A 56152-nucleotide genomic window follows, 5' to 3' on the forward strand; every position below is an offset into this window, starting at 1 on the left:
TTCATGGCGATGATCCCTTCAGGTGAAGGAGATATACCATCGGATCGCACACTTCACCAGCCGCCGCCCTTGCCGCATCCGGCCCTTTCCGCTAGGAAACCGCCACTGTCACACTGAGCGGAAGACGTTGGAAATGAACGACATCAAGAAGAAACCACAAAAGCTCAAGGCCAGACTTCCCCGCGGCTTCGTCGATCGTTCGGCGGCCGATATTCGCGCCGTCAACGAGATGACGGCGAAGATCCGCGAAGTCTACGAGCATTATGGTTTCGATCCTGTCGAAACGCCGCTGTTCGAATACACCGACGCGCTCGGCAAGTTCCTGCCCGATGCCGACCGGCCGAACGAAGGCGTGTTCTCGCTGCAGGATGACGACGAGCAATGGATGAGCCTGCGCTACGACCTGACGGCGCCGCTCGCCCGCCATGTCGCGGAGAATTTCAACGAGATCCAGCTGCCCTACCGCACCTATCGCGCCGGCTATGTCTTCCGCAACGAAAAGCCCGGCCCCGGCCGCTTCCGCCAGTTCATGCAGTTCGACGCCGATACCGTCGGCGCGCCCGGCGTGCAGGCCGATGCCGAGATGTGCATGATGATGGCCGACACGCTGGAAGCGCTCGGCATCAAGCGCGGCGACTATGTCATTCGCGTCAATAACCGCAAGGTATTGGACGGCGTGATGGAGGCCATCGGCCTCGGCGGTGAGGACAATGCAGGCCGTCGCCTGAACGTACTGCGCGCTATCGACAAGCTCGACAAGTTCGGCATTGAGGGCGTGCGTCTGTTGCTCGGCCCCGGCCGCAAGGATGAGTCCGGCGATTTCACAAAGGGCGCTGGACTCGAGCAAAATCAAATTGATCGTGTTACAAGTCTGTTCCTGAAAACCAACGAAGGTGTGTCGACTAGGGATGTCCAATCGTCAGAAATAGTCCGACGGGAGATGAACCTACCTTTGCAAGGCTTCCTTGGAGGAAACAAGCAAAACGAGACATACCTGAGCGGCGTCGATGAGCTGCTTACTCTTGAGAGTTTGGTCACAGCGGCTGGTTATGGGCCGGAGCGCATACTTGTCGACATGTCCGTCGTCCGCGGCCTCGAATACTACACCGGGATGGTCTACGAAGCCGAGCTTCTGTTCGACGTCACCAACGAAAAAGGCGAGAAGGTCGTCTTCGGCTCCGTCGGCGGCGGTGGCCGTTATGATGGCCTCGTCTCCCGCTTTATGGGCCAGCCGGTACCGGCCACGGGCTTCTCCATCGGCGTCTCGCGCCTGATGACGGCGTTGAAGAACCTCGGCAAGCTCGGCCAGAGCGAGGTCGTCGAACCCGTCCTCGTCACCGTCATGGATGGCGACGTCGAGGCGATGGGCCGCTACCAGCGCATCACCCAGGAACTGCGCCAGGCCGGCATCCGCGCCGAGATGTACCAGGGCAACTGGAAGAAGTTCGGCAACCAGCTGAAATACGCCGACCGCCGCGGCTGCCCCGTCGCCATCATCCAGGGCGGGGATGAGCGCGCCGAAGGCGTCGTGCAGATCAAGGACCTGATCGAGGGCAAGCGCCTCTCCGGCGAGATCGAGGACAATGCCTCGTGGCGTGAGGCCCGCGTGGCACAGGAAACCGTCAAGGAGGCCGATCTGGTCGCCAAGGTGCGGGAGATTCTTGCGGCGCAGGCGGAAGATCGCAAGCGAGCGTCTGATGTTTGACAAACCCCTCCCCAACCCCTCCCCACAGGGGGGAGGGGCTTCTAGCCGCACCGGCCTGCCCAATCCATCGTTGGCAGGTGCCACTACGTTTCAGAATTTGCTCGACAGCCACCCTGACTTAGTCCCTCCCCCTTGTGGGGAGGGGTTGGGGAGGGGTCTTTATTTGGGAGCAACACCATGCCCCTGATCAACCTCCCAGCCTTCTCCGAAGACCTGCTCGCCGAATTCGCCGCCCGCCGCACGGAGCGCGTGGATACCCCGGTCATCCAGCCGGCCGAGCCCTTCCTCGACATCGCCGGCGAGGATCTGCGTCGCCGCATCTTCATGACCGAGAGCGAAACCGGCGCCAGCCTCTGCCTGCGTCCGGAATTCACCATTCCCGTCTGCCTGCGCCATATCGAAAGCGCCATGGGCACGCCGAAGCGCTACGCCTATCTGGGCGAAGTCTTCCGCCAGCGCCGCGAAGGCGGCAATGAGTTCTATCAGGCCGGCATCGAGGATCTCGGCGATATCAACATCCCGAGCGCCGATGCCCGCGCCATCGGCGACGCTGTGGGCGTGCTGCAGCGCCTGCTGCCGGGCAAGGGCCTTGCCGTCACGCTGGGCGATCAGGCGGTGTTTGAAGCCGTCGTCCAGGCGCTCGGCCTGCCGCTCGGCTGGCAGAAGCGGCTGATCCATGCCTTCGGCGACATGACCCATCTCGAAGCGCTGCTCCAAAGCCTCGTCAGCCCGCAATTCGTCACCGGTCTCGATGATGACGTCGCCCGGCTGCTGGATGCTGGCGACGAGGAGGCCCTGGTCTCCCATATCGACGCCACCATGCAGGCGACAGGCTACTCCACCAATGCCAGCCGCTCGCCGCAGGATATCGCCCGCCGCCTGAAGGAGAAGCTGATCCTGTCGGAAACCCGGCTCGACGACGCGGCCTTCCTGGTGCTCAGGGAATTCCTGTCGCTCAACGTACCGCTGATCAATGCCTCGGCGGCCTTGTCCGGCTTCGCCGATGCCGCCGGCCTCAAGCTCGGCAACGCCCTGTCGCGCTTCGACGGACGCGTCGCGGCACTCGCCAATGCCGGCGTGGATCTCGCGCTGATCGATTATCGTGCCGCCTTCGGACGTCCTCTGGATTATTACACCGGTCTCGTCTTCGAGATCGGCGTCGAGGGCTCGGATGCCGTGCTCGCCGGTGGCGGCCGCTTCGACAAGCTGATGACCCTGCTCGGCGCGAAAGAACGCATCCCGGCCGTAGGCTTCTCGCTTTGGCTGGATCGCATCGAAACGGAAAGGGCCGCCTGATGACCATTACCATCGCGCTGCCCTCCAAGGGCCGGATGAAGGACGATGCCTCGGCGGTGTTCGAACGCGCCGGCATGAAGATCACGGCTGTCGGTAACGACCGCTCCTATCGCGGCCGCGTCGAGGGCTGGGACGATGTCGAAGTCGCCTTCCTGTCGGCCTCGGAAATCTCCAAGGAGCTCGGCAACGGCACCGTCGATTTCGGCGTCACCGGTGAAGACCTGATGCGTGAGGGCCTCGCGGAAGCCGACAAGCGTGTGGAGTTCTGCGCGCGCCTCGGCTTCGGCCACGCCGACGTCATCGTTGCAGTGCCTGAGATCTGGCTCGATGTCGATACCATGGCCGATCTCGGCGATGTCGCCACCGATTTCCGCGCCCGCCACGGCCGCCGCCTGACGATCGCCACCAAATACTGGCGGCTGACGCAGCAGTTCTTCTCGCGCCAGCACGGCATCCAGCTCTATCGCATCGTCGAGAGCCTGGGCGCCACCGAGGGCGCGCCGGCATCGGGCTCGGCCGATATCATCGTCGATATCACTTCGACGGGCTCGACGCTGCGTGCCAACCACCTGAAAATCCTCTCGGATGGCGTCATCCTGAAGTCGGAAGCCTGCCTCGTGCGCGCCCGCAAGGAAAGCCATGCCGACGAGCCCTCGGTCTCCAGGCTGATCGAAGCCGTCCGCGCCGCGCTCTGATGGTCGGCGAGGACGACAACATTATCCCGCTCTATGAGCGCAACGCGCTGGCATTCGACGCATTGCGCGGCCGCGAGCTTTTCGAAAAGCCGTGGCTCGATCGTTTCACGGCGCTCGTTCCGCCACGCGGCGATATTCTCGATCTGGGCTGTGGCGCCGCCGAGCCGATGACCGCAAGCCTGATCCGCGACGGCTTTCGCGTCACCGGCGTCGATGCCTCGGAAACGCTGATCGGCCTCTGCCGGGAACGTTTCCCCGGCCGTGCATGGTTCGTTGCCGATATGCGCGAATTCTCGCTGCCGATGAAGTGCAACGGCATTCTTGCCTGGCACAGCTTCTTCCATCTCAATCAGGACGACCAGCGGGCGATGTTTCCGCGCTTCGCCGCACTCTCCGCTCCCGGCGCCGTGCTGATGTTCACATCGGGCCATTTCGATGGCGTCGCTATGGGCGAGTTCGCCGGCGAACCGCTCTATCATGCCAGTCTCTCGGCGCAGGAATACGCCGCGCTGCTGGAGGTAAACGGCTTTGCCGTCGTCTCTCATGTCGAGCAGGACCCGCAATGCGGCGGCGCAACCGTGTGGCTGGCGAAGCGGTCATCCTGATTACTCGACATACGAAAAAGCCCGCCGTTTGGTGACGGCGGGCTCGGGCATGCTTGGGAGGATGCTTATGGCTTATGCGGCGACCGGCAGCGCGCCGCGGCGGGCGTCGACCGAGTAGAGACCCGGACCGAAGGTGGCGAGCAGGATGTAGGCGCCGGCCAGCGTGAAGTTCTTCATCAGCATGATGCCGTTCAGAGCGTTGATCCAGCCGAGAGCGGCATCCGGCCAGCCTTCGACGGCAACGGTGCCCGAATGGAACACGACGCCGGTGAAGATGCAGAAGAGGGCGAGCGCCCAGCCGACGATCTTTGTCTGGAAGCCGACGAGAACGGCAAGGCCGGTCACCAGTTCGAAGAGGCCGGCGAGGTAGGCAAGCGCGGTTGCGGCAGGCAGGCCGGCGCCGGTGATCATGCCGGCGGTGCCGGCCGGATCGGTCAGCTTGCCGTAGCCGGAATAGATGAAGATGAAGGACAGCAGGACACGGGCAACGAGAATGATGGTGTTCTGGGTATTCGACATGGAACTGTCTCCGGTTGAACGAGTTGAGATCCCTGTGCCCCCGGCACGCTGACGATCTCGATGCAGTCCTTTTCCTCCTTTTCGATCGTCCGCGAAAGATAGACGGAGCGGGACAGTTCGTTCAGCAAAATTGAACGACCTCGCGGGATCTGGCGCTTGTCAGTCTCGACGACAGTTTTCTATGGTCGGGCTCTCAGAAGAGGAGACATCATGGCAGATCTTTCGACATTCCCCATCACCAAGCGCTGGCCCGCGGCCAACCCGGCTATCCTTCAGCTCTATTCGCTTCCGACGCCGAATGGCGTGAAGGTGTCGATCGCGCTCGAGGAGATCGGCCTGCCTTATGAGCCGCATCTCATTTCTTTCGGCGCCAACGATCAGAAATCTCCCGAATTCATGTCGCTGAACCCGAACGGACGCATTCCGGCGATCATCGATCCCGATGGCCCTGGAGGAAAGCCGATCGGCCTGTTTGAATCAGGTGCCATCCTCCTCTATCTGGCCGAAAAGACCGGCAAGCTCATGCCCGCGGATGCGGTCGGCCGCTACGAGACGATCCAGTGGGTGTTCTTCCAGATGGGTGGTATCGGCCCGATGTTCGGGCAGTTCGGCCATTTCCACAAGTTCGCCGCCGACAAGGTCGCCAACAATTCCTATCCGGTGGAACGTTATCGCGATGAATCGAAGCGCCTGCTTGGCGTGCTTGAGGAGCGGTTGCAGGGACGCCAGTGGCTGATGGGCGATGCCTACACGATCGCCGATATCGCGACGTTCCCTTGGGTGCGTGGCGCCGATGTCTTCTACGGCGGTCGGGAGATGCTGGAATATGCGAAATTCCCCGCGGTCATGGCATGGCTGGAACGCTGCATCGCGCGCCCGGCCAGCCAGAAGGGACTGGAGATTCCCGCGCGCCCGAAGTGAGAACCCGATATTCAACAAGAAAAAGCCGGTCACGTGTGGCCGGCTTTGTCGTTCTTATCGGCTTTGCGATTACTGCCGGCGCGTCGTGCCGCCGGCATCAGTACGGGATTTGGGGAATACGAAAACACCCATCATGCTGCCGCTGTTCGGCTCGTCGTGACCGTTCGATTCCCCCATGCAGAACACGGGCTGCCGGTAGCCGTTCGGCATGACAATGGTCGTCGAGAAGCAGAAGGAGGTCGAAAGCGTCGCCGCTTCCTCGAAGAGTTCGAGAATACGGTCGTGGTCCTTCCGGTCGTAGCAACGGATGAGATTGAGCAGGCCGCAGCTGCGCGAAGACAGGCCATGGAGTGCGGCGCTGGCTTCCTTTAGATTGATGACGCCGGTGGAGAATTCACCCATCCAGGTTTCGGAGGTGGAGAGCTGCGTCAAAAGATCGGAATCATGCGTGTCGATGTCGATCGAAGCGGGCAGGAGAGATGCGGCGATGTTGGATTTTGCGATTTTGAACACGGTCTTCCCCAGAGTTGGGATGCAGTTTCCTCCACTGCACGCCTCGCGAACATCAACAGGTTCATGCAGCACCGTGCGTCATGCTCGGGCGGGCGGGAAACGGGGCGGGAACTGCGGGGTTCGTTGATTTGAACCGCGCCCATTTCTCCGGGATACGCAACTTCTAATATATTGTGACGCCTATGCGCCCTTGGATGCTTGCTTTTGCGCGGTCGTGACTGTGGTGTTCCACCATGTTGATCTTGATTATTGAATCCGCGCTCGGTGCAGGCGGATTTATAGGAGATTTTCGGCAAACGGCAACGTCTTTTTGCGGGGCCACGGCGGCTGAGCGGAATCTGAGCTGACACTTCGCTTTACGGCAAATCGCAAAAATCTGCTCAAAAACCACAACTATGCGAGGTGAAAACGATTTCACAGGGTGATTTAGGAAAAGAAACAGTCGAAGTATTGTATGAAATCGCACTAATGCAAAGAGTGATCGAAGCTGAAAAATAATTCGCGCCGCAAGCTCGGCGAAAGCTTGGCCGAACGCGAGGACTGCTCACAAATCCGCAGATTGCCTCAGCGAGTGATTGAAAAAGGAATCACGTCGCGCGTGGATTGCCGAAAACGAAAAGGGCGACCCGAGGGCCGCCCTTCCGTAACTGAACCGGTTGGACCGGACAGTGCTGCAATCAGACCTTATGGTCTGATCACATCATGTCCATGCCGCCACTTCAGCGCGCTTGACGCGCTGAAGCCCTTTGAAGGTATGGGCGGCTTTCACGGACAGTGCTGCAATCAGACCTTATGGTCTGATCACATCATGTCCATGCCGCCCATGCCGCCCATGCCGCCAGGCATGCCGGCAGGAGCGTCCTTCTTCGGCAGTTCGGCGATCATGGCTTCCGTCGTGATCAGCAGCGAAGCAACCGAAGCTGCGTTCTGCAGAGCCGTACGAACGACCTTGACCGGGTCGACGATGCCCATGGCGATCATGTCGCCATATTCGGACGTCTGGGCGTTGTAGCCGAAGTTGTCTTCGTTCTTCTCGAGGATCTTGCCGACCACGATCGAAGCTTCGTCACCGGCGTTGTCGGCGATCTGGCGAACCAGCGACTGCAGAGCCTTGCGAACGATGTTGACGCCAGCTTCCTGGTCGTCGTTCTCGCCCTTCGCGGTGATCTTGGAAGACGAACGCAGCAGGGCTACGCCACCACCAGGTACGATGCCTTCCTGAACAGCAGCGCGCGTCGCGTTCAGAGCGTCGTCGATGCGGTCCTTGCGTTCCTTGACTTCGATTTCCGTGGAGCCGCCAACGCGGATGACGGCAACGCCGCCAGCGAGCTTGGCAAGGCGTTCCTGCAGCTTTTCGCGGTCGTAGTCCGAAGAGGTTTCTTCGATCTGAGCCTTGATCTGTGCAACGCGGCCTTCGATGTCGGACTTCTGGCCAGCGCCGTCGACGATCGTGGTGTTCTCCTTGGAGATCGAAACCTTCTTCGAACGGCCGAGCATGTCGAGCGTTACGGATTCGAGCTTGATGCCGAGGTCTTCGGAGATGACGGTGCCGCCCGTGAGGATGGCGATGTCTTCCAGCATGGCCTTGCGGCGGTCGCCGAAGCCAGGAGCCTTGACGGCAGCGATCTTCAGGCCACCGCGCAGCTTGTTGACGACGAGCGTAGCGAGAGCTTCGCCTTCGACGTCTTCAGCGATGATGAGGAGCGGCTTGCCGGTCTGAACGACGGCTTCGAGAACCGGGAGCATCGCCTGCAGGTTCGAGAGCTTCTTCTCGTGGAGGAGAATGTAAGCGTCGTCGAGGTCGGCGACCATCTTTTCCGGGTTGGTGACGAAGTAAGGCGACAGGTAGCCGCGGTCGAACTGCATGCCTTCGACGACTTCGAGTTCGGTTTCAGCGGTCTTGGCTTCTTCGACGGTGATGACACCTTCGTTGCCGACCTTCTGCATGGCTTCAGCGATATCAGCGCCGACCTGCTTGTCGCCGTTTGCGGAGATCGTGCCGACCTGGGCAACTTCAGCCGAGGTGGAGATCTTCTTTGCCTTGGCCTGCAGGTCCTTGACGACTTCTGCAACAGCGAGGTCGATACCGCGCTTCAGGTCCATCGGGTTCATGCCGGCAGCAACTGCCTTGGCGCCTTCGCGAACGATAGCGCGGGCCAGAACCGTAGCCGTCGTGGTGCCGTCGCCGGCGATGTCGTTGGTCTTCGAAGCAACTTCGCGGACCATCTGGGCGCCCATGTTTTCGAACTTGTCTTCGAGTTCGATTTCCTTGGCGACCGAAACACCGTCCTTGGTGATGCGCGGAGCGCCAAAGGACTTGTCGATAACGACGTTACGACCCTTCGGGCCGAGGGTTACCTGCACTGCGTCAGCGAGGATGTCGACGCCGCGCAGCATCTTTTCGCGCGCAGAGCGGCCGAACTTTACTTCTTTAGCTGCCATTTTGAGAACTCCTGAATAGGGGTGTCAGCAATAAATCTGGACGGGATGACCGGCGATCAGCCGATGATGCCCATGATGTCGGCTTCCTTCATGATCAGAAGGTCTTCGCCGTTGATCTTGACTTCGGTGCCCGACCACTTGCCGAACAGAACGCGATCGCCAGCCTTGACGTCGAGAGCGACGACCTTGCCGGACTCGTCACGAGCGCCGGTGCCGACGGCGACGATTTCGCCTTCCTGCGGCTTTTCCTTGGCGGTGTCAGGAATGATGATGCCGCCCTTGGTCTTTTCTTCGGACTCAACGCGGCGAACAACGACGCGATCGTGAAGGGGGCGGAAGTTGGTGCTTGCCATTGTCTAATCCCTCGATCAAATGACATCAGCGAGCCGAAATGGCCCGCGCGGATGGGTGTTAGCACTCTCGTGTTGTGAGTGCTAGCGGCTTGCATTTAGGAGCGCCTATCGGGGGAGTCAAGGGAAGCTGTCGCAATTTTCCGACGCCCGATGTCTATAGCCGTTTGATGGCGAAGTTGTGAACCTTTGGCCCACCCGTCGAACCAGGGAAAACGCTTCGATGGTTAATGCCGGAGAGGAGAGCGGTACCGCTTCTCCCTGCGTCGGCATCACGGTCCTGCATTGTCATAAACCCGTGTCCGGAATTTGCGAAATGCCAGGCGGTTGCAAGGGCTCGGTCGCGCCGCTGGGCCGGGATTGTCCGGCCCCGATCCCGATGGTATCGAGCGAAAGGGGCTACCGGCAGAGGTCGGCGAAGGGGTGGATAACGATATGGGCGTGGACGGGGCAGTGATGGCGGATGACAGCGTGACATCGGTGCCGTTTGGCGAGGCCGTGCGCGTCTGGGCGAGGATCGGAGTCTTGAGCTTCGGCGGTCCCGCCGGCCAGATCGCCCTGATGCACCGGACCATCGTCGATGAGAAGCGCTGGATCTCCGAGGACCGTTTCCTGCACGCGCTGAACTATTGCATGCTGTTGCCGGGACCCGAGGCGCAGCAGCTCGCCACCTATATCGGCTGGCTGATGCATGGCGTACGCGGCGGCATCCTCGCCGGCCTGCTCTTCGTCCTGCCGGGCTTCGTCGTCATGCTCGGCCTTTCTACCCTCTACGCTGTCTTTCAGGAAACCGCCTGGCTGCCGGCCCTGTTCTTCGGCCTCAAGGCGGCCGTCCTTGCCGTCGTTGTCGAGGCGCTGCTGCGCCTTGCCCGTCGCGCCCTCAAGACACGCCTTCATTATTACGTCGCCGCCGCATCCTTCCTGGCGCTTTTCCTGCTCAATGCGCCGTTCCCCATCGTCGTCATCCTCGCCGGCCTCACAGGTTTCGCGCTGCACCGCTATGCCCGCCGCCACGCGCCGGCCGACGAAGCCCAAGCCAAAGCGCCGCGGCGCCTACCCGCGTTTACGACCCACGCCGTCGCCCGGCCGTTGCTAGTTCTCGTCTTCTGGATCCTCGTCTGGCAGGCGCCGTTGCTCCTCGTCCGCAATCTTCACGCGCCCTCCGACCTCATCGCCGAAGCCCTCAGCGGCGAGACCAATGTCTTTGGCGCTCTCTTCATCTTCTTCTCCAAGATGGCTGTCATCACCTTCGGCGGCGCCTATGCCGTGCTCACCTATGTCGCCCAGGTCGCGGTCGGCCACTATGCCTGGCTGCAGCCGGGCGAGATGCTGGATGGTTTGGCGCTGGCCGAAACCACGCCCGGCCCGCTGGTGCTCGTCCTCTGTTTCGTCGGCTTCCTTGCCGGCTTCCGCAACCCGCTGTTCATGGCGCCGCTGATGGGCGGCGCACTTGGCGCCACGCTGGTCGCCTGGGCCACCTTCGTCCCGAGCTTCGTCTGGATCTTCGCCGGCGCGCCTTATATCGAGAAGCTGCGCGATAATGCCGGCCTGTCGGCGGCGCTTTCCGCCATCACCGCCGCCGTCGTGGGCGTCATCCTCAATCTGTCTCTCTGGTTCGCCTTGCATGTGCTCTTCGCCGAGGTCGGCCGCGTTGCGCTTCTATCGCGCGGCGCGGGGCTTCCGATCGTCAGCCTCGCCTGGCCGCAATGGGCAACGATCGATATCGCGGCGCTACTGATCTTCGCCACCGCCTCATTTTTGCTGTTTTATGCGAAGGTCGGCATGGTCAGGGTGTTGGCGCTATCGGCCGCAGCCGGCCTCGCCATCAAGGGCGCGGAGTTGTTGCTCTGAAGCTTAAACTATACCGCGATCATCAGATGCCATCGCAGTCACTCCTGCTCGGGCATGGCAAAGACCAGGCCGAAGATCGGTGCAAACCGCTCCAGCACTTCCGCCAGAACATCGTCGGGCACCTTGTCCTTCGACCTCTCGGCATTCCGATTGCGCCAGTCCATCGATTTCACCTGGTCGATCTGGATGACGCCGGTGACGCTCGTTCCCGCACCGATCAACGGCACCGCAAACCCGGCGGCGCGCGAGGCGTTCCCTGTCGTGGTGATCGGCGCGATGAACGCAAAGCCGGTCGCCATGTTGAACCTGTAAGCCGACAGAATGAGGCCGGCATGGCGCCCACGTTGCTCTTTACCGGCGGAGGGCTGCAAGTCGAGCCACCAGACTTCGCCGGGCGCCGGGATATTGGGCCTTACCAAATCTCATCCCCTGCCGCCGGTGCATCGATCCACGACTGCTCTTCCGGAGATCGGGAAGCATCGGGATCATAACCCTTCAGCAGTTCGTCGAGCGTATATTTGGGCGGACGCACCCGTATCGTCTTCGGCACGCTCGATACGGGTTCTGCGATAACCTGCCGTCCCTTGACTGAAACGATCATCTCCTGGCCCTCCGTCAGGCCCAGCATGTTGCGAGCCGCGGCCGGTACGGTCAGCACCAACGAGCCCCCGGCCTTCTTGAGCTTGGAGGTTGTCGAAAAGTCTTTCCGCGTCGATTGCCCCTTTGTCGTCGCCACTTGTCTCGCTCCGTAATGTAGAACATTTATATAACATCGCGGATACTCCTTTGCAAGCTGGAGATCACGCGCGATGGTCCAACCTTGTCATTGCGGCCGCGGTACTGAAATGCCGTGGAGGTCGCGCCGACGAGAATTTCATCGTCCCGCAACGCAAAATTTCTTGCCATCGCGCCGGGGCTTTGCGATGTCAGCCCTCATCGAACGAAAACCGGGACCTTGAAATGGCGCAACGCATCGAGAATTTCGCAGAGATCACCAGCCGCTACGATGCGGTGTTCTGCGATGTGTGGGGCGTTTTGCACAACGGCGTCTCGCCCTTCCCGAAGGCAGCAGCCGCGCTGCAGGCCGCGCGCGAAGCCGGCCTCGCAGTGGTCCTCATCACCAATTCGCCGCGCATCGCGCCGCTCGTCGTTGACCAGCTCCGGCAGATCGGCATCCAGGACGAGGCCTATGATCGCATCGTCACCTCGGGCGACGTCACCCGTGGCCTGATCGCCGAGGGACCGAAGAAGGTCTTCCTGCTCGGCCCGGATCGCGACATCGCCATCATCGAGGGCATCGGCGTCACCCGCGTTTCCGCCGAGGAAGCCGATTGTGTCGTCTGCACCGGCTTCTTCGACGACGAGACCGAGACGCCCGAGGATTACACCGACATGCTGAAGGCCTTCCAGGCCCGCGACGTGCCGATGATTTGCGCCAACCCCGACCTGATCGTCGAGCGCGGCCACAAGATGATCCCCTGCGCCGGCGCCATGGCCGCCTATTATCACCAGCTCGGCGGCAAGACCCGCATCGCCGGCAAGCCGCACAAGCCGATCTATGACGCCGTGCTGTCGGTCGCCCGCGAAATCCGCGGCGAGATCAAGATGGACCGCATCCTGGCGATCGGCGACGGCATGCCGACGGATGTGCGCGGCGCTCTCGATTACGGCCTCGATCTTCTCTATATCAGCGGCGGCATCCATGCGGCCGAATACACACTGAACGGCGAGACCGACGAGGCGATCCTCACCGCCTATCTCGAACGCGAGAAGGCAACGCCGAAATGGTGGATGCCGCGCCTCGCATGAAAATGATCGTGAGAAAAGCCAGCCGATGACCGTTTTCCATCGCAACGAAACCCGAGAGCCCTTGCCCGATCAATTGCGCGGTGGCGTCGTCGCGATCGGCAATTTCGACGGTGTCCATCGCGGCCACCAGTCGGTTCTTGAGAGGGCGCTGGAGCTAGCTGCCGGCCGCGGCGTCCCGGCGCTGGTGCTGACTTTCGAGCCGCATCCGCGCACCGTGTTCCGCCCGCAGGAGCCGGTTTTCCGCATCACGCCGGCGCCGTTGCGCGCCCGCATTCTCGAAGCGATGGGTTTCAGTGCCGTCATCGAATACCCGTTCGACCGCGCGTTTTCGCAGCGCTCGGCTGACGATTTCATCCACGCCATTCTGAAGGATTGGCTGGGCGCGTCCGAGGTGGTCACGGGCTTCGATTTCCATTTCGGTCGCGGTCGTGAGGGCGGTCCGGCCTTCCTCATGGAAGCCGGCAGTAAATACGGCTTCGGCGTCACCCTGATCGATGCTTTCCGTGACGAGAATTCCGACGTCGTGTCATCGAGCCGCATCCGCGCGCTGTTGAAAAACGGCGATGTCAGCGAGGTCGCCGGTCTGCTCGGTTACCATTACACGGTCGAAGCGGAAGTGATCGGCGGTGAAAAGCTCGGCCGCCAGCTCGGCTTCCCGACGGCCAACATGCGCCTGCCGGCTGAGGTCGAACTGAAGCCCGGCATCTACGCCGTGCGCTTTCGCTTCGAGGACGGCACGATGCACGACGCGGTTGCCAGCTACGGACGCCGCCCGACCGTCACCGATAACGGAGCGCCGCTGCTCGAAACCTACGTCTTCGATTTCTCCGGCGATCTATACGGCCAGATCTGTTCCGTCTCCTTCTTCGCCTACCTGCGTCCGGAACTGAAGTTCGACGGCCTAGAGCCGCTGGTCGCGCAGATGAACCGCGACAAGGAAGAGGCGAGGGCGGTCCTGTCGGGCGTACAGCCTATCAGCGAACTCGACCGCAAGCTCTGCAGTCTGGTCTGACGTTCCACCCAGATCTGAACTTATGTGGCATGGCGGTGCCTAGTACGGATTTGAGAAACTGTGTCTTTTTCGCGGCAAGAGCGCTTGCCGCGCGGCGCGGCTGGCATATGTCATCTCTTTGATAAGACGCGGATAAGCCGCGCCCGATCCGCGAAAGGCAATCTCCTCATGGACAAAAGATTTGGAACGGCGGCCTGCTGGCTGCTCATCATTCCCTATATCGGGCTGCTCTGGGTTCCCTTCTACAATTTCCACGATCCCGTTCTCTTCGGCTTCCCCTTCTTCTACTGGTATCAGCTCGCATGGGTGCCGATCACCGCATTCCTGACATGGATCGCCTACCGGAGCATGCGCAATGACGACTGATCTCAACGTCACGGCGCTTAGCGTCTTTCTCTTCTTCTTCGTCCTTGTCACGGTCATGGGCTTCGTCGCCTCGCGCTGGCGCCGACCGGAGACGATGGCCCATATCGATGAGTGGGGGCTCGGCGGCCGCTCCTTCGGCACCTGGATCACCTGGTTCCTCGTCGGCGGCGATTTCTACACCGCCTACACCGTCATCGCTGTTCCCGCCCTGGTCTATACCGTCGGCGCCTATGGCTTCTTTGCGCTGCCCTATACGATCGTCGTCTATCCCTTCGTCTTCATGGTCATGCCGATCCTCTGGCGCCGGGCACGCGACTTCGGTTACGTCACCGCGGGTGACGTCGTCCACGGCCAGTACGGCTCGCGCGGCCTGGAGCTCGCGGTCGCCGCCACCGGCGTGATCGCCACCATGCCCTATATCGCGCTGCAGCTCGTCGGCATGACGGCGGCGCTGAAGGCGCTGGGTCTTCACGGCGAAGTGCCCTTGGCCATCGCCTTCATCGTGCTTGCGCTTTACACCTATTCGGCGGGCCTAAGGGCACCTGCGCTGATCGCCTTCGTCAAGGACATCATGATCTATATCGTGGTGATCGCCGCCGTGGCGCTGATCCCGTCGAAGCTCGGCGGCTATGCCAATGTCTTCGCCTCGGCCGACGCCGCCTTCCAGGCCAAGGGCTCCGGCGGCCTGCTGCTCGGCTCCAACCAGTATGTCGCCTATGCGACGCTGGCGCTCGGCTCGGCGCTCGCGGCCTTCATGTATCCGCACACGCTGACCGGCATCTTCGCGTCGAACAGCGGCAACACCATCCGCAAGAACGCGGTGCTGCTGCCGGCCTATACGCTGCTGCTCGGCCTGCTGGCCTTGCTCGGCTACATGGGCCACGCCGCCAACCTGAAGCTCGACAGCGCCAACGACGTCGTGCCGGCGCTGTTCCAGACGTTGTTCCCAAGCTGGTTCGCGGGCTTTGCCTTCGCGGCGATCGCCATCGGCGCGCTGGTGCCGGCGGCCGTCATGTCGATCGGTGCCGCCAATCTCTTCACCCGTAATTTCTGGAAGGCCTATGTCAATCCTGAGGTCGATCCGGCGGGCGAGGCGAAGGTGGCGAAGATCACCTCGCTGGTCGTCAAGATCGGCGCCCTGCTGGTCATCATCTTCCTGCCCACCCAGTTCGCCCTCGACCTGCAGCTGCTCGGCGGCATCTGGATCCTGCAGACGCTTCCGGCCCTGGTCTTCGGCCTCTACACCAACTGGTTCCGCGCCCCCGGCCTGCTGGCCGGTTGGTTCGTTGGCTTCTTCGGTGGCACCTATCTGGTGTGGATCAACGGCTGGAAGCCGCTGCAGCCGATTACGATGGGCGAGACCTCGTTCACGATCTACACCGGCCTGCTGGCGCTGGCGGTGAATATCATCGTCGCGGTGGTGGTCAATGCGGTGGTTCCGGGCAAGGCGGTGGCGCGGGCTTAACCGTGATGAGAGGAGAAGGCTGCGGATGAAGCCGCAGCCTTCTCACTATGACGTCAGGAACGAAGCAGTCGGCTATCAAACGGATATGTCTTGACGTCTTCGATGATGATCTCACCGGCTCGCGCATGCAGGGGATTGATCAGCACGTTGCGCGCCTCCGGCATGATCACGCACTGCACGTCGATAAGGCATGCCTTTTTCTCTAACAGCAAAGCCGATCCGAATTCTTGCGTGGCGTCCAGATCAGAAAGATCGACGTCACGATCGTCCAGTCTCATTGTCGGGAGATTGTCGGGGCAATTGATCTTCAAGAGCGTGTACTCGGATGGAATGTCTTCAGGGTCCGTATGAACGATGACTTCCAGAAGCGTCGTTGACGGATGATCGCAGCAATAGACGACAGGAAGGCCTGCGAAATTCCAGCGGCCCGATGCAAGCAGGCCGCCTCGTCCGCTCAGGTCAACGTGCTTCGATATTCGCCAGAGATACACGGTCAGATATAAATCCCGTGATCGATCCTGATTAGCTCCTCTTCGACGAGCCGTGCTCCCGTTTCTGACTGCAACAGGTCAAAGGGTACGACCCCGTTTAGAGCTCGACTGGGTTTGCGAAGCCAGCGTTGGGCCTTCTCACGCTCCCCGAAAACGCGATCTGCGTGTTGACTGACGCGTAGAAGTCTCTGCGCGCTGTCATTTTCGGCAAGAGTTAGCGGCTCGCCCTGCTCCAGACGTCGCGCAAGCGTCCGGCGCGGTGCAACGAAACGGTAAATCTCATCCATCGAAAAGCCGTAGTTCTTAAGCGTCTCGATCGAGCTGCTATCAAATCGTGGCTGTTTGCTTCCGCTCGCCGTTTCCACAAGCGCCAGCGTGGAGTCATCTCGAGATTGTGCTGCGCTGCTCACCATCGAAGCCTCCCGTGCCAATTGCCCATAAATATAAGCGCAAATGGCCAGACTGCAAATGCCGGCTTCCGGCAGTCGATCTCCTCTTCCTTTTCCCGCTAAAAGCGCCTATGAACCGGCGCGATGAACAAGTTCCGGCTGGCGATCACGATACGAATTATCGGCCCGGCCTTCCGCGCGCGCTGAGCGGCCGGAAGGTCCGGGTTTTCGGCGCTCGACCTCAGAGCGTCTCCGCCACCACGATATTTCCCAGACCGTTGCGCCCATTGCGAGGCGCATGCGCCGATCGCTAGAAGAGACGATTGCCAGACATGACCGATACAGTCGAAAAGATCGATTACTCCAAGACCCTCTATCTCCCCGAAACCGATTTCCCGATGCGCGCCGGCCTGCCGCAGAAGGAACCGGAAACCGTTGCCCGCTGGCAGGAGATGGGCCTCTACAAGAAGCTGCGCGCGTCTGCCGCCGGCCGCGAGAAATTCGTCCTCCACGACGGCCCTCCCTATGCCAACGGCAACATCCATATCGGCCACGCGCTGAACAAGATCCTCAAGGATGTCATCAACCGCTCGTTCCAGATGCGCGGCTTCGACGCCAACTATGTTCCCGGCTGGGATTGCCACGGCCTTCCGATCGAGTGGAAGATCGAGGAAGAGAACTACCGCGCCAAGGGCAAGGCCAAGCCTGACCTGAAGCAGGCCGACGCGATGATCGAGTTCCGCAAGGAATGCCGCGCCTATGCCGAAAAGTGGATCAAGATCCAGGGCGACGAGTTCAAGCGCCTGGGCATCGAGGGCGATTTCGACAATCCATACCTGACGATGAACTTCCACGCCGAAAGCCGCATCGCCGGCGAGTTGCTGAAGATCGCCATGAGCGGTCAGCTCTATCGCGGCTCCAAGCCGATCATGTGGTCGGTGGTCGAGCGCACGGCGCTGGCCGAAGCCGAGGTCGAGTATCACGACGTCGAAAGCGATATGATCTGGGTGAAGTTCCCTGTTCTTATGGTCGAAGTTGAGCGTGATGCCGGCAAGTCTGATCTGCTTGACGCCCACGTCGTCATCTGGACGACCACGCCGTGGACGATCCCCGGCAACCGCGCCATCGCCTATTCGCCGAAGGTCGCCTATGGCCTCTACGAGGTCACGGCCGCCGAAAACGACTTCGGGCCGCAGCCCGGCGAGAAGCTGATCTTCGCAGACGCACTGTCCGAGGAGTCCGCCAAGAAGGCCAAGCTCACTTTCAAGCGTCTGCGCGGGCTGTCTGCCGACGAAATGGCATCGATCATAGCCGCACACCCCCTCAAGGGCCTCGGCGGCGGCTACGAATTCGCCGTCCCGCTTCTCCCCGGCGACCACGTCACCGACGATGCCGGCACCGGCTTCGTCCACACCGCCCCGTCGCACGGCCGCGAAGACTTCGAGGCGTGGATGTCCGGCGCGAAGGAACTCGAGGCTCGCGGCATCGACACGCGCATCCCGTTCCCGGTCGACGACAGCGGCACCTACACCGCTGACGCCCCCGGCTTCGAGGGCGCCCGCGTCATGGATGACAACGGCAAGAAGGGCGATGCCAACGAGCGCGTCATCAAGGCGTTGATCGAGCGCAACGCGCTGTTTGCCCGTGGTCGCCTGAAGCATTCCTATCCGCATTCCTGGCGCTCCAAGAAGCCGATCATCTTCCGCAACACGCCGCAGTGGTTCGTCTACATGGACAAGGACCTCAAGGACGGCACGACGCTGCGCACCCGCGCGCTGAACGCCATCGACGATACCCGCTTCGTGCCCGCCGCCGGCCAGAACCGCCTGCGCGCCATGATTGAGCAGCGTCCGGACTGGGTGCTTTCGCGCCAGCGCGCCTGGGGCGTTCCGATCTGCGTCTTCGCCGATGAGGACGGCAACGTCCTGCAGGATGCCGATGTCAACGCCCGCATCCTCGAGGCTTTCGACGTCGAGGGCGCCGATGCCTGGTTCGCAGAAGGCGCCAAGGATCGTTTCCTCGGAAACGGTCACGACCATGCCAAGTGGACCCAGGTCATGGACATCCTCGATGTCTGGTTCGACAGTGGCTCGACCCACACCTTCACGCTGGAAGACCGCCCGGACCTCAAGTGGCCCGCCGATCTCTATCTCGAAGGCTCCGACCAGCATCGCGGCTGGTTCCACTCGTCGCTGCTGGAGTCCGCCGCCACCCGTGGCCGCGCGCCCTATAACGCCGTTCTCACCCATGGCTTCACCATGGACGAGAAGGGCGAGAAGATGTCGAAGTCGAAGGGCAACGTCACGTCTCCGCAGGAGATCATGAAGGATGCCGGCGCCGACATCCTGCGCCTGTGGGTCATGACCTCTGATTATGCCGACGACCTGCGCGTCGGCAAGACCATCATCCAGACCAACGTCGATGCCTATAGAAAGCTGCGCAACACCATCCGCTGGATGCTCGGCACGCTGGCGCATGACAAGGGCGAGACCTTCGCGGTCTCCGAAATGCCGGAGCTGGAGCAGCTGATGCTGCATCGTCTGGCCGAGCTCGACCAGCTGGTGCGCGAGAACTACGACGCCTTCGACTTCAAGAAGATCGCCCGCGCGCTGATCGATTTCGCCAATGTCGAGCTCTCGGCCTTCTACTTCGACGTCCGCAAGGATGCGCTCTATTGCGACGCCCCGTCGTCGCTGCGCCGCCGCGCCTCGCTGCATGTCATCCGCGCGATCTTCGATTGCATGGTGACCTGGCTTGCCCCGATGCTGCCCTTCACCACCGAGGAAGCCTGGCTGTCGCGCAACCCCGACGCCGTCTCGGTTCACCTCGAGCAGTTCCTGACCATTCCTGATGACTGGAAGAACGAGGCGCTGGCCGAGAAGTGGAAGAAGATCCGCGCGGTTCGTACCGTGGTCACCGGCGCGCTGGAGATCGAGCGCAAGGACAAGCGCATCGGCTCCTCGCTGGAAGCGGCCCCGGTCGTGCATATCGCGGATGCCGAGCTCCTGAAGGCGCTCGAAGGTCAGGATTTCGAGGAGATCTGCATCACCTCGGGCATCGCAATCGAGGCCAACGAAGGCCCGGCCGGCGCGTTCCGTCTGCCAGAAGTTGCCGGCGTCAGCGTCGAGCCGAGGCTTGCCGAAGGCGTCAAGTGCGCTCGTTCGTGGCGGATCACGACCGACGTCGGCTCGGATCCCGAATATCCCGATGTCTCGGCCCGCGACGCTGCCGCATTGCGCGAACTTGCGGCATAAACCGAAGAAAGTTACCGGATGAATTGCGCAATCGCGGTTCATCCGGTAAAAGCTGCCTGAAATTGGCCGGATTTTTCCGTCAGGGGGAGGATGTCCGGTTTTGGGCGATGATTGCACCGGCATGGCTGGAAGGGTTTTCATGTTATCGAAGCGTTGGTTCCGCTTGGGCGCTTGCCTGACTGTTGCGATGGCAGGCACTGCGATGATGTCGAGCTGCACCAGCAGCCCCCGCTACGGCACGGACAAGACCGCATTCCAGCAGCTGACCGACGACCTCGGACAATCCACCTCGCTCACCGGTGCCGAGCCGAAGAACAAGGGTGTCAAGTACCAGCCGCGCCCGGGTCTGGTCGTTCCCGCCCAGGCCTCGCGCGAAGCGCTGGTCGAGCCGCAGCAGACGATCGCCAGCAAGGAAAACCCGCAGTGGATCGAATCGCCTGAAGAGACCCGCGCGCGCCTTGTCAAGGAAGCCGACGAGAACAGCGACAAGTCCAACTACCAGTCGCCGCTCGCCAACAACCAGATCGAAGGCGGTCGCCGCACGACGGAAGCCCAGACCAAGGCCTACCGCGAAGCCCGCGCCATCCAGAAGGGCGCCTATATCGACCAGCGCCGCTACATCTCCGATCCGCCGACCGAATACCGTCAGGTCGACGACCCGACCAAGCTGGACGATCTCGGCGAACCCGAGCTGAAGAAGGCAAAGAAGAAAAAGAAGGACGCCGCCATCGCCGGCTCCGGCAAGCAGTGGTGGAATCTGCTGCAGTAAACTCTTCTGCGAAGGCTGCATTCTTCGTTCTCCGGGTTTTTAATGCGGTGTGGCTGGCGAGTTAGATCTCGGTCCGTCACGATAAGCTTTTTACAAACGTTCGATGTGAGCGCGTAGGGTAAAGACCCCTCCCAACGCACCTGGGGCGAGCCGCGTGTCTCGCCCCGTCCTCGCGGACCCCCACAAGGGGGAGGGCTTAACCTGTGGCGCCGTCGACGCGAGGACTGTGAGAGCGGGCCACGAGTCTCTCCCCCACCTGTGGGGGGAGATGCCGGCAGGCAGAGGGGGGTATTCCACGGCAAAACCTCTCGATAGTCTCCACCTCATCCTCGCAGACACACCAAGACCCCACGCCGCCCAAGGACTCCTGGTTTCACCATGCACTGCACTTCACTCGGACGGGGTGCTGGAAACCACCTCGATTGAGTAAGTAAAATATGGTGCCTTCCAGCACCCCGTTCGGCGGTTTATGCCCGAACTCCGGTCCCTCTGCAGCCGCCTTCCAAGCCTTCGCGACGACGTTGTGTGCCTCACAGGCACGTCCGGAGCACTCCAACGGAAGACACGTTCGACAAACGTGACCAACCGCCAGCCCCGGAGGGAGACCATTTTCTCGGACCCGGAGCATGAGGTTTTGCGTCCTACCCTCACGCCCCGCGCCGGTCCCGCCTCGCCGGCACGCCTGCCGGTGTATCCGATGACGGGACGCGATCAGTGTAGGCCCAGGTTTCTGGCGCGGGGACAAAAGATTGGGAGAGATTCATTTAAGTTATTGATAGGCGATCAATATTTCGCCTTCACGTTATACGAAGAGTAGCGCGTTGCAGCGCTTTATTGGTTGGAATGCTCTAATCCCGCTTCCCCTGAAAGAACCCCCGCAGGATCTCCGCCGCCTCCATTTCGCTCATCCCCGAATACACTTCAGGTGCATGATGGCACGTCGGCTGTGCGTAGAAGCGCACGCCGCTATCCACCCCGCCGCCCTTGGGATCCTCGGCGCCGTAGTAGAGCCGGCGGATGCGGGCGAACGAGATGGCGGCGGCGCACATGGTGCAGGGCTCGAGCGTGACATAGAGATCGGCGCCCGAAAGCCGCTCCTGGCCGAGCGCTTCGCAGGCCATGCGAATGGCGGCCACCTCGGCGTGGGCGGTGATGTCGTTGCGCTCGCGGGTGCGGTTGCCGGATGAGGCGATCACGGTGCCGTCAAGCACGACGACCGCGCCGATCGGCACCTCGCCGCGCGCGCCTGCGGCACGCGCTTCCTCAAGCGCCAGCTCCATAAATTGATTTGTCTTCACGATCCGACAATTTCCACTTAACCGCAGGGGCGCGAACTGATAGAAGGCCCCAAAAGGCAGGCAAACAACAAATGACATTCAAAGACAAGCCAAAACGGCCGGGTGGCAAGCCATCCCCGCGCGATACCGGCGCGAAATCGGGCGAGAAGCCCGCGAAGACGTTCGCGAAGCCAAGCGCCAGATCAGAGGCCTCGGCTGACGCAAGCGTCGACAGCAAGGCGGAACGCATCTCCAAGGTGATGGCGCGCGCCGGCGTTGCCTCGCGCCGCGATATCGAGCGCATGATCCTCGATGGCCGCGTGACGCTGAACGGCAAGCCGCTCGACACGCCCGTCGTCAACGTGACGCTGACGGACAAGATCGAAGTCGACGGCATGCCGATCCGTGGCATCGAGCGCACCCGCCTGTGGCTCTACCACAAGCCGGCCGGCCTGGTGACCACCAATGCCGATCCCGAAGGTCGCCCGACCGTGTTCGACAACCTGCCGGACGACTTGCCGCGCGTCATGTCGATCGGCCGCCTCGACATCAACACCGAAGGTTTGTTGCTGCTGACCAACGACGGCGGCCTGGCGCGTGCGCTGGAACTGCCGACGACAGGCTGGCTGCGCCGTTACCGCGTGCGCGCCCATGGCGAGATCGACCAGGAAGCGCTCGACAAGCTGAAGGACGGCATTGCCGTCGACGGCGTGCTCTACGGCGCCATCGAGGCGACGCTCGACAAGGTGCAGGGTTCCAACGTCTGGCTCACCATGGGCCTGCGCGAAGGCAAGAACCGCGAAATCAAGAACGTGCTCGGCGCGCTTGGCCTCGACGTCAACCGCCTGATCCGTATTTCCTATGGCCCGTTCCAGCTCGGCGATATCCCCGAGCGGGCGGTGATCGAAGTGCGTGGCCGCACGTTGCGCGACCAGCTCGGCCCGCGCCTGATCGAGGACGCCAAGGCCAATTTCGACGCGCCGATCTACAACGCGCCGGCCGTGACCGAGAAAGAGGAAGCCGACGCACGGCCCGAACGCCGCGAACGCTCCTGGAAGCCGGAAGACAAGCGCGAACGCGCTCTCAGCCGCCTCGACACCAAGCGCGATGATAAACGCGACGACCGCCGTGGCGGTGACCGCGATGGCGGCCGTGGCCCAAGCCGTGGCGGCGACCGCAAGGAAGACGGCCCGAAGCGCCCGCCGCTCGGCAGCCGCCGCAACGCCAATGTCTGGATGGCGCCCGGCGCCCGTCCGCTCGGCGAAAAGGCAACCGCCAAGGCCGAGAAGAATGCCCAGACGGCGCTTCGCCGTGGCGAGAAGCCCGGCCGCTCCAAGCCGCAGCCGACCAGCTACGACGAAGGTCCGCGCGTGCAGATCAATCGCGCCCGCGATGAAGAGGGCGAATGGATCCGCTCCAGCGAGATCAGCCGCGATGATGACCGCAAGCGCGGTGATCGCGGCGACCGTGGCTTCGGTGATCGTCCGTCCCGTGGCGACCGCTCCTTTGGCGAACGTGGTGACCGATCCGGCGGCGACCGCACCGCACGCGGCGACCGGCCTTATGGTGATCGCCCACCGCGTGGCGACCGTCCGTTTGGCGACAAGCCACGCGGCGAGCGCAAGCCGCGTGAGGATGGCGACCGTCCACGCTCTTATGCCGATCGCCCGGCGCGCGGCGAGAGACCCTATGGTGACCGTCCCTCGCGCGGCGATCGCCCGGCAGGTGACCGCCCTCGCGGTGATCGTCCCTTCGGCGACAAGCCACGTGGCGACCGGCCGTTCAGCGACCGCAAGCCGCGCGAAGACGGCGAGCGCACGCGTTCCTTCGGTGATCGTCCTGCCCGGCCTTTCGCCGACAAGCCGCGCCGTCCGCGTGAAGAGGGTGACGAGCGTCCCCGCGCCAAGCGTTTCTCCGGCGAGGCTCGTTCCGAGCGTCCGGCTGGCGAGCGTTCATTCGGTGATAGGCCCCGTGGTGATCGTCCCGAGGGCGACCGGCCCCGTGGCGATCGTCCCTTCGGTGACAAGCCGCGCGGCAAGAGCTTTGGCGGGAAGCCAAGCGGCTCCAAGCCGGGTGCGAAGAGTTTTTCGGGCAAGCCTTCGGGCGATCGTTCCGGTGGCGGTGGCAAGCCCGCGGGCGGGCCATCTCGTGGTGGACCAAAAGGCAAGGGAATAGGACGCGGTGCGGATCGTCGGCGGTGAGTTTCGCGGACGGTCGCTCGCCGTGCCTAAATCCAACGACATCCGGCCGACTGCCGACCGGACGCGTGAGAGCCTGTTCAATATTCTGAGCCATGCCTATCCTGAGTGCGTCGATGGCACCCGGATACTCGATCTATTCGCCGGCACCGGTGCCGTCGGGCTGGAAGCGGTGTCGCGCGGCTGCCGCCATGCGCTCTTCGTCGAAAACAGCGTCGAGGGAAGGGGCCTGCTCTGGGAAAACATCGATGCGCTCGGCCTGCACGGCAAGACCCGCATCCTGAGGCGCGACGCGACCGATCTCGGCAGCGTCGGCAACCTCGAGCCGTTCCAGTTCCTCTTTGCCGACCCGCCCTATGGCAAGGGTCTCGGCGAAAAGGCGATGGCCGCCGCCGCCAAGGGTGGTTGGCTTGAGCCCGGCGCGATTGGCGTGCTCGAGGAGCGCGCCGACGTTGCCGTTTCGGTCGATCCTTCCTATCTGTTCCTGGAAAGCCGGATCTTCGGCGATACCAGGGTGCATTTCTACCGCTATCAGCCTCAATAGGTCGCGGCGACAGGGGGCAAAGGGTGACACAGCAGGCCGAGAAGACCAGTTCCGCGTTACCTGCCGTCGAAGATCACCCCTCCGGTTCTTCGCCCCGCATCGCCATTGCCTTCGGCGGTGGCGGCGCTCGTGGCCTCGCCCATATCCACGTCATCGAGACGCTCGATGAGCTCGGCATCCGACCGGTGGCGATCTCTGGCTCCTCGATCGGCGCCATCATGGGAGCCGGCATGGCGGCTGGCATGACCGGCGAGGCGATCCGCGAACACGCGCTGATGACCGTCGGCAACAAGACCGCCGTCGTCAGCCGCCTCTGGGGCCTGCGCCCGCAGACGGTGCGCGACGCGGTGGCGAACGGCGTGCGCATCGGCCAGTTCAACCTGGAGCGAATTCTCAAGGCTTTCCTGCCCGCCGATCTTCCCGATCGCTTCGAAGACCTGCCGATCCCGATGACGGTGACCGCCACAGACTATTACGGCCAGCAGGAAGTGCTGGTGAGTGAGGGACAGCTGTTTCCGGCACTCGCCGCCTCCTCCGCCATTCCCGCCGTCTTCATGCCGGTCCGGCTGTATGGCCGCGTGATGATCGACGGCGGCATCAGCAATCCCGTCCCCTATGAATGCCTGATGGACCGCGCCGATATCGTCATCGGCATCGATGTCGTCGGTGCGCCGGAGGGCGACGGCACCCATATCCCGAACCGCATGGAGAGCATCTTCGGTTCCGGCCAGCTGATGATGCAGACGGCGATCACCCTCAAACTCCGGATCCAGCCCCCCCACATCTTCCTCCGCCCCGCCGTCGGCCGCACCGGCGTCATGGATTTTCTGAAGGCCCGCGAGGTGCTGGCTATGTCGGCAGGGGTGAAGGACGAGTTGAAATATGCGCTGGATGGCGCGATCGAGGCGCATGCGCGGGCTCAATAAGGTAGATACACAATGTGTATCTGTGTGCTATGTTCGCCATGTAGATCGGAGTTACCATGAGCGACACCAATAGCCAGACACGCGCAGTCAATCTGAGGGTCCGCGATGACATCAGGTCTTTGATCGACCGTGCCGCAAAAGCGCATGGAAAGACGCGGTCGGATTTCATGATCGACGCGGCGCGCCGTGCGGCCGAGGAAGCGCTTCTGGATCAAGCGCTCGTCTCTGTCGATGCCGAAAGCTATGATCACTATCTCGATATCCTCGATAAACCGCCTGGCAACGAGGGCTTTGACCGCCTCATGAGCGTTACGAAGCCGTGGCGGACGTGAGGCTTTCGGCTCCTGAACTCCTAGCCGGTGGCCACGATCTCTCGCAGTTTCACAGCGGCGTCGACAGCCTCGATGATTGGCTGCTGCGAAGAGCACGTTCCAATCAGATCAGCGGTGCGTCCCGTACTTATGTTTTGTGCAGCGGCCAGCAGGTGGTTGGCTACTACTCCCTCTCGTCAGGCGGGCTCGCGGCGTCTGCGGCGCCTGGCTCGCTACGTCGCAACATGCCTGACCCAATCCCGATGGCCATACTTGGGCGCCTTGCGATCGATCTGAGCTGGCAGGGCAAGGGGCTGGGGTCAGCGCTTTTGCAGGATGCTGTCCTGCGAACGGCGCAAGCAGCCCACATCCTTGGGATACGTGGAATTCTCGTGCATGCACTTTCCGAAGATGCACGCGCTTTCTATGAACGTTACGGCTTTATTGGCTCGCCTTTGAATCCGATGACGCTCGTCATGTCGCTGAAACTCGCGCCGACCTTCCCCTAAGCATCCGCCACCGCATCCGCCGTTCCCGCCAGCGGGTCCCCCGACATGTCCACGACCCTCTTCGGCTTGACTAGCGGTTCCGGCTTGACCGGTTGCGAGAACAGCATGTCGCGGCCGGCCTGGAGGCCTTCGGAGGCCTGGAGCACGAGGCGCTGCTCGTCGCGCCTGCGGATGTCCTCGCCGATCTCGTAGGCTTCCGCCTCGCTGAGGCCCAGCGCTTCCAGCGTCCTGCGCCCGAAGAGCAGACCGGATTCCAGCGTTTCGCGCAGCTCGTAATCGACGTTGAGATTGCGCAGCGCGATCGAGTGGATGCGGTCGTAGGAACGTACGAAGAGCCTGGTGTGCGGGTAGTCCGACTGCACCAGTTCGACGATCTTGTCGGTCGTCTCGCGTTTCTGCGTGCAAATGACGACGATCTTGGCGCGCTCGATGCCGGCGGCCCTCAGCACATCCTTGCGCGTGCCGTCGCCGAAGTAGATGCGGAAACCGAAAGCGGATGCCTGGCGGATGCGGTCGGCGGAAAAGTCGATGACGGTCACCGAACGTCCGCCGGCAAGCAGGATCTGCGAGGAGATCTGCCCGAAACGCGAGAAGCCGATCATCAGCACATCGGCGCCCGCACCCTCGAAATTCTCGTCGAGCTCCTCGTGCTCCTCGCCCTTCAGGAGCCGCTTGGAGAGCATGGTGCCGAGAGGGGTCAGCGCCATCGACAGCGTGACGATGGCAATCAGGAGCGAGGCGGTGCTCGACGGCATCAGCCCGGCGCCGGCCGCGGCCGAGAACAGCACGAAGCCGAATTCCCCGCCCTGCGGCAGCAGGAAGGCGATGCGCACGGCATCGTTGTGCGACGAGCCGGTCATGCGGCAGAGCGCATAGATGAGGAGGGCCTTCACCGCCATGACGACAGGCACGGCGACGACGATCAGCAACGCGTTGTCGCGCAGCACCTCCAGCTCCAGCGACAGCCCGACGGCGATGAAGAAGATGGCGAGGAGCACGCCGCGGAACGGCTCGATATCCGCCTCCAGCTCATGCCGGTAGGAGGATTCCGCGAGCATCACGCCGGACAGGAACGCGCCCATCGCCATCGAAAGCCCGGCAAGCTGCATCAGGCTCGCGGCCCCCATCACCACGAACAGCGCCGCGGCGATCATCGCCTCGCGGGCTCCGGTGCGGGCGATGATCTGGAACAGCGGCGTCAGCAGATAGCGTCCCATGACGATCATCGCGCCGACGGCGCCGATCGCGATGGCGAAATCCACCACCGGCGAGCCGTGCCCCTTGCCGGTGTCGAGAATGTTGATCAGCGCCAGCAGCGGCACGATCGCCAGATCCTGGAAGAGCAGCATGGAAAACGAGCGCTGCCCATACTGCGTGTTGACCTCGCCGGCATCGTCGAGGATTTGCATGGCGAAGGCGGTGGACGACAGCGCCAGGCCGAAGCCGGTGACGACGCTTCCCGCCCAGCCGAGCAGGCCGGAGAGATAGGTGAGGAAGGTGAGGGCCGCCCCCGTGGTCACCACCTGCGCCGTCCCCAGCCCAAAGATGTCGCGCCGCATCTGCCACAGGCGCGTCGGCTTCAGCTCCAGCCCGATGATGAAGAGCAGGAAGACGACGCCGAGTTCGGCGACATTGAGGATCTGCTCGCCATCCGTCAGCCCATGGAAGACCGGGCCGATGACGACGCCGGCGGCGAGATAGCCGAGCACGGTGCCGAGCCCCAGCCGCTTGAAGATCGGCGCCGAAACCACGGCACCGCCAAGCAGCAGAATGGTTTCCGTAAACAGGGCATTGGGCTCTGACATGGCACGCTTTTCTTTCGACAAGGGGACGAGCGCGGGGGCCGAGAAAAAGAATCGGCGCTCCCGGCCTTGATGCATTTCATAGTGCACAATAAATGGAACGCGAAGGAAAGGCCAAATCATGTCCTCAGAAATCGCTACCTCGACGCTTCTTTCCCGTGCAAGCGAACTGATAGACCTCGCCAGGAAGGCCGGCGCCGATGCCGCCGATGCCGTGGTCGTGCGCTCCCGCGCCCAGTCCGTCAGCGTTCGCCTCGGCAAGGTGGAAGGCACGGAATCTTCCGAAAGCGACGATTTTTCGCTGCGCGTCTTCATAGGCAAGCGCGTCGCCAGCGTCTCGGCCAATCCCGGCTTCGATCTCTCGGTGCTGGCCGAACGCGCGGTCGCCATGGCCAAGGTCTCCCCCGAGGATCCCTTCGCATGCCTCGCGGATGAGGACAGGCTGGCGCGCTCCTATCCCGATCTCGACCTGCTCGACACCACCGAGGTGTCGTCGGCTCAGTTGCAGGATGCGGCACTTGCGGCGGAAGCCGCGGCGCTCGAGGTCAACGGCGTCACCAATTCCTCCGGCGCCGGCGCTTCGGCCGGCATGGGCGGCATGGTGCTCGTCACCTCCCACGGGTTCCAGGGCAGCTACATGGGCTCGCGCTTCGGCCGTTCCGTCAGCGTCATCGCCGGCGAGGGCACGGTGATGGAGCGCGACTACGACTTCGACAGCCGCATCTATTTCGCCGATCTCGACGACGCCGCCGAAATCGGCCGCCGCGCCGGCGAGCGCGCCGTGCGCCGCGTCAATCCGCGCCAGGTCGATACCGGCAAGAACGTGACCGTGGTCTTCGACCCGCGCGTCGCGCGCGGCTTCGTCGGCCACATCGCCGGCGCCATCAACGGCGCCTCCGTCGCCCGCAAGACGAGCTTCCTGCGCGACAAGATGGGCGAGCAGGTGCTGAAACCAGGCCTGTCGATCACCGACGACCCGCTGATCGTGCGTGGCCCCGCCTCGCGCCCCTTCGATGGCGAAGGCGTCGCCGGCAAGCGGATGGTCATGATCGAGGACGGCGTGCTGAAGCACTGGTTCCTCTCGACCTCGACGGCCCGCGAGATTGGGCTGGAAACCAACGGCCGCGGCGTGCGCGGCGGCAATTCGGTCACCCCGTCCTCCACCAATCTTGCGCTGGAGCCCGGTGATATATCGCCGGAGGAGCTGATCCGTAACGTCGGCAACGGTTTCTACGTGACCGAACTGATCGGCCAGGGCGTCAACATGATAACAGGCGAATACAGCCGCGGCGCCACCGGCTTCTGGATCGAGAACGGCGAGCTTACCTTCGCCGTCTCCGAGGTCACCATCGCATCGAACCTCAAGGAGATGTTCATGCGCGTGACGCCGGCCAATGACATCGACCGAAAATACGGGGTCGCCGCACCGACGCTGGCGATCGAGGGCATGACGCTGGCCGGCCGCTGACGGATTGGGCTCAGAGTGTTGGCCTGAGAGAACTGGCCTGAGAGAACTGGATTGACGAGATGAGCGACGTGGACAATGGCCGTTGGCAAGGCGATCTGGAACTGATCGCCGATGCCGCGCGCCAGGCGGGCGTCGTCGCGCTCGGCTATTTCAACCAGTCGCCTGAGGTGTGGTGGAAGAACGAGGGGCGATCCCCCGTCAGCGCCGCCGATTTCGCCGCCAACGAAACGCTCGAGCGCATCCTGCGCGCGGCGCGGCCGGACTACGGCTGGCTCTCGGAAGAGACCGATGACGGCGCCGAGCGCCTGTCGCGCGACACCGTCTTCATCATCGACCCGATCGACGGCACGCGCGCCTTCCTGGCCGGCCAGGATCTCTGGTGCGTCAGCGTCGCCGTCGTCCATCGCGGCCGGCCGGTTGCGGGCGTGCTCTACGCGCCGGCGCTGCGGGAACTCTACGAGGCGAGCCAGGGCGGCGTCGCGCTCAAGAACGGAAACCGGATCACCGTGTCGGACAGGGCGCCCGACCAGCCGGGCCGCTTCGCCATCGCCGAGGACGTCCTCAAGCACCTGCCGGAGGCGCTGCGCGGCACGGTCGAGCGCGTCCGCCACGTTCCCTCGCTCGCCTACCGTATCGCGATGGTGGCCGACGGCCGCATCGAAGGCACCTACGTCAAGCCCCACTCCCACGACTGGGACCTCGCCGCCGCCGACCTCATCCTCGAACGCGCCGGCGGCCAGCTGCTCGACCTCGACGGCCAGCCGCTGAGCTATAACCGGCCGCATGTGGTGCAGGACGCGCTTTGCGCGGGTGCGGGGGAGAGGTTGGCTGGTTTTATCGCCGGGATGGCGGGGCTGCGGGGTCGGGGGTTGATAGATCGCTGTTGCTAGGACAACCCAATGCAACGCAGCAGGGTTTTCAGATCATCTTCAACAGATGCAGCCCGCAGGACGCTGTTCCGATCAATTCGGCGTGCAAGATTGGCACGCGACATGGGCTTTTTGTATTCTGGCCATTCTTTCTCCAGCGCTTTAGTCGCTGCAGATGTATTGGGTGGGCGGTTGGTCGTTTTGCCCTCCAGATGGCGCAAGAGAACCGCTTCAAAACATGGGCGTTGCCAAAGAATGAAAATTCCGTTGTGAATCGCGAGTTTACTCGCTTTCTGGGCGCGTAGCGGGTCGCGCTCAACCTGGTCGAAATCCAGAAGTGCAAAGCGCTCTGCTGGTGCAGTGCGCTTCGTCTGGAGTTGCTTCAGTCGGAACACCGCCATTTCTATACGAGATAGTGGGTCGCCGGCTCCCGGTCCCAACTCGTCAACGTGCAAGTGCACAGGCAAATTGGCATCACGGATCAGGTCTTGCAGAAAGCCGGCGTAACCGACTTCCGACGCGCCCTCGCAACCGATGTAGACCGGACGGCGAAGCTCTATATGCGGCGATCGACGACGTCTCATCCGAGGTGTGGAACCCCGCCATACGCTCCGCTCAGATATTTGCGGTAGTGGTTCTCGTCACGGCGCACCTTCACGTCCATTAAGCTGTAAAGGTTGCTACGGCCCTCCCGGTCCTTTTCGCAGATGACGATTTCCTCCTTGTTGAGGTCGTCGAGCAGCGAGGCCGAATGGCAAGAGAGCCAGAGTTGCGCATTGAATTGGTTGCGACCCGAAGTCCCGTAAAACCAGCGCACCAATTCAGGCAGAGTGTTCGCATGAATGGCCGAGTCCATTTCATCAATTACGGCGGCGCCGCCGGTATCGAGAGCTCGCATGATGAATGGAAACATTTTAATGAAAGCCCGAGTGCCGTGGCTCTCCATCAACCATGGCATTTCGACCTGAAGCCCTGCATGCTTGAACAACAAGAGTGGTCCATTGTCCGTATGCTGAAATCGCATTCCTTCAACGCCCACGTCGATGCGACTTATCTCATCTGTCAGTCGCGAGACAACGCCAGGCTGATTTTTCAAGTAGTCGATCACATCGCGATCCACGAACGAGTGAACAGGCTCAATCTGGAAAAATACCTTGCGCGCCATGTCCACGAATAGCTGCGCGGTCGGGTGTTGGAATTTCGCAAATGACGATAGGACCGTGTGATTGCCTGCGAGCGTCTTCACGAGGTGCTGAAAGCCCGACAGGCTGAAGGATTTAGAGTCCTTGACCTTGCCCTCGGCATCACGCTCGTAGACACGCTGCCATTTCCCCAGAGCGTTTGGTTTCTGCCGCAGCGCTTCGGAGACAATCCGCACCGCAAGCCCTTCTTTGATCTCGATTTCCAGTTCGTAGCGATAAATGCCGTGTTCGACTTTTTCGCCTTCCGTCGCACGCTGATGTACTTCCGGCGTCAAGTTCATGATGCCGCCCAGTTCGATCGCAAGCCGGATCGGCCGATTGGCGGACGCCAGGTCATTGAAACGCTCGACACCGGTGAACGCTGGCACTGTGCGCGCTACGCTGTCGCGGATCATCGTCACAATGAATTCAAGTGCACGCAATGCTGTTGTCTTGCCGGACGCGTTCGCCCCGTAGAGCGCGACAACCTTCGGCGCGCGTATGTCTGCGCCCTGGAAGATGGGGGCGTAACGGCCTTCGGGATCGGGAACTTTTCCATCCACTGTCAGGTCGAGGACCTGAGGATCACGGATAGAGAAAAAGTTTTCGACTTCCAATTTGTAAAGCATGGGACACCTATTTTTATGATTAAAATACGCTATTCAACGATATTTCGTCAATAATAGATCTATGAGTAAGCTGATTTGTGTGTCTGCGTAGCGATGGCTTGCTGATGACGCTCGCACATAGACGAAATGCTCCAATGATCCAAATCACCGCCGATGGCTAGGCTTGCAGTAGACATGGGACAGGCGGCTAGCTCAAAAACACGAGACAGTTGACGTTTCCGTCAAAATACCTCAGATGAAATGGCGGAGGAGCCTACAAAAGAAAGAAGACAGCATGACCAACTCCAGCGACAAGAAACAGCTTCTGCACCTTGTATTCGGCGGTGAGCTAGAGAGCCTTGACGACGTCCAGTTTCGTGACCTCAAGGATCTCGATATCGTTGGCATTTTCCCTGATTACGCGTCCGCGTTGACCGCCTGGAAGTCCAAGGCACAGTCGACCGTCGACAACGCGCATATGAGATATTTTATCGTGCATATGCACCGTCTCCTCGATCCCCAGGGCACGGTCGCCAAGTGAAAATTTAGAAGCCGGTTCACAAGTCGGCTGACGCATTCTGAACAAATTGATCGGCCATTTCGGCCGCTGTGATAATTGGGAATGGGTTGATGTCGATCATTGTTGATCGGAGGCATGTGAGATGAGCCGTCGCGCGGCGCGGTTCATCCTCGGTACCTATCAGACAGCGGGGATGCTGATGACCCCGTTCGTCGGGGCTTATCTCGCCTATCGGGCGGCCAAGGGCAAGGAAGACCGCGCCCGCCGGCTGGAGCGCACCGGCTATGCCAGCGCCGACCGTCTGCCCGGTCCGCTCGTCTGGTTCCACGCCGCCAGCGTCGGCGAAATGAACGCCGTCACCCCGCTGATCCGTGAAATCCGCCGCCGCGACGTCCAGGTCATCCTGACGACCGGCACGATCACCTCGGCCAAGATCGCCGCCGAGCGGCTCGGCAACGAGGCGATCCACCAATATGTGCCGCTCGACCTGAAGCCGGCCGTCAGCCGCTTCCTCGAATACTGGCAGCCCGATTGCGCCATCATCGCCGAATCCGAGATCTGGCCGGCGACGCTGATGGAACTCGGACGCCGCCGCATTCCGCAGATCCTCGTCAACGCCCGCATGTCGGATCGGTCCTTCGCCCGCTGGAGCCGCCGCCAGTCGCTCGCCGAGGCGCTGTTCGAGAACCTGGCGCTTGTGATCGCCCAGTCCGATGTCGATGCCGAACGCTTCCGCGATCTCGGCGCCCGCCATGTCATGATGGGCGGCAACCTCAAGGTCGATACCGACGCGCCGCCTTATGATGCCAATGTCTTCGCCCGCTACAAGAAGCAGCTCGGCGACCGCAAGACCTGGGCGGCGATCTCGACCTTCGACGGCGAGGAAAAGGCGGCCGGCATCGTCCATCGCACGCTGAAGGAGCGCAACGGCCAGCTCACCATCATCGTGCCGCGCCATCCCGACCGCGCCGACGAGATTGAGGCCGAGCTGGTCAAGCAGGGTCTGAAGGTGGCCCGCCGCACCCGCGAGGACGTGCTGTCGCCCGATGTCGATGTCTTCCTCGGCGATACGATCGGCGAGATGGGCCTCTATCTCCGTTTGACGGAAGTCGCCTTCGTCGGCCGTTCGCTGTTCGCGGAAGGCGGGCAGAACCCGCTGGAGCCGGCGATGCTCGGCTGCGCGGTGCTCTCGGGCAGCAATGTCCAGAACTTCCGCGAGGCCTATCAGAAGCTCGCCAAGCGCGGCGGCGCCCGAATGGTGCGCGACACCGAGATGCTGGCCAAGGGCGTGCATTATCTGCTGACCAACGACGATGCGCGCCGCACGATGATCGAGGCCGGCATCGGCGCCGTGCAGGAAATGCGAGGCGCCCTGACGGCAACGGTGAAGGGTCTGGAACCCTACATCAATCCGCTGACGGTGAAGGCCAGATTGCTGCCGAAGACGGCGCAGCGCGGGTAGCGGATGAGGGACATGAAGGCGATCAAAGGCATTCTGTTCGACAAGGACGGCACGCTTCTCGACTATGACGAGAGCTGGCTGCCGGTGAACCGCGAACTGGCGCGCATTGCAGCAGAAGGCGATGCGGCATTGGCTGACCATCTGCTGCGCGCATGCGGCATGGACCCGGTAAGCGGCCATATCGTGCCCGACAGCCTGCTTGCCGCAGGCAATACCCGGCAGATCGCCGAAGGCCTGGTCGCCGCCGGATCGAAGGTCGAGGTCATCGAGCTCACCATCAGGCTGGACGAGCTGTTTTCCAACGCCGCTGAATTCTCCGTGCCGGTCACGGATCTCGCCGGCTTCTTCGCGCGGCTTCATGCGCGCGGCTTCCGGCTCGGCGTCGCCTCCAGCGACAACGAGCGCTCGATCCGCCAGACGGCGCAACGCTTCGGCTTTTCAGGCCATATCGACTATGTCGCGGGCTATGATTCAGGCTTCGGCACAAAGCCGGAGCCGGGTATGGTTCTCGGCTTCTGCGCCGCCACCGGCCTCGATCCGTCCGAGGTCGCCGTCGTCGGCGACAACAATCATGACCTGCACATGGGCCGCAATGCCGGCGCAGGCGTCACCGTCGCGGTGCTGACGGGCACGGGATCGCGCGCCTCGCTTGCCGCCGCCAGCGATTATTGCCTGAACGACATCACCGAAATCGAGCCCCTGCTGCCGGTGCTCCAGCTCGCCTGATCGAGCAAAGGCTTGCTTTTTCTTGAAAATTACCTTTTCTTTCCGCCCGGTAGAGGATGAGAACCACGGGCCTCGTGGGCTCGGTGGAAAAGGCGGGATCGCGAGAATGGTATCCGAAGCGCCACCCTTCTGGTGGACGAAAGCCGATTGGCGCGCCTGGACGCTCTATCCGATTTCCTTCCTGTACGGTCGCATAGCCGGCTACCGCATGGCCAATGCCCGCCGCGCCTCCGTTCCCGTTCCTGTCATCTGCATCGGCAATTTCACCGTCGGCGGCGCCGGCAAGACGCCGACGGCGCTTGCGATCGCCCGCGCGGCCAAGGCCAAGGGCCTCGAGCCCGGTTTCCTCAGCAGAGGCTATGGCGGCTCGCTGGATGTGACGACCGTGGTCGATCCTGCCCATCATCGTGCCGTTGCCGTCGGCGACGAGCCGCTGCTGCTCGCCCGCGAGGCGATAACGGTCATTTCCCGCCGCCGCGTCGAGGGCGCCGAGCGGCTGGTCAAGGAGGGCGTCGATCTCATCATCATGGACGACGGCTTCCAGAGCGCACGGCTGGCGCTCGACTACGCCCTGCTCGTCATCGATGCGACGCGGGGTCTCGGCAACGGCCATATCGTGCCCGGCGGCCCGATCCGCGCGCCGATCCGCCAGCAGCTGCGCTACGCCACAGCACTTCTGAAGGTCGGCGAAGGGACGGCGGCAGACAGCATCGTCCGCATCGCCGCCCGCGCCGCAAAGCCTTATTTCACAGCGGTGGTGAAGGTTTCCGATGGCGCCGATCTCAAGGGCCGCAAGGTGCTGGCCTTTGCCGGCATCGCCGATCCTGCGAAGTTCTTCCGCACGGTGGATGGCATCGGCGCCGAGATCGTTGCCCGCCGCTCCTTCGGCGATCACGAGCACCTGACCGACGACGAGATCGACGATATTCTCGTTACCGCCGAGCGCGACGATCTCCAGATCGTCACCACCTCCAAGGATTTCGTCCGTCTCGCCGGCCATCACGGCATGGCGGAAGAACTCGCCGCCCGCTGCCGCGTCATCGAAGTCGAAATGGCCTTCGACGATCCCAACGCTCCCGATCTCATTATTCAGCGCGCTCTCGACGCCTGCCGCGAACGGCGACTCCGGGAGAAGAATACGGGGTAGGGGAGAGCCAACTACGGTACCGGGCGAACCAGCGGCGCGCGGAATTCGAAGAACAGCCCCGAGCGCTCGTAGACGAGGGACGTCTCGCCGCCGAAGGCGGAGGGCAGCAGGCGGGTGATCAGTTTCGTGCCGAACCCTTCACGCTCGGGCGCCTCCACGGGAACGCTCGAACGTTCGCGCCAGCGAAGGACGAAGCCGGACTTGTCGTCGGCAAGAGACCAGCCGAGCACGACGGAGCCGCCGTCGTGGCTGAGCGCGCCGTATTTCACGCTGTTGGTCGCGAGCTCGTGCAGCGCCAGCGTCAGCATCAGCGCCTGTTGCGCTGCCAGCTCGATCGGCGGGCCGGAGATATCGACCCGGTTCTCGAAATCGATGACGGAGGTCAGCCCCGCCTCGGCGATCCGGTGCAGGCTGGTCTCGCCCCAGGCCGTCTCGGTCAGGAAATCGGTCGCGCGGCCGAGCGAGGACAGGCGTGAGACATAGCTCGCAGCCGCTTCATCGAGGCTCGCCGATTGCTTGAAGGTCTGGCTGGCGATCGACTGCACGAGGGCAAGGAGGTTCTTCAGCCTGTGTCCAAGCTCGGTGTTGAGAAGTTTCTGCTGCTCGCGCGCCTTGACGCGGTCGGTGATGTCGCTTGCCATGCCGAACCACTCGGCGATCTCTCCCTCGTCGTTGAAGACAGGAATCGCGCGCGACAGTGTCCAGCCTTCCGAGCCGTCGGCGCGGCGTACGCGATGTTCCAGTTCGAACGGTTTGCGTTCGCTGATGGCCTGTTGGATTGCGACGCGGATAGCGGCCTGATCCTCGGGAAACACGAAGAGATCGAGCCAGCGCACGGTCGGGGCGTCGATATCGGCGAGGAAGCCGCGGCCGTCGAGCTGGCGCATCTCTTCCCAATCCCGGCTGAGTTCGTAGACAACGTCGGAGCTGGCGCTCACAAGTGCTCGGTTACGCGCTTCGCTGCGGCGAAGCGCGGCGGCCGCTTCCTTCTTCTCCTTGATGTCGCGGAAGAGCACGGCTACCTGCCGCTCCTCGGGACGGCCGACGCGGAAGGCGTAGACTTCGTACCAGCGGCCAAGCGCATCGGCCTGATGCTCGAAACGGGCAGGTTCGCCGGTGAGCGCGATCTTCCCGTAGATCTCGTACCAGGAGCTTTCATGCGCGGGCGCGAGATGGCGGATCTGCTTGCCGATCGCATCCGTCAGTCCCGTCTGGCGCACGAAGGCGGGATTGGCCCTGAGAAACCGGTAGTCGTACGGCTGGTTCTCGTCGTCGAAGAGCACCTCGATCACGCAAAGACCGTCGTCGATGGACTCGAACAAAATCTTGTGATCATCCTCCAGGCGACCGTCGGACTGCCCACCCCCTTGATTGTCTGTCAGCATGCGGCCCTCGATACGCGTCCGCCCGGGCTCGAGCGGCCCGCAAGGAGATAGCGCGCGTTCGCACCCTGCCAAGTGGCGATACCGGAGAACCGGTCGGCTGCGATTAACGCCGGAGTTTACCGTAACGTACTTTCGCGTCCGCTGCAGACGCCGCAACGTCGCCACGGATCAGGTCGAAGGCCAATAGGAGTGCGTGTCGTGCGAATAGGACCCCATGCCTGCGTTGTCCTCCTTGTTGCAGCCCTCTCGCCGGCATTGGCGGTGGCCGAGCCGGTAACCGTGGATAATTTTTCGCGCGCCGAATCCGATCTCTATTTCGGCAATGCCGTGCGCGACGCCGGAGGGGTCGGCAAGTTCGAGCATCACCGCGAGCCGATATCGATCGATCATCAGGGTGTCATTCGCTCCAACCGCGATACGCTCTATTCCGCAGCCGCTATCGATCTCGATGCCGGGCCCGCCACCATAACCCTCCCGGATGCCGGCAAGCGCTTCCGTTCGCTGCAGGTCATCAACGAGGATCACTACATCGTCGGCGATATCAAGTACGACGCGGGCAGTTATACCTATGACCGCGCCGGGGCCGGAACGCGCTACATCCTTGTCGCTCTGCGCACGCTGGTCGATCCCGCCAGCCCCGATGATATCAAGGCGGTTCATGCTCTCCAGGATGCCTCGGCCATCAGCCAGTCCGGCAGTGGCAAGTTCGAAGTCCCCGGGTGGGACAAGGAGAGCCAGAAGACGGTCCGCGATGCGTTGCTGGTCCTGGGCTCCACCATCCCGGACTTCAAGGGCGCTTTCGGCGGCAAGGACCAGGTCGATCCGATCCGCCACCTGATCGGCACCGCCGTCGGCTGGGGCGGCAATCCGGAGAAGGATGCGACCTATCTGAACGTGACGCCCGAGAAGAACGACGGCAAGACAGTCTACGAGCTCACCGTCAGGGATGTGCCGGTGGATGGCTTCTGGTCGATCAGCGTCTACAACGCCAAGGGCTATTACGAGAAGAACAAGCGTAATGCCTACACGCTGAACGACATCACGGCCGCCAAGGCGGCGGATGGCTCCGTCAAGGTGCAGTTCGGCGGCTGCGACGGCAAGATAGAGAACTGCCTGCCGATCACCAGGGGCTGGAACTACACGGTCCGCCTCTACCGTCCGCGCCAGCCGGTCCTCGACGGCAGCTGGACGTTTCCGAAGCCGGAGCCGGTGAACAACTGAGAACCGGGCCCGGTCATCGTCGCACCGGCGGCGTCAGGTCGTTCACCAGTTGCTGCAGGCTGCGCTGGTCGCCGGTGCTGGTCTTGTCGAAGATGGCGGCGAGCTGGGATTTCACGGTGCCATCGGACACACCCTGCATCTCCGATATCTCCGCCCGCGTCCGGCCTTCGGAGACATAGCCGACCACACGCCGTTCCGCTGCCGTCAGCCCGAACAGCGCGCCGACCGCGTCGATCGACGATTGCACCAGCGTGCCGGGCGCTGCGATGAAGATGGCCGCCGCCGCCCGGTCCTCGAAGCGCCCGCCCGCCATGCGCATGCGCAGCGGCAATACATGCGCCACCGCCGGTCGCTCGCTTGAGCCGAGCGGCAGGTCGATGCCGCCGCCACCGAGCCTGATCTCGTCGCGCGATCCGACCGATACCGCCTTGGCGAGCGCGGCATTGGCATAGGGATAGTGCGCGACGAGCCTGCCCGACATCTGCCGCACGATCACCTGTTCCCGCAGCCTGTCCTCGGCCGCCACGTTGGCAAAGACGATGGACATGTCCTCGGCGACGATGATGACGGCATGTTCCAGCGTGTCGATGATCTTCCGCAGGATGGACTTTTCCCGGCGTTCCATCTCCAGCATGTCGTGAATGGTGACGGCCCGGCGGATATGCGGGCCGAGCATCGCCACGAGGTCGAACGTGCGCCGATCGACCGGCTCGTGGCGCACCGAGATGTTGATCGTGCCCACGCGCGTCGGCCGTTTCAGCACCGCCATGTCGATCGAGTTCAGGACGTCGTAGCGGCTGTGAAAATTGCGGTAGAGCCCGCCGTTCCGCCACACCTCCTCGGCATCCGGCCCGTAGAGCCGGAACATCCGCTCCAGCGTGTCCGGCTCGTCGATCTCCATCTTGTGCAGCAGGTGGAAGAATGGAACATCCTTGGCGTGGGCGATCAGGGCCGAGATCGCCTCGGGGTCGTCGCAGGCGATCTGCGCTAGCCGGGCGGCGCGGGTATTGGTATCGAACACCGCGAGCGTCGTCAGGAAGCCGTTGGCGCGGCGGTTGATCTGGCTCAGCGCCCGCGTCCACAGGTCCTCGCACGCCACGCAGTCATAGATGCCGCCGATCAGCTCCGATAATTCCCGGTCCATGCCGCCCCCGCGCACCCGCCCAAAATCAGCCCGGCGGCACCATACACGGTTACCGTGCAAAATGCATCTCCCGCACGGGCGATGTCGATCCCGCGCAATCCATTAGAACCGATGCCGCCGGACAAGATCCGGTGAACCGATTTTTCAATTTCCGGAGGCAATCGAATAATGAAATCGACAATGATTGCGCTGGCGGCGGTTGCGCTGCTGGCAAGCCAGCATATGGCGGCCGCCGGCGATGAGCCCGGCTTCGTCGGTCAGGGTCTCGTCGGCCAGGTCCGCAAGGCCAACGGCCGCTTCGAGACAGTCGCCCAGGCTATCAAGGAAGGCTACGCGCCGATCCCCTGCACCAGCGGCGTGGATGGCGGCGCGATGGGTATCCACTTCGTCAATGCCGACCTCATCAAGGATGAAAACCTCGACATCACCAAACCCGAGGCGGTCATGTACGAGCCCGACGAGCACGGCAAGATGAAGCTTGTCGCCGTCGAGTACATCACCACCAAGGGGCCTGCGAACCTCGGCGGCCAGCTCTTCAGCTTCACCGGCGCGCCCAATCGCTACGGCCTGCCGGCCTTCTACGAGCTTCATGTCTGGGCCTGGAAGGACAACCCCAAGGGACCGTTCTCGGACATGAACCCGCAGGTCAGCTGCCGCCATGCGCATGGCTGAGCGGCGCAATTCATCAAATCAAGGAGACTTCAACATGCCGCAATTTGTCGTTGAACGAAACATCCCGGGCCTTGGCGACATGGACGCCAGGACGCTGCAGCAAATCTCGGCCAAGTCGAACGCCGTGGTCGACAGCCTTGGCGTTCCCTATCGCTGGATCACAAGCTACGTAACGGGAGACAAGATGTATTGCGTTCACGAGGCCGAAAGCGCCGACGTGATCTACCGCCACGCAAAAGAGGGCGGCTTCCCGGCGGACCGCGTGACGGAAGTGACAACGCTGATCGGCCCGCACACCGGGCGAATCTGATATCGCCCCGCGGTCATCGGTATACGAGGCGATGGCCGCGGGAAGAATGCCGGCGGTTCACATGGTGTCGGAGAAAATGACTTACCGCTTCTGGTTCGGCAGCACGCCCGCGCGCTTGTCAGCTTCCATGGAAGCTACCGCGTCGGCATAGGGTTCCTGGCGGGCGACGCTCCAGTAGCGCAGTTCGTCGAGCGGGATCTGCTTGCCGGTGATGACGCAGATCACATGCGAACCTGGCGACAGGATCTGAAAATCCGCATCGAGATAGCGTATCTTCGCTTCGCGGTTTCCCTGGCCCTCGAACAAGTTCATGCGCTCCGTTCCCTGTGGTCTTTCATGGCGCTGACATAACCCGGCGCGCATGCCATTGCCAGCGTTTTTCAGCTGCGCCCGAACAGCCGCTCGATATCGGAGAGCTTGAGCTCGATATAGGTCGGGCGGCCGTGGTTACACTGGCCGGAGCCGGGCGTCACTTCCATCTGCCGCAAAAGCGCGTTCATCTCCTCCGGTCGCAGCCGGCGGCCGGAGCGTACCGATCCGTGGCAGGCCATGGTCGCGGCGACATATTCGAGCTTGGCCGAGAGGCCGGAGGCGGTGTCCCACTCGGCGATCTCGTCGGCGAGCTGCCGGATCAGGCCCGGTGCATCGACCTCGCCCAGCATGGCAGGGGTCTCGCGGACGGCGATCGCGCCGGGGCCGAAGCGCTCTATGGCGAGCCCGAGCTCGGAGAACTCGGCGGCGAACTGCATCAGCCGGTCGCAATCCTCTTCCGGCAGGTCGACGATCTCGGGGATCAAAAGCACCTGCGAGGCGAGCCGTTTGGAATGCAGCGCCTTGCGCATGGCCTCGAACACCAGCCGCTCGTGCGCGGCGTGCTGGTCGACGATGACGAGCCCCGTCTCGGTCTGCGCCACGATGTAGTTCTCGTGGATCTGGGCGCGCGCCGCGCCGAGCACGAATTGCGGCGGCGCGTCCGTGTTCGCGGCGGGGGCAGGGGGCGTCCAGTTCGACGGTTGAGCCGCCTCGGCGCGCGCCGTCGGCATGGCCAGTCCGTCGAAGGAGGCCTGCGGGCGCTCAGCGAAGCCGGCACCGACCGGCATGGCGAAAGGTCGCGACGGCGAAGTCTCCGCCGACCATGGCTGCTGCGGCGGCTGCGGGCGATAGGCGTTGGGCTGGAAGCCGGGGCGGAAGGCGCGCAGCATGCCGTCGGCGCCGGTTGTCGCCGCCCGGCTGCCGTCGCGGGCCAGCGCCTCGCGGATCGCGCCGATGATGAGGCCGCGCACCAGTTGCGGGTCGCGGAAGCGCACGTCCGATTTCGCCGGATGCACGTTGACATCGACCAGCGCGGGATCGAGCCTTAGCGACAACACCGCGATCGGATAGCGCCCGGAGGGGATCGTCTCGGCATAGGCGCCGCGGATCGCCGATAGGATCAACTTGTCCTGCACCGGCCGTCCGTTGACGAAAGCGTATTGGTGGGCGGAGTTTCCGCGGTTGAAGGTCGGCACGCCGGTAAAGCCGGTGAGCGTGATGTCCTCGCGCTCGGCGTCGATCTCGATGGCATTGTCGCGAAAATCCTTGCCGAGGATCTGCGCCATCCGCGCCAGATGGTCGTCGCCGGTGGCCGGAAGTTCGAGCGTCGTGCGGTCGGTGCCTGACAGCACGAAGCGCACGGCCGGGAAGGCGATCGCCATGCGCTTGACGATCTCGGTGATCGCGGCGGCTTCCGCCTTCTCGGTCTTCAGGAACTTCAGCCGCGCCGGCGTCGCGAAGAACAGGTCGCGTACCTCGACGATGGTGCCGGGATTGGCGGCGGACGGCCTGATATGCGTGATCTTGCCGCCCGAAACCGAGATCTCGCTGCCGCCGGCACTGTCCCTGCGGCGGCTGGAAATGCTGAGCCGCGCGACGGAACCGATCGAGGGCAGGGCCTCGCCGCGAAAGCCGAGCGTGCGGATGTCGTCGAGCGTCTCGGAGATTTTAGACGTGCAGTGCCGACGGATCGCCAGTTCGAGATCGCTCGCGTCCATGCCGGAGCCGTTGTCGGACACGCGCAGCAGGCTCTTGCCGCCGCCGGACGTGGCGATCTCGATGCGCGTCGCACCGGCGTCGAGCGCGTTTTCGATCAGTTCCTTGGCAGCGCTCGCCGGCCGTTCGATGACTTCGCCGGCGGCGATCTGGTTGATGAGCGTTTCGGAAAGCTGTCTGATGGCCATGTCTCTATTGTCGTGGATTCGCCGCCCCGAGGGAAGGGCGAAAGCGCGAGGGCAAGCCATTGTCCCGCCTTGGATTTCTGCTGCTTAAAATTAAGCGCGCCTTAAGACAAAACTGCCATTTTGCGCCTTACCTTCGAGGGGACTATCCAGTCGTACGAATTTGGGACGCGTGTGAATGAGTGCCGGCTTCGAAAAAGCGGACACATCATCTGTGAGTGGCGAGATGCCGGCTGAAGCCAGCCTGCAGACGGCGTTGTTCGATGCGATCTGCGAAAGCCTCGCCTCCGCCTTCATCATCTACGACAAGACAGACCACCTGCTGTTCGCCAGCCGTCAGGTCACTGATTTCTTTCCCATTCCCTGCGACATGCTGAAGCCCGGAACCAGGCTTCGCGACTTTCTCGGCGCCATATACGATACCGGCATCCGCGCCAGCACGATCGGAGCCGAGGCAGTGGGCCGCGAGGACTGGCTGTCGCAAAAGATCGCCTCGCATTGGCGCGAGCGCTTCGAGGCCGTCGAGCGGCAAGGCAAGGACCGCTGGATCCGCTTCCAGAAGCGCCGCCTGCCGAGCGGCTACGGCGTCTGCGCCATATCGGACATTTCGGAAGAGAAGAAGCGCGAGGGACAGTGGCGCGCCGACCTCGAGCGTGTGCAGTTGACCGAGGACGTCCTCGACAACCTGCCGTTCCCGCTCTTCGTCAAGGACCGCAATCTCAACTACGTCGCCGTCAACATCGCCTTCTGCGAGAAGTATCAGACGACGGTGGACGAGGTGCTGGGCCGCAAGAGCGGCGATATCTTCTCCCCGGAAACGACACAGCGTTTCGAAGAGAGCGACCGCCACGTGCTGGAGACCGGCGAGATGTCGATCTCCCGTCAGCGCCAAGTGGCACGCGACGGCATCGAGCGCGACATCGTCACGCGCAAGCACCGCATCGGCAAGCCCGGCCGATACTTCCTCGTCGCCACCATGCAGGATCTGCCACGCGAGGGTGCTGACCTCGAAGAATTCGAGCTTGCCTCCAGCATCACCGCCTCCAGCAAGCATTCCTACAAGCGCGCCTATGTGCCGATCAACGCCACCGAGCGCCGGGAACCGGCCGCCATGGAAGCGATCGTTCCGGAAAATTTCTCGGGCCGCAAGATCCTCGTCGTCACCGCCGATATCGGCGCGGAGACGGCCGCCCTGCGTACGCTCTCCAAATACGGCTTCGAGGCCTGCTCGTTGCGCGGCGAGGACGAGGAGGAGCAGTTCCTGGAGATCATCAGCTCGGCCGGCATTTCGCTCGATCTGATCATCATCGACAACCAGCTCGGCATGCGCTGCCTCGAGCTTGCCGAGCAGCACGGCATTCCCTCGCTCGTCATGGACGGCTTCCAGCTTGCCAACGAGTTGACCTATCAGATCGCCCGGCACTTCAACCGCAGCCATCGCTCGAGTTTCACCGACGCCATCGACACCGACTGGGAAATCAGCACCTCGGAAGACGATCGCGCGCTCGACGTACTGGTGGCGGAAGACAACGATATCAACCAGATCGTCTTCTCGCAGATCCTCGAGGGGCTCGGCTACAGCTATCTCATCGCGCCGACAGGCGACGAGGCTGTGCGGCTGTGGACCGAACACAAGCCGAAGATCGTCCTGATGGATATTTCGCTGCCGGGTCTGAACGGCTTCGAGGCAGCCCGGCTGATCCGTCAGATGGAAGAGGACGGCAGTTCGAAAACGCCGATCATCGGCGTCCTGACCCAGGCCTTCGAGCGCGACCGCGCCGAATGCGCCCGCGCCGGTATGGACGACGTCGTCATGAAGCCGGTGAGCCCGGATATCCTTCAGGGGGTTTTCCAGAAGCATCTCGGAAGCGAGCGTCAGCGCGCCTCGCTGTAATGGCCGAAACCGGTCAACTCCCTAATTTTAGGGAGGAATTCCGCTGTCTATAAGCGGTTTCCCATATCGAATTCTTAAGACTTGACGGCCATCCTTCGTGGCCAGTGGGTAAGGTCCTGGGTCTGCAATATGATGTCGGCTGAAATGCCTGTGATGCCAGTGAGTCAAAGCGAACTGCAGACGATGGCCTATACGGATCCGTTGACGGGGCTCGGCAATCGCTATCGGATGCGCGACCGGATCGCGCAGATTTCGGCGGAGCGCGCAAGCGACCCGGCTCCATTCGCCATTGGCATTGCCAATCTCGATTCCTTCAAGCCGATCAACGATCTCTTCGGCTCGTTCGCCGGCGACGAAATCCTCTGCCAGGTCGCGCACCGGCTGAAGGCCTGCATCCCCGACGGTGCGCTGGTCACGCGCCACGGTGGCGACGAGTTCGCCTTTGTGCTTCCCCTTATCTTCGAAAGGGCGGGGGCCGAAAAGTTCGGCCAGATGATCCGTGAGGTGCTGTCGGCGCCTTATGATCTCGGTGATCGCAACGTCCGTCTCTCCGCCTCCTTCGGCTTTTCCATTCACCCCTTCGCGGGCGAGGAATACGAGGAACTGCTGAAGAGCGCCGAAACCGCGCTCTATCGTTCCAAGCGCCGCGGCCGCGGCCAGATCACGGTCTATTCGCGCGAGATCGCGCAGGAGATGAAACGCACCACGCAGCTTGAGCAGGCACTTCGAAACGCCATCATCTCCGATGCCATCGACGTGCACTTCCAGCCGATCGTGTCGCTCGCCAATTCGCAGGTCGTCGGCTTCGAGGCGCTGGCGCGCTGGAACGATCCCGATCTCGGTTTCGTCTCGCCGGGTGTCTTCGTTCCGCTCGCCGAAGAGCGCGGATTCATCGACGCGCTGTCGGAAGCGCTGTTGCGCAAGGCGGCCGAAGCGGCCCTGTCATGGCCGCGTGAGCTGTTCCTCTCGTTCAATCTCTCCTCGGCACAGCTGATGGACCCCGGCACCAGTTCCAGCGTGCTCTCCATTCTCGGCCGCGTCGGCTTCGATCCGCACCGGCTGGAACTGGAGATCACCGAAACTGCCGTCATGGGTTCGGCCGATACGGCAAATCGCATCATTGCCGATTTGCGCCAGGCAGGCGTGCGCATCTCGCTCGACGATTTCGGCACAGGCCAGTCGAGCCTCGGCCGCCTGCGCGATTTCATGTTCGACAAGATCAAGATCGACCGCGCCTTCGTGTCCCGCATCAATTCCGACCGTGCGTCGGAGCATATCATCAAGGCAATCCTGACGATGTGCGAAGGGCTCGACCTGGAAGTCGTGGCCGAGGGTATCGAGGACTATTCGGAAGCGGTGAAGCTGCGAGCGCTCGGCTGCGGCATGGGCCAGGGCTACCACTTCGGTCGCCCCGCCGACAGCATCGCCACGCTGCGCTACCTGCATGAGAATTACTATAACCCCGCCGAGCGGGTCAGCGCTTAGTTATTTTGTTTGGCGGAGACTTATAGATGTTCGAGCCTTGGGTCGGCGAGAAATATTGGAACTCTGAGTTCTTGAATGGAAAACGCATCCTTGTTGTGGGTGAATCCCATCATTCAAAAGAGCACCCGAAGGGCTCAATTGTCCCTGACCTGACGCAAGCGTCATGAAATATTACGGAGCCACGCGGACGCGCGGAGAATGGATGCGCACGCTAGACAATTTCGCTTGGGCGCTGTCTGGGAAAGGCCCCAGTGGTTTACCCAGCAATGAGTTTCGTGGCGAGTTTGGTGTTTGGCAGTCTGTCGCATTCTATAACTATATCCCCGTCATATTGGCAGATTCTGCGAGAAGCGATCGGCCAACAGCCGAACATTTTGCAATGGCCGTCGAGCCCTTTGAGCGGGTTCTAAATGACTTGAAGCCGCAAGTGTTGGTAGTCTGGGGTTATTCCCTTTTTCCGTATGTTATTCGCAATCATTGGCCTTCGGCTTTGCCAAAACCGTGGGACTTCAACGGCAATTTTGTAGATGTAGGCATGAGCGATCCAATCAGGGCTATTCGGATGCTTCATCCTTCTGCCGCGTTCTCACATAATCGCTGGCACACAATACTTTCCGAAGCTGTGGTCGAGATAAAGTGACCAAAATACAAATCCGGCGGCGCCCCTGGGGACGCCGCCGGTACTCACTGCGCAGTTTACACGCACAACATTACTGGTTCGTCGTGGAACCGGTCGACGTGGTGTCGGTTGCACCCGCTGCCGGTGCCTTTTCGGCCGACTGCATTTCCAGCGTCTTGAACTCAGGCGCTGCCTTCAGCGTATCGGCCGTTTCCGAGGTCGTCAGCTTGACGCTGCCGTCCTGGGTATTCTGGGCGACGGTGATCTTGTCCATCGGAACTGCCACGTTCTTGGCGCCGATGCCGAGGAAGCCGCCCACGCCGATCACGGCTGCGACAAGTCCGCCATCCTTCTTCATGATCAGGTCGCTGACCTTGCCGATGCTCTCGTTCTGGCCGTTATAGACCGACTGGCCGATATAGGTGTTGGCGCTGACCTGGTCGGCTGCCTGTTCGGTCAGATAGCTGCCGCCCGCGGCAGCCGTGTCGGTCGAAGCGGCGGGAGCCGGAGCCTGAGCCGCACCGCCGGCCGGCGCAGCCGCATCAGGGGTCTTCGGCGGTGCGGCCGGATCGGCCGGAGAATTCATGGCCGGAGCACCCGGCGTTGCCGGCTGGGTCGCGCTCTGCGAAAATGCTACCGGTGCGAAAGCCGTGGCAAACAGTGCGCCAGCGGCAACGGTCGTCATAAGTTTGCGTGTCATTTCGAACCTACCTTTTTACGTTCCTTGAGTGACCTCTAGTCCTGCATCGCCCTTAGAGAGCTTGTCTGCCTGACCGGTTCCCTATTGAAATGAATGGGTTGGCTATTGGTTCCCGAAAAAATGAGCGAAAAAATCGCGTTTTGTCCGGGAACTTTTATCGCACACGTTGCAGAGTTTGGGGCCTCCCGGCCGACCAAAAAACAAGGGGCGCCTCCGCAGAAGCGCCCCTTTCAAACGTCAAATTCTGATCCGTTTCAGATCACATAGGCCGGGTCGAGGACGCCACGCACGGCAATGCCGAGTTCCAGAAGAGAACCGGCCTGCGGCTGCGTCGAGCGGGCATCGTCGTCGAGACCTTCCCAGGCGGTGGTCACGGCCAGCCGGTCGGCGTCGGCGCCGATGAAGGCCGGGCAGGAGGGTTGCGCGGCCGGCACCTTGTAGCGGGCGATGCGCAGGCCGTCGGGGCTGTAGCGATCGACGCTGCCGGCACCCCAGCGCGCGTTCCAGATATAGCCGTCGGCATCCACCACCGAACCGTCAATGCCGCCGGTCTCTTCCATGGTGTCGACGAGCACGATCGGCTCGCCGGTCGGAAGGCCGGTTGCAGGGTCGACCATGACCCGCATCAGGCGGCTGAGCCGGGTATCCGTGAAGTAGCCGATCGAGCCGTCGGGCGAAAAGCAGATCGAATTCGGAATGCTGATGCCTTCGAAGATCTTCGTCACCTTGCCGCCGCCGACATGGTAGATCGAGCCGGCCTGGTTTTCAGCACGCTTGCTCATCGTCCCGACCCAGAGCGAGCCGGACCGGTGCGTACGGCCGTCGTTCGAACGGTTTTCGGGCTTGTCGTTCTCTAGGCCGGCATAGAAGGTGAGCTGGCCGCTGGCGATATCGCGCACGAACAGGCCCTCCTCGGTCGCCAGCAACTGCCGCTCGGCATCGATGCGGGCAAGTACGCTCGCCATCATCGGCAGCGTGTGAACCTTCTTTTCTTCCGTCGAGAGGTTAAGCTCGTGCAGTTCCTTGCCGAGAATGTTGAACCACCAGACGGTATTGGTATCCGGATCGTAGGTCGGACCTTCGCCCAGAACCGAGCTGGTCTCGCTTAAAGTCTTGCCTGCAAATTCATGAACTTCCGTCATACGCCTTAATCTCCAACCGCGGCATCATAGGCGTAGATGGTTGTCTTGGCGCGTTCGGCAACCTCGGCGGCCGTCATTCCCGGCTTGTAGAGGCTTGTTCCGAGACCGAAGGCAAGGATGCCGGCCTTGGTGTAGTCGGAAAAATTCTTGTCGGAAACCCCGCCCACGGCGGCGATGACGAGGTCCGGCGGCAGGATTGCGCGGATGGCGGTGATGCCGGATGGGCCGAGCACGCTGGCCGGGAAGAATTTGAGACCGGTGGCTCCTGCGCGGGCGGCAGCCAGCGCTTCGGTCGGGGTGAATACGCCGGGCATGGTGACCATGCCGTAGTCGCGGGCGCGGATGATCACGTCGGGCTCGACGTTCGGCGTCACCAGCAGCTTGCCGCCGGCCGAGTTCAGGCTGTCGACGGCTTCGGTGGTCAGCACGGTGCCGGCGCCGATCAGCACGTCGGCCGGCGCCATCTTGGCGGCGATCTCGATCGACTTGAAGGGCTCGGGCGAGTTCAGCGGGATCTCGATCGCGGTCAGGCCGTTCTCGATCAGCGTGCCGACGACGCTTTCGACTTCGGCCGGCGCGATGCCGCGCAGAATGGCGATCAGGGGACGCTTCATGGCGGGGAAGGGGATGCGGTTCATCGTTCTGTTCTTTCTTACTTGGGCCAGATCGCGGCTGCGGCGGCCGAAAGGCCGCGGAGCACCGCCGTATCGGCGTCGATGGTCGTGACGTTGAGGGAGAGCGCCTTGAAGGCGGTTTCGTAGAGCTTCTGCAACCTGCCGGAGGCGACGAGCACGATCGGCGTGTCGTTGGCGGCATCCGAAAGCGCGCCCGAGATCTCCAGGCCGATCAGCGTACCCGAAATCCGCGCCTGCGCCGCCGATGCGGTAAGGCCGTGCAGCAACTGCCCGGAGCGTGCCGTGAACAACAGGTTCGTCGCCATCTGCGGCTGGCGGAAGGCAGTCGAAACCGATGCCTTGAAGGCGGAATTGTCGGCCGGCGACTGCTCGGCCCCGGCAACGGCATGCGACAGGATCGTATGCTTGGTGATCGCGTCGAACAGTTCGCCCGTCATGAAGGTGGAAAAGCCGATGACTTCGCCGTCCTGCACATGCACCCACTTGGAATGCGTGCCGGGCATGCACACGGCCTGCGCGCCGGTGCTGTCAGGGCCGATCGCACCAAGAAGCTGCGTCTCTTCCCCGCGGATCACATCCGGCGATGCCTTGTCGCGTTGCGCAAGGCCCGGGAGGATGCGGATGTCGCGGTTCTGGCCGGGCACGGAAACGGCACCTGTGAGAATGGCAGACAGTGAGGTCGGCACATCGGTGTAGCCTGCTTCCACCCAGCCCTGCTTGGCGCCGACCATGCCGCAGGCGATAACCGGGATATCCGCGGGCGCCGATACTTCTTGAAGATGCTTGGCAAGAACCTCGGGAAAGCCTGACTGCGCGGCCACCGTCATGCCTTCATTGCCGCGGCTTTCGCCGAGCACGCTGCCATCCTCGCCGATCAGCCACAGGCGAAAGCTGCTGGTGCCCCAGTCGACCGCGATATAAGCGGGGTTCGTCATCAGAAAATGCCTCCATCGACAATTATGGACTGCGCGCTCATGGCGGCGGCGCAGTCGGATGCTAGAAACAGGCAGGGGCCGACGATCGCGTCGGCATGCAGGACTTTTTTGATGCATTGCCGCTTGACCGTTTCGGCAATGCCGTCCTCGGTAAGCCAGAGTTTCATCTGGCGATCGGTGACGATCATGCCAGGCAGAATGCAGTTGACGCGTATATTGTCCGGTCCGAGCTTGCCCGCAAGGCTCTTCGTCAGCCCGATCACGCCCGCCTTGGCGGTCGAATAGGCCGGGAAATCCGGCATGTTCAGAAGAAACGCGATCGACGACATGTTGATGATGGCGCCGCCGCCGGCCTCGCGCATCGATGGCGCGACCGTCTGGCTCGTGAAGAACACATGCCGCAGGTTGGTCGCCAGATTGTTGTCCCAGTACTCAGGGGTAACGTCGGCGAGATCGTGACGATCGTCGCGCGCGGCATTGTTGACGAGCACGCCGATCGGGCCGGAATGCGCCACCACCTCGTCCACCGTCCGCCTGATCGCATCGACATCGCGCAGATCAGCCCGGTGGAAGCGCACCGGATGCAGCGTGTCGCGCGACAGGCGATCGGCCAGCGCATGGCTCTCCTCCTCGGCAATATCGATGAAGGAGACCTTGGCGCCCTCGCGCGCGAACCCTTCGACGATCGCGGCCCCGATGCCGGAGCCGCCACCCGTGATCAACACGCTTCGATCCCTGAACTCCGGAAACTGTGCCACGCTTCCTCCCGACGTCACATATTCCATTATGTGGAACTTAATTTGACTATTTGGAATTATCGATTTACGCTTCGCGCCTGTCAAGCATGTGGAGCGGAGATGGGTGCGAGAAAAGGTCCGACTGAAGGGCGCGACACCGGTACCCTGGGCAAGCTCATGGCGCTGCTCGATCTCGTAACACATGCCGAAGGTCCGATGCGGTTTACGGATATCCTTGCCGTTGCAGGCCAGCCGCGTGGCACGCTACACCGCCAGCTCGTCCATCTCGCCGAAGAGGGGCTTCTGGAGGTGGATGACGACGGCCGTTACCTGCCGGGCCTGCGGCTTCTCGATCTCGCGTCCCGCAGCTGGGCGCGCAACGAGTTCAGGCTGGTGGCCGAGCCGCATCTCGCCGCTTTGCAGAAACTGACAGGCGAAACCGTGCATCTCGGCGTCTTGCGCGGCACGTCGATCATCTATCTCGACAAGGTGGAGGGGCAGCAGCCGGTGCGCATGTACTCGCAGATCGGCAACGCCTCGCCGATCTATTGCACCGGCGTCGGCAAGGCGGCCCTGTCGATCCTGCCGCCGGAGCGGCTGAAGGCAATGCTCTCTGAATTGGAGTTCCAGCGGTTTACGCCGAACACGCACACCGCCGAAACGCTCGCGGCTGAAATGGACGAAATCCGCGATCGGGGCTGTGCCTTCGATCGCGAGGAGCACGAGGTCGGCATTCACTGCGTCGCGGCACCAATCTGGTCCGACAATCTATCTTTTATCGGTGGCGTTTCGGTCACCGGACCTGCCTACCGACTGACGATGGAGCGGCTTCAGGACTGGGCCAAACCGGTACGCGAAACGGCAGAAAACATCATGCGTGGCATGCGCATCGGGCTCGGTCCGCGTCGGTGATTAGAGCCTGTCGGGCAAAGAAATATCGAGCGCACGCTAATTGTGAGCCTGATATTGAGATTTTCTGACGAATCATCACAATTGGTACTCGTCAACCCCCCATACTGGGGTGTATGTGCTGGTAGAAGCGTGGCGGCCGTGCAATCTAGGGCGGTGCACGAACAAGCCGCGACCTGCCTCAACATGAAACTCGAGTTGAACACATAAATGACATCACCGTTGCAAGAATCTTCCGTGGACGTCTACGTTAACGAAATTGGTGGGCTGAAGACCCAATTCGATATTTTCCGCTTCATGAAGAGAGTTACTGAAGCCTACCGTTCGCGCGCTTTCATGGTGTTCAACCTCCCGCAATCCACCGCCTCCGAGCTGCAGAGCAGCACGGTGATCTCGAGCTGGCCCGTCGAACTCATGGCCGCTTACGACCATGAGCGACTGGTAACCAACAGTCCCGTCATGCGGCGGCTGAGAACCTCGACGGCGCCCTTTTATAACGACATCTCGGAAACCAAGGTCGAGCGTAGCGATGGCAAGGGAGGCATAGTTACCGCATTGTTCGAGCGCTTCCGGATGGTGCGCTGCGCCTACTTCCCGACCCACGAACCGTCAGGCAGCCGCGGCGCCATTTCATTCTCGGGTGACCGCGAGGCGTTCACCCCGGAAGAGATGCGCGAGCTGCACTATATCTCGATCCACGTTTATGACCGCCTGGCGGAGATCCGCAGCTTCGACAACCGCGTTACCGACGCGCTGACGGATCGCGAGATCGATTGCCTCAACTGGACGGCGGCCGGCAAGACCAGCGTCGAGATCGCCGATATCCTCGGGCTGTCCGAGCATACCGTGAACCATTACCTGAACCGCGCCACCAAGAAGCTCGATACCGTCAACCGCACCCAGGCGGTCGCCAAGGCGCTGCGCATCGGGCTTATCAAGTAGTCTGCTTAAAGACGTGATTAAATTGCAGGCGCTCTGATGAAAACGCGCCTAAAATCGCGTCAGAGGCAGGCTTGAAACCTGGATGATCTGCCCGATTCCGTGGCTTTCGCGGCAATTTCGCAGTTGGCACGGTTTCTGCCTCCTTATTTCCAGCTGGTCCAGAGGGGGCCTTGTAACGACGCCGATAAACTGGCGCGACCTGCATTCGCCGCCGATCTCGAAGACGCCTCGCGCTTTGAGATCGGCGGCGGTGTTGCTTTTGGGATACGTCCGATGCGGCTCGGTGCATGAGCGCAGGTTCCCCGTTTCTTTTCGCTGGCCTTTTATCCTGATTGCTCTAGTTCCGGGGATGCATCGGAACGTCGTTGTGCCATCAGGGCGGAAGCCCGGCGGACTTGATGGCAAAACGGCGTTCCCGCACCTCCCACCCAATTGCCTTCGCGAGCGCCCTGGGCGCGCAACCGATTTTGTTTGGCGAAGGCGCGGCGCTCCTCTATTTAGAGTGCCGATAAAGGCAGTGAGGATGGAATGACCGGCGTTACCAAGGAACAGGTTCTCGAAACCCTGCGGACAGTCCGCGGTCCCGATCTCGAGCATGATATCGTCGAGCTCGGCATGGTTTCCGATGTCTTCATTTCCGACGGCAAGGTCTATTTCTCGATCACCGTGCCCGCCGAACGCGCCAAGGAACTGGAGCCGCTCCGTCAGGCAGCCGAGCGCGTCATTCGCGAAATGCCCGGCGTCAACGGCGCGCTCGTCGCGCTCACCGCCGACAAGAAGGGCGGTTCGGCCAATGCACCTGTGTCGCGCCCGCAGCCGCAGGCCGGCCACGGCCATCATGGTCACGCTCACGCGCAACAGCCGCAGCAGCCCCGCGCCGGCAAGATCGGCGTTCCCGGCATCGGGGCGATCGTCGCCGTCGCATCCGGCAAGGGCGGCGTCGGCAAATCGACCACGGCAGTCAATCTGGCGCTCGGCCTGCAGGCCAATGGTCTCAAGGTCGGCATACTCGACGCCGACATTTACGGCCCCTCCATGCCGCGCCTCCTGAAGATCTCCGGCCGCCCGACGCAGATCGACGGCCGCATCATCAATCCCATGGAAAATTACGGTCTCAAGGTCATGTCCATGGGCTTCCTCGTCGACGAGGAAACCGCGATGATCTGGCGCGGGCCGATGGTGCAGTCCGCATTGATGCAGATGCTGCGCGAAGTCGCCTGGGGCGAACTCGACGTCCTCGTGGTCGATATGCCGCCCGGCACCGGCGACGCGCAACTCACCATGGCCCAGCAAGTGCCGCTCGCCGGCGCCGTTATCGTCTCGACGCCGCAGGATCTGGCGCTGATCGATGCCCGCAAGGGCCTCAACATGTTCAAGAAGGTGGAAGTCCCCGTTCTCGGCATCATCGAGAACATGAGCTACTTCATCGCGCCCGATACCGGCACGCGCTACGATATCTTCGGCCATGGCGGCGCCCGCAAGGAAGCCGAGCGCATCGAGGTGCCTTTCCTCGGTGAAGTGCCGCTCACCATCAACATCCGCGAGACCTCGGATGCGGGGACGCCGCTGGTCGCCTCCGAGCCGAACGGTATCGTCGCCGGCATCTATAAGGACATCGCCGCCAAGGTCTGGCAGCAGCTGAACGGTCAGCCGCAGCGCGATGCGCCGGCGATCGTTTTCGAATGAGCGCTGCGCGCCGCGGGACTCCGGAATGCGGAGGAAATAGGGTCAAACAGGGCAGTTCACGTAAGATGTCTTGATTCTTTCGCTGCTTTCCGTCATATGGCGCGCCGTCGCCATGCGTGCGATTGTGCGAATGCTCGTTGATGGCCAGCCCCTTTGGGGATCTGCGCCACCTGCATGTCCGGAGTTATCTTGTCGGTCCAAGGATTGGTGACTGCGATGCGGTTGAGCATGATGCGCATGCGGGATGATGCCCGCTGCGTCAGGAGTCTTATGAAGTTTCAGTCGATCGGGATCGCGGCGGCCGCCAACGCAGCCGAACCTTGGAGTAATGCCAGGTGATCACGGCTTACTGCTCCAACTGCACGTCCATCCCGCTGACGGACTTCTCCGGCGAGCGCAAGCTGCCCGACGATGTCGTCTGGATCGACATGATCGAGCCGACCCGCGACGAAGAGCGCTTCGTCGAAAGCGCGCTCGGCATCGAAGTCCCGACCCGCGAGGACCTGAAGGACATCGAGCCTTCGGCACGCCTTTACACCGAAAACGATGCCGTCTTCATGACCGCCTCGCTGGTCTGGAAGGCCGAGACCGATGCCCCGACCTTGACCGATGTCGCCTTCATCCTCGTCGGCAAGCGCCTCGTCACCATCCGTTACGCGCAGCCGAAGTCCTTCTCGCTGTTCATCGCCGCGCTCCATCGGGTGCCGGAACAGTGGCGCAGCGGCGCGGCCCTGCTCGCCAAGCTGTTCGAGACCGTGATCGACCGCACCGCCGAAATCCTCGAGATCTCCGTTGCCCGCATCGACATTCTCTCCCAGCACGTCTTCGGCGACCGTGCCAGGAAAGTGCGCAAGCCCGCCAACTATCTGGAAGAGAAGCTGCGCGACATCGCCGCGCATCATCGGCTGGTGAGCAAGGTGCGCGACAGTCTCGCTTCGCTGTCGCGGCTGATGACCTTCTTCTATAATGTCGACGCCGTTCAGAAGGACCGGGCGACCAAGGAGCTCTGCAAGACGGTATCGCGCGATATCCAGTCGCTCTCCGAGCACGCATCCTATATCGCCGGCAACATCACCTTCCTGCTCGATGCCTCGCTCGGCCTGATCAACATCGAGCAGAACTCGATCATCAAGATTTTTTCGATCGCTTCGGTTGTGTTCTTGCCGCCGACGCTGGTCGCCTCCATCTATGGTATGAATTTTGAATTCATGCCGGAACTGCATTTCGCCCAGGGCTATCCCTATTCGCTCGGGCTGATGCTGATTTCCGCCGTCATCCCCTTCTTCTTTTTTCGATGGAAAGGCTGGCTCTGAAGAGCCTGGTTTCATTTCATGCACGAAGGCAGCCATTCACACGACCAGCATATGAGCCCGCGCAAGCTCTTCTATCTCGCGCTGGGTTCGGTCGGCGTCGTCTACGGCGATATCGGCACCAGCCCGCTCTACGCGTTTCGCGAAGCGCTGAAGCCTGTCGCCGCCGATGGCTTGACCCGTTTCGAGGTCATCAGCGTCGTCTCGCTGATG

56 protein-coding genes (2 of these 56 only partly in view) are annotated in these 56152 nt (G+C 62.4%); 34 read left to right on the forward strand and 22 right to left on the reverse strand.

Features of this window, described 5'->3' with window-relative positions:
* Window positions 1–5, reverse strand: partial view of a type II toxin-antitoxin system RelB family antitoxin gene (gene relB, locus QTL95_RS11450; protein ID WP_289720084.1) — the 5' portion only. 226 nt of this gene lie to the left of the window's left edge; only the first 5 of its 231 coding nucleotides appear in the window; its start codon is at window positions 3–5; its stop codon lies off the left edge, out of view.
* 128 nt (window positions 6–133) lie between these two features.
* On the opposite strand from relB, the gene hisS reads away from it, so the two are divergent.
* The 4 genes from hisS (at window position 134) to QTL95_RS11470 (ending at window position 4301) form a co-directional block, all read left to right on the forward strand.
* Complete coding sequence (gene hisS, locus QTL95_RS11455; RefSeq protein ID WP_289720085.1) at window positions 134–1705, forward strand: histidine--tRNA ligase; 1572 nt, start codon at window positions 134–136, stop codon at window positions 1703–1705.
* A 177-nt stretch (window positions 1706–1882) separates the two neighbouring features.
* Window positions 1883–3001, forward strand: coding sequence for an ATP phosphoribosyltransferase regulatory subunit (locus QTL95_RS11460; protein ID WP_289720086.1), 1119 nt, complete (start codon window positions 1883–1885; stop codon window positions 2999–3001).
* Window positions 3001–3696, forward strand: a complete 696-nt coding sequence (hisG, locus tag QTL95_RS11465; RefSeq protein WP_289720087.1) for an ATP phosphoribosyltransferase — start codon at window positions 3001–3003, stop codon at window positions 3694–3696. Before QTL95_RS11460 ends, hisG begins: the two co-directional genes overlap by 1 nt.
* Window positions 3696–4301: a class I SAM-dependent methyltransferase gene (locus QTL95_RS11470; protein ID WP_289720088.1), complete on the forward strand. Its 606-nt coding sequence runs from the start codon at window positions 3696–3698 to the stop codon at window positions 4299–4301. The genes hisG and QTL95_RS11470 overlap by 1 nt, the downstream gene beginning before the upstream one ends.
* 72 nt (window positions 4302–4373) lie before the next feature.
* Here QTL95_RS11470 and QTL95_RS11475 read toward each other — a convergent pair whose 3' ends face one another.
* Complete coding sequence (locus QTL95_RS11475) at window positions 4374–4820, reverse strand: DoxX family protein (RefSeq protein WP_289720089.1); 447 nt, start codon at window positions 4818–4820, stop codon at window positions 4374–4376.
* A 210-nt stretch (window positions 4821–5030) separates the two neighbouring features.
* Between QTL95_RS11475 and QTL95_RS11480 the strand changes: the two genes are divergently transcribed.
* Window positions 5031–5741 carry a glutathione binding-like protein gene (locus QTL95_RS11480; RefSeq protein ID WP_289720090.1) on the forward strand — a complete coding sequence of 237 codons (711 nt, stop codon included), beginning with the start codon at window positions 5031–5033 and terminating at the stop codon, window positions 5739–5741.
* A gap of 69 nt (window positions 5742–5810) precedes the next feature.
* Here the strand turns inward: QTL95_RS11480 and QTL95_RS11485 are convergent, their stop codons facing one another.
* The 3 genes from QTL95_RS11485 to groES form a co-directional block, all read right to left on the reverse strand.
* Entirely contained in the window at window positions 5811–6254 is a 444-nt protein-coding gene (locus tag QTL95_RS11485; RefSeq protein ID WP_289720091.1) for a hypothetical protein, read from the reverse strand.
* Window positions 6255–7055: 801 nt separating this feature from the next.
* Complete coding sequence (gene groL, locus QTL95_RS11490) at window positions 7056–8696, reverse strand: chaperonin GroEL (RefSeq protein WP_289720092.1); 1641 nt, start codon at window positions 8694–8696, stop codon at window positions 7056–7058.
* Window positions 8697–8752: 56 nt separating this feature from the next.
* On the reverse strand, window positions 8753–9049 hold the full coding sequence (gene groES / locus QTL95_RS11495; RefSeq protein WP_018898571.1) for a co-chaperone GroES: 297 nt from the start codon (window positions 9047–9049) through the stop codon (window positions 8753–8755).
* Window positions 9050–9481: 432 nt separating this feature from the next.
* Between groES and chrA the strand changes: the two genes are divergently transcribed.
* Window positions 9482–10897 carry a chromate efflux transporter gene (gene chrA, locus QTL95_RS11500; RefSeq protein ID WP_289720093.1) on the forward strand — a complete coding sequence of 472 codons (1416 nt, stop codon included), beginning with the start codon at window positions 9482–9484 and terminating at the stop codon, window positions 10895–10897.
* Between the two features lie 38 nt (window positions 10898–10935).
* On the opposite strand, the gene QTL95_RS11505 is transcribed toward chrA, so the two are convergent.
* The gene (locus QTL95_RS11505; protein ID WP_289720094.1) at window positions 10936–11316 is read right to left on the reverse strand and encodes a type II toxin-antitoxin system PemK/MazF family toxin; all 381 of its coding nucleotides are present in this window, start codon (window positions 11314–11316) and stop codon (window positions 10936–10938) included.
* Window positions 11310–11633 carry an AbrB/MazE/SpoVT family DNA-binding domain-containing protein gene (locus QTL95_RS11510; protein ID WP_289720095.1) on the reverse strand — a complete coding sequence of 108 codons (324 nt, stop codon included), beginning with the start codon at window positions 11631–11633 and terminating at the stop codon, window positions 11310–11312. The genes QTL95_RS11505 and QTL95_RS11510 overlap by 7 nt, the downstream gene beginning before the upstream one ends.
* Before the next feature lie 224 nt (window positions 11634–11857).
* On the opposite strand from QTL95_RS11510, the gene QTL95_RS11515 reads away from it, so the two are divergent.
* The 4 genes from QTL95_RS11515 to mctP all read left to right on the forward strand — a co-directional run bounded on the left by QTL95_RS11515 (window position 11858) and on the right by mctP (window position 15549).
* A complete protein-coding gene (locus QTL95_RS11515) occupies window positions 11858–12706 on the forward strand; it encodes a TIGR01459 family HAD-type hydrolase (RefSeq protein ID WP_289720096.1) in 849 nt (282 codons plus the stop codon).
* 25 nt (window positions 12707–12731) lie between these two features.
* Entirely contained in the window at window positions 12732–13718 is a 987-nt protein-coding gene (locus tag QTL95_RS11520; protein WP_289720097.1) for a bifunctional riboflavin kinase/FAD synthetase, read from the forward strand.
* A 168-nt stretch (window positions 13719–13886) separates the two neighbouring features.
* Entirely contained in the window at window positions 13887–14084 is a 198-nt protein-coding gene (locus QTL95_RS11525; RefSeq protein ID WP_037186723.1) for a DUF3311 domain-containing protein, read from the forward strand.
* Window positions 14074–15549 carry a monocarboxylate uptake permease MctP gene (gene mctP / locus QTL95_RS11530; protein ID WP_289720098.1) on the forward strand — a complete coding sequence of 492 codons (1476 nt, stop codon included), beginning with the start codon at window positions 14074–14076 and terminating at the stop codon, window positions 15547–15549. Before QTL95_RS11525 ends, mctP begins: the two co-directional genes overlap by 11 nt.
* Before the next feature lie 53 nt (window positions 15550–15602).
* On the opposite strand, the gene QTL95_RS11535 is transcribed toward mctP, so the two are convergent.
* Both QTL95_RS11535 and QTL95_RS11540 read right to left on the reverse strand, forming a co-directional pair.
* Window positions 15603–16040, reverse strand: a complete 438-nt coding sequence (locus QTL95_RS11535) for an RES family NAD+ phosphorylase (protein ID WP_289720099.1) — start codon at window positions 16038–16040, stop codon at window positions 15603–15605.
* Window positions 16041–16042: 2 nt separating this feature from the next.
* Window positions 16043–16453: an MbcA/ParS/Xre antitoxin family protein gene (locus QTL95_RS11540; protein WP_289720100.1), complete on the reverse strand. Its 411-nt coding sequence runs from the start codon at window positions 16451–16453 to the stop codon at window positions 16043–16045.
* A 308-nt stretch (window positions 16454–16761) separates the two neighbouring features.
* Here QTL95_RS11540 and ileS point away from each other — a divergent pair, with 308 nt between their 5' ends.
* Complete coding sequence (gene ileS / locus QTL95_RS11545) at window positions 16762–19683, forward strand: isoleucine--tRNA ligase (RefSeq protein WP_289720101.1); 2922 nt, start codon at window positions 16762–16764, stop codon at window positions 19681–19683.
* Between the two features lie 139 nt (window positions 19684–19822).
* Window positions 19823–20452, forward strand: coding sequence for a hypothetical protein (locus tag QTL95_RS11550; protein ID WP_289720102.1), 630 nt, complete (start codon window positions 19823–19825; stop codon window positions 20450–20452).
* A gap of 848 nt (window positions 20453–21300) precedes the next feature.
* Here QTL95_RS11550 and QTL95_RS11555 read toward each other — a convergent pair.
* Complete coding sequence (locus QTL95_RS11555; protein ID WP_289720357.1) at window positions 21301–21732, reverse strand: nucleoside deaminase; 432 nt, start codon at window positions 21730–21732, stop codon at window positions 21301–21303.
* Between the two features lie 89 nt (window positions 21733–21821).
* On the opposite strand from QTL95_RS11555, the gene QTL95_RS11560 reads away from it, so the two are divergent.
* The 5 genes from QTL95_RS11560 to QTL95_RS11580 are packed head-to-tail and all read left to right on the forward strand — an operon-like array spanning window position 21822 to window position 26217.
* Window positions 21822–23930, forward strand: coding sequence for a pseudouridine synthase (locus QTL95_RS11560; protein WP_289720103.1), 2109 nt, complete (start codon window positions 21822–21824; stop codon window positions 23928–23930).
* Window positions 23911–24471 carry a 16S rRNA (guanine(966)-N(2))-methyltransferase RsmD gene (gene rsmD / locus QTL95_RS11565; RefSeq protein WP_289720104.1) on the forward strand — a complete coding sequence of 187 codons (561 nt, stop codon included), beginning with the start codon at window positions 23911–23913 and terminating at the stop codon, window positions 24469–24471. Before QTL95_RS11560 ends, rsmD begins: the two co-directional genes overlap by 20 nt.
* Window positions 24472–24494: 23 nt before the next feature.
* Entirely contained in the window at window positions 24495–25397 is a 903-nt protein-coding gene (locus QTL95_RS11570; protein WP_289720105.1) for a patatin-like phospholipase family protein, read from the forward strand.
* Window positions 25398–25453: 56 nt separating this feature from the next.
* Window positions 25454–25729 carry a type II toxin-antitoxin system TacA family antitoxin gene (locus tag QTL95_RS11575; protein ID WP_289720106.1) on the forward strand — a complete coding sequence of 92 codons (276 nt, stop codon included), beginning with the start codon at window positions 25454–25456 and terminating at the stop codon, window positions 25727–25729.
* Window positions 25726–26217, forward strand: a complete 492-nt coding sequence (locus tag QTL95_RS11580) for a GNAT family N-acetyltransferase (protein WP_289720358.1) — start codon at window positions 25726–25728, stop codon at window positions 26215–26217. Before QTL95_RS11575 ends, QTL95_RS11580 begins: the two co-directional genes overlap by 4 nt.
* Here the strand turns inward: QTL95_RS11580 and QTL95_RS11585 are convergent.
* On the reverse strand, window positions 26214–28022 hold the full coding sequence (locus QTL95_RS11585; protein WP_289720107.1) for a monovalent cation:proton antiporter-2 (CPA2) family protein: 1809 nt from the start codon (window positions 28020–28022) through the stop codon (window positions 26214–26216). The genes QTL95_RS11580 and QTL95_RS11585 overlap by 4 nt on opposite strands.
* A gap of 118 nt (window positions 28023–28140) precedes the next feature.
* Between QTL95_RS11585 and QTL95_RS11590 the strand changes: the two genes are divergently transcribed.
* Both QTL95_RS11590 and QTL95_RS11595 read left to right on the forward strand, forming a co-directional pair.
* A complete protein-coding gene (locus QTL95_RS11590; RefSeq protein WP_289720108.1) occupies window positions 28141–29487 on the forward strand; it encodes a TldD/PmbA family protein in 1347 nt (448 codons plus the stop codon).
* 59 nt (window positions 29488–29546) lie between these two features.
* Window positions 29547–30377, forward strand: coding sequence for a 3'(2'),5'-bisphosphate nucleotidase CysQ (locus QTL95_RS11595; RefSeq protein ID WP_289720109.1), 831 nt, complete (start codon window positions 29547–29549; stop codon window positions 30375–30377).
* Here the strand turns inward: QTL95_RS11595 and QTL95_RS11600 are convergent.
* Window positions 30374–30940: an RloB domain-containing protein gene (locus QTL95_RS11600; protein ID WP_289720110.1), complete on the reverse strand. Its 567-nt coding sequence runs from the start codon at window positions 30938–30940 to the stop codon at window positions 30374–30376. The two genes, QTL95_RS11595 and QTL95_RS11600, sit on opposite strands and share 4 nt — an antisense overlap.
* Window positions 30937–32166, reverse strand: a complete 1230-nt coding sequence (locus QTL95_RS11605; protein ID WP_289720111.1) for an AAA family ATPase — start codon at window positions 32164–32166, stop codon at window positions 30937–30939. Before QTL95_RS11605 ends, QTL95_RS11600 begins: the two co-directional genes overlap by 4 nt.
* Before the next feature lie 274 nt (window positions 32167–32440).
* Here QTL95_RS11605 and QTL95_RS11610 point away from each other — a divergent pair, with 274 nt between their 5' ends.
* From QTL95_RS11610 to lpxK, 4 genes are all read left to right on the forward strand, one after another.
* The gene (locus QTL95_RS11610) at window positions 32441–32686 is read left to right on the forward strand and encodes a DUF4170 domain-containing protein (protein WP_289720112.1); all 246 of its coding nucleotides are present in this window, start codon (window positions 32441–32443) and stop codon (window positions 32684–32686) included.
* A 121-nt stretch (window positions 32687–32807) separates the two neighbouring features.
* The gene (gene waaA / locus QTL95_RS11615) at window positions 32808–34127 is read left to right on the forward strand and encodes a lipid IV(A) 3-deoxy-D-manno-octulosonic acid transferase (RefSeq protein ID WP_289720113.1); all 1320 of its coding nucleotides are present in this window, start codon (window positions 32808–32810) and stop codon (window positions 34125–34127) included.
* Window positions 34128–34139: 12 nt separating this feature from the next.
* A complete protein-coding gene (locus QTL95_RS11620; RefSeq protein WP_289720114.1) occupies window positions 34140–34853 on the forward strand; it encodes an HAD family hydrolase in 714 nt (237 codons plus the stop codon).
* A gap of 106 nt (window positions 34854–34959) precedes the next feature.
* The gene (gene lpxK, locus QTL95_RS11625) at window positions 34960–36000 is read left to right on the forward strand and encodes a tetraacyldisaccharide 4'-kinase (protein WP_289720115.1); all 1041 of its coding nucleotides are present in this window, start codon (window positions 34960–34962) and stop codon (window positions 35998–36000) included.
* Between the two features lie 11 nt (window positions 36001–36011).
* Here lpxK and QTL95_RS11630 read toward each other — a convergent pair whose 3' ends face one another.
* Window positions 36012–37385: a sensor histidine kinase gene (locus QTL95_RS11630; protein ID WP_289720116.1), complete on the reverse strand. Its 1374-nt coding sequence runs from the start codon at window positions 37383–37385 to the stop codon at window positions 36012–36014.
* A 189-nt stretch (window positions 37386–37574) separates the two neighbouring features.
* Here QTL95_RS11630 and QTL95_RS11635 point away from each other — a divergent pair, with 189 nt between their 5' ends.
* Window positions 37575–38606: a DUF1254 domain-containing protein gene (locus QTL95_RS11635; protein ID WP_442981284.1), complete on the forward strand. Its 1032-nt coding sequence runs from the start codon at window positions 37575–37577 to the stop codon at window positions 38604–38606.
* Window positions 38607–38619: 13 nt separating this feature from the next.
* Here QTL95_RS11635 and QTL95_RS11640 read toward each other — a convergent pair whose 3' ends face one another.
* A complete protein-coding gene (locus QTL95_RS11640; RefSeq protein ID WP_289720118.1) occupies window positions 38620–39750 on the reverse strand; it encodes a helix-turn-helix transcriptional regulator in 1131 nt (376 codons plus the stop codon).
* Window positions 39751–39918: 168 nt separating this feature from the next.
* Here QTL95_RS11640 and QTL95_RS11645 point away from each other — a divergent pair, with 168 nt between their 5' ends.
* Window positions 39919–40422 carry a hypothetical protein gene (locus tag QTL95_RS11645; protein WP_289720119.1) on the forward strand — a complete coding sequence of 168 codons (504 nt, stop codon included), beginning with the start codon at window positions 39919–39921 and terminating at the stop codon, window positions 40420–40422.
* Between the two features lie 34 nt (window positions 40423–40456).
* Complete coding sequence (locus QTL95_RS11650) at window positions 40457–40732, forward strand: DUF4242 domain-containing protein (RefSeq protein ID WP_112534393.1); 276 nt, start codon at window positions 40457–40459, stop codon at window positions 40730–40732.
* 81 nt (window positions 40733–40813) lie between these two features.
* On the opposite strand, the gene QTL95_RS11655 is transcribed toward QTL95_RS11650, so the two are convergent.
* Window positions 40814–41044, reverse strand: a complete 231-nt coding sequence (locus QTL95_RS11655) for a DUF2093 domain-containing protein (RefSeq protein WP_289720120.1) — start codon at window positions 41042–41044, stop codon at window positions 40814–40816.
* A 68-nt stretch (window positions 41045–41112) separates the two neighbouring features.
* Window positions 41113–42948, reverse strand: coding sequence for a DNA mismatch repair endonuclease MutL (gene mutL, locus QTL95_RS11660; RefSeq protein WP_289720121.1), 1836 nt, complete (start codon window positions 42946–42948; stop codon window positions 41113–41115).
* 175 nt (window positions 42949–43123) lie between these two features.
* Here mutL and QTL95_RS11665 point away from each other — a divergent pair, with 175 nt between their 5' ends.
* The 3 genes from QTL95_RS11665 to QTL95_RS11675 all read left to right on the forward strand — a co-directional run bounded on the left by QTL95_RS11665 (window position 43124) and on the right by QTL95_RS11675 (window position 46964).
* On the forward strand, window positions 43124–44839 hold the full coding sequence (locus QTL95_RS11665) for a response regulator (RefSeq protein WP_289720122.1): 1716 nt from the start codon (window positions 43124–43126) through the stop codon (window positions 44837–44839).
* 153 nt (window positions 44840–44992) lie between these two features.
* Window positions 44993–46324, forward strand: coding sequence for a putative bifunctional diguanylate cyclase/phosphodiesterase (locus QTL95_RS11670; protein ID WP_442981285.1), 1332 nt, complete (start codon window positions 44993–44995; stop codon window positions 46322–46324).
* A 202-nt stretch (window positions 46325–46526) separates the two neighbouring features.
* On the forward strand, window positions 46527–46964 hold the full coding sequence (locus tag QTL95_RS11675) for a hypothetical protein (RefSeq protein WP_289720124.1): 438 nt from the start codon (window positions 46527–46529) through the stop codon (window positions 46962–46964).
* 70 nt (window positions 46965–47034) lie between these two features.
* Here the strand turns inward: QTL95_RS11675 and QTL95_RS11680 are convergent, their stop codons facing one another.
* The 5 genes from QTL95_RS11680 to QTL95_RS11700 form a co-directional block, all read right to left on the reverse strand.
* Complete coding sequence (locus QTL95_RS11680) at window positions 47035–47643, reverse strand: PRC-barrel domain-containing protein (protein WP_289720125.1); 609 nt, start codon at window positions 47641–47643, stop codon at window positions 47035–47037.
* Window positions 47644–47897: 254 nt separating this feature from the next.
* Entirely contained in the window at window positions 47898–48785 is an 888-nt protein-coding gene (locus tag QTL95_RS11685; RefSeq protein WP_289720126.1) for an SMP-30/gluconolactonase/LRE family protein, read from the reverse strand.
* Between the two features lie 5 nt (window positions 48786–48790).
* Entirely contained in the window at window positions 48791–49423 is a 633-nt protein-coding gene (locus tag QTL95_RS11690) for a 2-dehydro-3-deoxy-6-phosphogalactonate aldolase (protein WP_289720127.1), read from the reverse strand.
* A 14-nt stretch (window positions 49424–49437) separates the two neighbouring features.
* A complete protein-coding gene (locus tag QTL95_RS11695; protein WP_289720128.1) occupies window positions 49438–50355 on the reverse strand; it encodes a 2-dehydro-3-deoxygalactonokinase in 918 nt (305 codons plus the stop codon).
* Entirely contained in the window at window positions 50355–51140 is a 786-nt protein-coding gene (locus tag QTL95_RS11700; protein ID WP_289720129.1) for an SDR family NAD(P)-dependent oxidoreductase, read from the reverse strand. Before QTL95_RS11700 ends, QTL95_RS11695 begins: the two co-directional genes overlap by 1 nt.
* A 72-nt stretch (window positions 51141–51212) precedes the next feature.
* Between QTL95_RS11700 and QTL95_RS11705 the strand changes: the two genes are divergently transcribed.
* From QTL95_RS11705 to QTL95_RS11725, 5 genes are all read left to right on the forward strand, one after another.
* A complete protein-coding gene (locus tag QTL95_RS11705) occupies window positions 51213–52004 on the forward strand; it encodes an IclR family transcriptional regulator (protein ID WP_289720130.1) in 792 nt (263 codons plus the stop codon).
* Window positions 52005–52211: 207 nt separating this feature from the next.
* Window positions 52212–52943 (forward strand): helix-turn-helix transcriptional regulator, encoded by a 732-nt coding sequence (locus QTL95_RS11710; RefSeq protein WP_289720131.1) that lies wholly within the window; start codon window positions 52212–52214, stop codon window positions 52941–52943.
* A 528-nt stretch (window positions 52944–53471) separates the two neighbouring features.
* The gene (apbC, locus tag QTL95_RS11715; protein WP_289720132.1) at window positions 53472–54629 is read left to right on the forward strand and encodes an iron-sulfur cluster carrier protein ApbC; all 1158 of its coding nucleotides are present in this window, start codon (window positions 53472–53474) and stop codon (window positions 54627–54629) included.
* Between the two features lie 335 nt (window positions 54630–54964).
* Complete coding sequence (locus QTL95_RS11720) at window positions 54965–55942, forward strand: magnesium transporter CorA family protein (protein ID WP_289720133.1); 978 nt, start codon at window positions 54965–54967, stop codon at window positions 55940–55942.
* Window positions 55943–55960: 18 nt separating this feature from the next.
* Window positions 55961–56152, forward strand: partial view of a potassium transporter Kup gene (locus QTL95_RS11725; protein ID WP_289720134.1) — the beginning only. It continues 1707 nt past the right edge of the window; 192 of the gene's 1899 nt are visible here — the first part of the coding sequence; the start codon lies at window positions 55961–55963; its stop codon lies beyond the right edge, outside the window.

Source organism: Rhizobium sp. S152, assembly GCF_030380735.1.
In the GTDB taxonomy this organism is placed as follows: Bacteria; Pseudomonadota; Alphaproteobacteria; order Rhizobiales; family Rhizobiaceae; genus Rhizobium.

What these genes read in the sequence shown, in the direction of transcription:
- hisS (WP_289720085.1), top strand. Translation starts at nt 134, where the DNA reads ATGAACGACATCAAGAAGAAACCACAAAAGCTCAAGGCCAGACTTCCC.
- QTL95_RS11460 (WP_289720086.1), top strand. Translation starts at nt 1,883, where the DNA reads ATGCCCCTGATCAACCTCCCAGCCTTCTCCGAAGACCTGCTCGCCGAA.
- hisG (WP_289720087.1), top strand. Translation starts at nt 3,001, where the DNA reads ATGACCATTACCATCGCGCTGCCCTCCAAGGGCCGGATGAAGGACGAT.
- QTL95_RS11470 (WP_289720088.1), top strand. Translation starts at nt 3,696, where the DNA reads ATGGTCGGCGAGGACGACAACATTATCCCGCTCTATGAGCGCAACGCG.
- QTL95_RS11475 (WP_289720089.1), bottom strand. Translation starts at nt 4,820, where the DNA reads ATGTCGAATACCCAGAACACCATCATTCTCGTTGCCCGTGTCCTGCTG.
- QTL95_RS11480 (WP_289720090.1), top strand. Translation starts at nt 5,031, where the DNA reads ATGGCAGATCTTTCGACATTCCCCATCACCAAGCGCTGGCCCGCGGCC.
- groL (WP_289720092.1), bottom strand. Translation starts at nt 8,696, where the DNA reads ATGGCAGCTAAAGAAGTAAAGTTCGGCCGCTCTGCGCGCGAAAAGATG.
- groES (WP_018898571.1), bottom strand. Translation starts at nt 9,049, where the DNA reads ATGGCAAGCACCAACTTCCGCCCCCTTCACGATCGCGTCGTTGTTCGC.
- chrA (WP_289720093.1), top strand. Translation starts at nt 9,482, where the DNA reads ATGGGCGTGGACGGGGCAGTGATGGCGGATGACAGCGTGACATCGGTG.
- QTL95_RS11515 (WP_289720096.1), top strand. Translation starts at nt 11,858, where the DNA reads ATGGCGCAACGCATCGAGAATTTCGCAGAGATCACCAGCCGCTACGAT.
- QTL95_RS11520 (WP_289720097.1), top strand. Translation starts at nt 12,732, where the DNA reads ATGACCGTTTTCCATCGCAACGAAACCCGAGAGCCCTTGCCCGATCAA.
- QTL95_RS11525 (WP_037186723.1), top strand. Translation starts at nt 13,887, where the DNA reads ATGGACAAAAGATTTGGAACGGCGGCCTGCTGGCTGCTCATCATTCCC.
- mctP (WP_289720098.1), top strand. Translation starts at nt 14,074, where the DNA reads ATGACGACTGATCTCAACGTCACGGCGCTTAGCGTCTTTCTCTTCTTC.
- QTL95_RS11540 (WP_289720100.1), bottom strand. Translation starts at nt 16,453, where the DNA reads ATGGTGAGCAGCGCAGCACAATCTCGAGATGACTCCACGCTGGCGCTT.
- ileS (WP_289720101.1), top strand. Translation starts at nt 16,762, where the DNA reads ATGACCGATACAGTCGAAAAGATCGATTACTCCAAGACCCTCTATCTC.
- QTL95_RS11550 (WP_289720102.1), top strand. Translation starts at nt 19,823, where the DNA reads ATGTTATCGAAGCGTTGGTTCCGCTTGGGCGCTTGCCTGACTGTTGCG.
- QTL95_RS11555 (WP_289720357.1), bottom strand. Translation starts at nt 21,732, where the DNA reads ATGGAGCTGGCGCTTGAGGAAGCGCGTGCCGCAGGCGCGCGCGGCGAG.
- QTL95_RS11560 (WP_289720103.1), top strand. Translation starts at nt 21,822, where the DNA reads ATGACATTCAAAGACAAGCCAAAACGGCCGGGTGGCAAGCCATCCCCG.
- QTL95_RS11575 (WP_289720106.1), top strand. Translation starts at nt 25,454, where the DNA reads ATGAGCGACACCAATAGCCAGACACGCGCAGTCAATCTGAGGGTCCGC.
- QTL95_RS11585 (WP_289720107.1), bottom strand. Translation starts at nt 28,022, where the DNA reads ATGTCAGAGCCCAATGCCCTGTTTACGGAAACCATTCTGCTGCTTGGC.
- QTL95_RS11590 (WP_289720108.1), top strand. Translation starts at nt 28,141, where the DNA reads ATGTCCTCAGAAATCGCTACCTCGACGCTTCTTTCCCGTGCAAGCGAA.
- QTL95_RS11595 (WP_289720109.1), top strand. Translation starts at nt 29,547, where the DNA reads ATGAGCGACGTGGACAATGGCCGTTGGCAAGGCGATCTGGAACTGATC.
- QTL95_RS11600 (WP_289720110.1), bottom strand. Translation starts at nt 30,940, where the DNA reads ATGAGACGTCGTCGATCGCCGCATATAGAGCTTCGCCGTCCGGTCTAC.
- QTL95_RS11605 (WP_289720111.1), bottom strand. Translation starts at nt 32,166, where the DNA reads ATGCTTTACAAATTGGAAGTCGAAAACTTTTTCTCTATCCGTGATCCT.
- QTL95_RS11610 (WP_289720112.1), top strand. Translation starts at nt 32,441, where the DNA reads ATGACCAACTCCAGCGACAAGAAACAGCTTCTGCACCTTGTATTCGGC.
- waaA (WP_289720113.1), top strand. Translation starts at nt 32,808, where the DNA reads ATGAGCCGTCGCGCGGCGCGGTTCATCCTCGGTACCTATCAGACAGCG.
- QTL95_RS11620 (WP_289720114.1), top strand. Translation starts at nt 34,140, where the DNA reads ATGAAGGCGATCAAAGGCATTCTGTTCGACAAGGACGGCACGCTTCTC.
- lpxK (WP_289720115.1), top strand. Translation starts at nt 34,960, where the DNA reads ATGGTATCCGAAGCGCCACCCTTCTGGTGGACGAAAGCCGATTGGCGC.
- QTL95_RS11630 (WP_289720116.1), bottom strand. Translation starts at nt 37,385, where the DNA reads ATGCTGACAGACAATCAAGGGGGTGGGCAGTCCGACGGTCGCCTGGAG.
- QTL95_RS11640 (WP_289720118.1), bottom strand. Translation starts at nt 39,750, where the DNA reads ATGGACCGGGAATTATCGGAGCTGATCGGCGGCATCTATGACTGCGTG.
- QTL95_RS11645 (WP_289720119.1), top strand. Translation starts at nt 39,919, where the DNA reads ATGAAATCGACAATGATTGCGCTGGCGGCGGTTGCGCTGCTGGCAAGC.
- QTL95_RS11650 (WP_112534393.1), top strand. Translation starts at nt 40,457, where the DNA reads ATGCCGCAATTTGTCGTTGAACGAAACATCCCGGGCCTTGGCGACATG.
- QTL95_RS11655 (WP_289720120.1), bottom strand. Translation starts at nt 41,044, where the DNA reads ATGAACTTGTTCGAGGGCCAGGGAAACCGCGAAGCGAAGATACGCTAT.
- mutL (WP_289720121.1), bottom strand. Translation starts at nt 42,948, where the DNA reads ATGGCCATCAGACAGCTTTCCGAAACGCTCATCAACCAGATCGCCGCC.
- QTL95_RS11665 (WP_289720122.1), top strand. Translation starts at nt 43,124, where the DNA reads ATGAGTGCCGGCTTCGAAAAAGCGGACACATCATCTGTGAGTGGCGAG.
- QTL95_RS11670 (WP_442981285.1), top strand. Translation starts at nt 44,993, where the DNA reads ATGCCAGTGAGTCAAAGCGAACTGCAGACGATGGCCTATACGGATCCG.
- QTL95_RS11675 (WP_289720124.1), top strand. Translation starts at nt 46,527, where the DNA reads ATGCGCACGCTAGACAATTTCGCTTGGGCGCTGTCTGGGAAAGGCCCC.
- QTL95_RS11680 (WP_289720125.1), bottom strand. Translation starts at nt 47,643, where the DNA reads ATGACACGCAAACTTATGACGACCGTTGCCGCTGGCGCACTGTTTGCC.
- QTL95_RS11685 (WP_289720126.1), bottom strand. Translation starts at nt 48,785, where the DNA reads ATGACGGAAGTTCATGAATTTGCAGGCAAGACTTTAAGCGAGACCAGC.
- QTL95_RS11690 (WP_289720127.1), bottom strand. Translation starts at nt 49,423, where the DNA reads ATGAACCGCATCCCCTTCCCCGCCATGAAGCGTCCCCTGATCGCCATT.
- QTL95_RS11695 (WP_289720128.1), bottom strand. Translation starts at nt 50,355, where the DNA reads ATGACGAACCCCGCTTATATCGCGGTCGACTGGGGCACCAGCAGCTTT.
- QTL95_RS11700 (WP_289720129.1), bottom strand. Translation starts at nt 51,140, where the DNA reads ATGGAATATGTGACGTCGGGAGGAAGCGTGGCACAGTTTCCGGAGTTC.
- QTL95_RS11705 (WP_289720130.1), top strand. Translation starts at nt 51,213, where the DNA reads ATGGGTGCGAGAAAAGGTCCGACTGAAGGGCGCGACACCGGTACCCTG.
- QTL95_RS11710 (WP_289720131.1), top strand. Translation starts at nt 52,212, where the DNA reads ATGACATCACCGTTGCAAGAATCTTCCGTGGACGTCTACGTTAACGAA.
- apbC (WP_289720132.1), top strand. Translation starts at nt 53,472, where the DNA reads ATGACCGGCGTTACCAAGGAACAGGTTCTCGAAACCCTGCGGACAGTC.